Genomic DNA, 43685 nt, shown 5'->3' with positions numbered 1-43685 from the left:
CGGGCGGCGCCGTGGGGCCCTTGGGCGGCGTGCTCGGCGCCTTGCCGGCGGGCGCGGTGTCCTTGCCGGCGGGCGCGGTGTCCTTGCCGGCGGGCGCGGTGTCCTTGCCGGCGGGCGCGGTGTCCTTGCCGGCGGGCGCAGTGTCCTTGCCGGCGGGCGCAGTGTCCTCGGCGGCGCCGTTCCCGGTGCCCGCCGCCGCATCCGCAGGAGCGGGCACCGCCGTCACGGGCGCCGTCGCCTTCTTGGCAGCGGCGGTCTTCCCGGGCGTCGTCCTGGCCGGCGTGGCCTTCGCAGCCGCTGCCTTGGTGGCCGCGGCCTTGGCCGGGCTCCCGGACACCTCCGCCGGGTCGTCCGTGCCGGCGACCTTGTCGGTGGTGGCCGCCGCCGCCTTCTTCGTCGCGGCCGCAGCCTTCTTGACCGCCTTGCCCGCCCCGCTGTCACCGGCCGCCTGCTCCGCGGACGCGGCGATCTCCTCCACCGCGCCGCTCGCCGTCGCGACCGCCTTGACCGCCGGCGTCTCGGCCGCCGTGCCCGCCCGTGCGCTCGCCCGCTCGGCGTCGCCCTGCGCGTCGCCCTCGCCCAGCTGGGCGGCGAGCTTGTCGGCGAACTGGCCGAGCAGCTTGTTGCCGACGTCGGTCATCACCCCGCGGCCGAACTGCGCGGGCCGGCCGGTGATGTTCAGGTCGGTGAGGACGTCGACCTGCGTCACCGAGCCCTCCGCCCGGAGCACCGCCGTCACGGTCGCCGCGGCCGTGCCGTTGCCCCGCTGGTCCTTGCCCCGCGCGTCGATGACCGCCCGGTGCGCGGCCTCGTCCTTCTCGATGAACGACGCCTTGCCCTGGTAGGTCAGGTTGATCGGCCCGAGCTTGACCTTCACGCGCCCGGTGAAGTCGTCGCCGTCGACGGAGTCCAGCGCCGCGCCGGGCATGCAGGGGGCGATCCGCTCGATGTCGAGCAGCACCCGCCACGCCTCGTCTACGGGCACCGGGACGGTGAACGAGTTCTCCAGCTGCACGACAGACCTCCTGGTGACGGACTGGAACGGCCTCCGTGCAGGGACCCGGCACGAGCCTGCGAGTGCTGGGGGGCACGGGGGTCCTTCAAGCTACAGCCCAGCGGCGGCCGTCACCGCCCGGCGCGTCAGCACGGTCGCCAGGTGCTGCCGGTAGTCGGCCTGCGCGTTCAGGTCGCTGCTCGGTTCGGTGCCCTCGGCCGCCCGCTGCGCGGCCGCCGCGACCGCCTCGGGCGTGGCCTCGGCGCCGGCCAGCGCCTCCTCCACCTGCCGCGCCCGCAGCGGTGTCGGCCCCATGTTGGTGAGCCCGACCCGCGCCTCGGCGATCCGGCCGTTCTCCCGCCTGACCACGGCGGCCACCGCCACGATCGACCAGGCCTGCGCCACGCGGTTGAACTTCTCGTACCGCATGCCCCAGGAGCCGGTGAGCTTCGGCACCCGCACCTCCACCAGCAGCTCGCCCTCCTCCACCGCCGTCGTCAGGTAGTCGACGAAGAACTCGGCGGCCGGCACCGTCCGCCGGCCCGACTGGCCGGCGATCACGAACTCGGCGTCCAGCGCCAGGGCGACGGCGGGCAGGTCGCCGGCCGGGTCCGCGTGCACCAGCGCCCCGCCGAACGTGCCGCGGTGGCGCACCTGCCGGTCGGCCACCGTGGCGGTGGCCTCGGCGACGAGCGGGGCGTGCTCGGCGATCAGCGGGTCGGAGAGGACGTCGGAGTGCGTCGTCATCGCCCCGATGACGATCGCGTCGCCGTCGTCCCGGACGCCGCGCAGCCCGGCCACCCGGCCGAGGTCGACGACGGTCTCCGGCGCGGCCAGCCGCAGCCGCATGACCGGGATGAGCGACTGCCCGCCGGCGAGGACCTTCACGTCCTCACCGCCGTCGGCGATGGCCTGCAGCGCCTCCTCCACCGTGGTGGGACGCACGTACTGGAACGGCGCGGGGATCACAGGGCACCTCCGGAGGTGGACGGGGCGTCGGTGGAGTCGACGGCCTGGGCGTTGGTCCGTGCGGTCGCCCGCTCGCCGCCGTCCCCGCCGTCGTGGAGGGCCCGCCAGACGCGTTCGGGTGTCAACGGCATGCGGATGTCGGTGACGCCCAGGTGCCGGACGGCGTCCAGCGCGGCGTTCACCACCGCCGGCGTGGAGGCGATGCAGCCCGCCTCGCCCACGCCCTTGGCGCCGATCGGGTTGCCCGGTGCGGCGTGCACCGTGTTGCCGGTGTCGAAGTGCGGCAGGTCGGAGGCCGCCGGCACCAGGTAGTCGACGAAGGTGCCGGTGGTGAGGTTGCCGTCGTCGTCGTACACGGCCTCCTCGTACAGCGCCTGCGCGATGCCTTGGGCCAGGCCGCCGTGCACCTGCCCCTCCACGATCAGCGGGTTCACGATCGTGCCGACGTCGTCGACGCAGGCGTACTTGCGGATCTTGACGAACCCGGTCTCGGTGTCGACCTCCATCGCGCACAGGTGCGTGCCGTGCGGGAAGGAGAAGTTCTCCGGGTCGAAGGTCGCCTCGGCGTCGATCGAGGGCTCGATGCCCTCCGGGTAGTCGTGCGCCGCGAAGATGGCCAGCGCGATCTCCTGGATGCCCAGGCCCGTGCCCGGCGTGCCGCGCACGGAGAACTTCCCGCCCGCGAACTCCAGGTCGTCCTCGCTGGCCTCGAGCAGGTGGGCGGCGATCTTCCGCGCCTTGGCGATCACCTTGTCCGCCGCCTTGACCACCGCCGAGCCGCCGACCACCAGGGACCGGGAGCCGTAGGTGTCCAGACCGCGGGAGGAGATGGCGGTGTCGCCGTGCAGCACCTCGACGTCCTCGAACGGGACGCCGAGGGAGTCGGCGACCAGCTGGCTCCACGCCGTCTCGTGGCCCTGGCCGTGCGGCGTCGAACCGGTGACCACCTCGACCTTGCCGGTGGGCAGCATGCGGATGGCCGCGTGCTCCCAGCCGCCGGCGCCGAAGGACAGCGAGCCGAGCACCCGGGAGGGGGCCAGGCCGCACATCTCGGTGAAGGTGGAGAAGCCGATGCCCAGCTGCACCGGGTCCCCGGACTCCCGCCGCCGCTGCTGCTCGGCGCGCAGCTCGTCGTAGCCGAGCAGCTGCAGCGCCTCCTGCGTCGCTGTCTCGTAGTCGCCGCTGTCGTAGGCGAGCCCCGCCACGGTGGTGAAGGGGAACTCCTCGGCGTTGATCCAGTTCTTGCGCCGCAGCTCCAGGGGGTCCATGCCGAGCTCGACGGCGAGCTCGTCCATGATCCGCTCGACGGCGAAGGTCGCTTCGGGCCGGCCCGCACCCCGGTAGGCGTCGGTGGGCACCTTGTTGGTGAACACGCCGTCGCACTCGAAGCGGTAGGCCGGGAACTTGTAGATGCCCGGGTACATGAAGGCGCCGAGGGCCGGGACGCCGGGCGTGATCAGCCGCAGGTAGGCGCCCATGTCGGCGAGCAGCCGGACGCGCAGGCCCTTGACGTTGCCCTCCCGGTCGGCTGCGACGTCCACGTACTGGATCTGGTCGCGGCCGTGGTGGGCGGTCATCAGCGACTCGCTGCGGGTCTCGGTCCACTTGACCGGCTTGCCGAGCCGCCGCGCGATCAGGAGGCAGAGGATCTCCTCCGGGTTGACCTGCAGCTTCCCGCCGAAGCCGCCGCCGACGTCGGGGGCGACCACGCGCAGCTTGTGCTCCGGGATGCCGGTGACCATCGCCGCCATCACGCGGAGGATGTGCGGGATCTGGGTCGCCGACCACATCGTGTAGTTGTCGCCCTGGGGCTGGACCACGACCGAGCGCGGCTCCATGAACGCCGGGATGAGCCGCTGCTGCACGAACCGGCGGCTGACCACGACGTCGGCGTCGGCGAACGCCTGGTCGGTGTCGGACCCGGTGCCCATCTCGCCGGCGTCGAAGACGAAGTGGTAGCTGGTGTTGGACTCCAGGTGGTCGTGGACGAGGTCGGCGCCGTCCTGGACGGCCTCCTCCATGTCCAGGACCACCGGCAGCGGCTCGTAGTCGATGTCGGCGAGCTCGACGGCGTCCTGGGCGGCGGCCTTGCTGCGCGCCACGATCACCGCCACGGCCTCGCCCACGTGGTTCACCTGGTCGACGGCGATCGACGGGTGGCCGGGGTTGACCATGTCGGGGGTGACCGGCCAGGCGCAGGGCAGCGAGCCCTGCTCCTCGGCGAGGTCCTGGCCGGTGTAGACGGCGATGACCCCGGGGGCCTCCCGCACGGCGCTGACGTCGACGTTCGTGATCCGCGCGTGGGCCACGGGCGAGCGGACGACGGCCAGGTGCAGCATCCCGGGCAGGACCATGTTGTCGGTCCACGTGGTCATCCCGGTGATCAGCCGCGCGTCCTCCTTGCGCCGCCGCGCCCTGCCGATCTCCGGCGCCGCGGCGTCGTCGGACGGGACGCCGGGGCGGTCCTCGACGGCGGTCATGCCTGCACCGCCACGTGCGGGGCGGCGGCGGTGTCGACGACGGCCGGGGAGACGTGCCCGTTCCGGGACCCACCGCCTCCGCCGCGCATCTCGGCGGCCGCGTGCCGGACGGCGCGGACGATGTTCTGGTAGCCGGTGCAGCGGCAGAGGTTGCCCTCGATGCCCTCGCGCACCTCGTCGTCGCTGGGGTCGGGGTTGTCCTCCAGCAGGTCGATCGAGGCCATGATCATGCCGGGCGTGCAGAAGCCGCACTGCAGCCCGTGCATCTCGTGGAACGCCTTCTGGACCGGGTGGAGCCCGTCCTGGCCCACGCCCTCGATGGTGGTGACCTCGCAGCCGTCGGCCTGGACGGCCAGCACGGTGCAGCTCTTCACCGCTTCGCCGTCCAGGTGCACGGTGCAGGCGCCGCAGTTGCTGGTGTCGCACCCGACGACGGTCCCGACCTTGCCGACCTGCTCGCGCAGGTAGTGCACCAGCAGGGTCCGCGGTTCGACGTCGTCGGTGTATGCAGCGCCGTCCACGCGCACGGTGATCGGGGTCATCTGTCCTCCGCCAGGCTTGCAGGGCTCGATGGCGCCCACGGTGAACCGTGGGTCCGATCCGGAGTCTGCACCCAGAGGAGTGACTCAGGCCACTCCCGTCCGCGCGGAAGTGCTCAGCGCCCGGCCGCGACCTGCACCGGAGCGGCCGCCGCCGCGGGGCGGGCGTCGGCGAGCGCCCGCAGCTCCCGCCGGCGCAGCACCGCCGAGGCGGTCAGGGCGAGCAGTCCGAGGACCGCCAGCCCCGCCCCCACGGGGCCGGGCGCGGTGTAGCCGTAGCCGGCGGCGATGACCACGCCGCCGATCCAGGCGCCGAGGGCGTTGGCGGCGTTGAGCGCGGAGTGGTTGAGCGCCGCACCGAGCATCTGCGCCTCCCCCGCCACCTCCATGAGCCGCATCTGCAGGCACACCACCAGGGCCGAGGCGCTCACCGCGAAGGCGAAGATGACCGCGAACACCGAGACCGGCGTGCGGGCGGCCAGCGGCACCAGGGCGAGCAGGACGCCGGTGACGACGTTGGCGCCCACCAGCGACCGGAACAGCGCGGCGTCGGCGAGCTTGCCGCCCAGCGCCGTCCCCACCACGCCACCGGCGCCGAACGCGAACAGCACCCAGGGGATCAGGCCGCGGGACAGCCCGGTCACCTCGGTGACCAGCGGGGCGATGTAGCTGTAGACGGCGAACATCCCGCCGAAGCCGACGACGCCGACCAGCAGCGTCAGCAGCACCTGCGGACGGCGGAGCGCGCCGAGCTCCGAGCGGACGGTGGCCGCGCGGTTGCCGGGCGCCCCCGGGACGACGGCGGTGACCGCGGCGACGGTGAGCGCGGCGATGACCACGACCGCCCAGTAGGCGCTGCGCCAGCCGTACTGCTGGCCCAGCCACGTCGCCGCCGGGACGCCCGCGACGTTGGCCAGCGCCAGCCCCAGCATCACCGAGCTGACCGCGCGCCCGCGCAGGTGGGGGGCGACCAGCGAGGCGGCGACGAGGGAGGCCACCCCGAAGTAGGCGCCGTGCGGCACCCCGGCGAGGAAGCGGGCCACCAGCAGCGACCCGTAGCCGGGCGCGACGGCGGTCAGCGCGTTGCCGACGAGGAAGGCGGCCATCAGACCGAGGAGCAGGCCGCGCCGGGGCAGCCGGGTGCCCAGCGCCGCGATCACCGGGGCGCCGACGACGACCCCCAGCGCGTACAGCGAGATGACGTGCCCGGCGGTGGGGATGTCGACGCCGATGCCCTCGGCGATGTCGGGCAGCAGGCCCATGGTGACGAACTCGGTGGTGCCGATGGCGAACCCGCCGAGGCCGAGCGCCACGACCGCGGCCACCAGCCGTCCCGCGCTCAGCGGCGGACGCTCGGCGAGCGGCAGGGCACGCACACCGCCGGAGCGGTCCTGGTCCGGCCCGGCCACGTCCGACCGCAGGGCGTCAGTGCCCGGCAACCGGCACCTCCTCGACGACCGGGAGCTGCCACGGCTTGACGACGGTGACCAGCACGACGATGGCCAGCACCAGCGCGGTCACCACCACCAGGCCGATCGCGACCGCGTCGTTGCCCAGCACCCCGACGACCGGCGAGACGACCGCCCCGACGCCGAACTGGATGGCGCCCAGCAGGGCCGCGGCGCTGCCGGCGGTCTCCCCGTGACGGGACAGGGCGAGGGCCGGCGCGTTGGGCAGCGCGAGCCCGCAGGCGAACAGGACCACCCACAGCGACCCGGTGACGGCGACCAGGCCACCGGTCCCCGTGCCCGCCAGGACGACGAGCGCCGCACCGGCCAGCGCACCGAGCACCGTGCCGGCCACCAGCAGCTGCTGGGGCGACCAGCGCCGCAGCAGCAGCGGGTTGAGCTGGGTGGCGGCGATGAGCCAGAAGGCGCCGGCGCCGAAGAGCAGCCCGAACTGCTGCTCGTCCAGGCCGAACTGGTCCTGGTAGACGAAGGAGGAGCCGGACACGTAGCTGAACAGCCCGGCCATGGTCAGGCCCGCGACGAGGACCAGCCCGACGTACGTGCGGTCGCGCAGCAGCCCCCGGTAGGTGCGCAGCGTGCCGCGGACGCCGCTGCTGCTGCGCCGCTCCGGCGGCAGGGTCTCGTGCAGCGTCGCCCAGCCGACGGCGAGCATGAGCAACCCGTAGGCGGCGAGCACCAGGAACACGCCCCGCCAGTCGGTGAAGCGGAGGAGCTCGCCGCCGATCGTGGGGGCGAGCACGGGTGCGGCACCGAGGACGAGGAACAGCCGGGAGAGCATCGTGGCCGCCGCCCGCCCGACGTACAGGTCGCGCACCACCGCCAGCGCGATCACCGCGCCGGCGGCCGCACCGACGCCCTGCAGCAGGCGCAGACCGCCGAGGACGGCGATGTTCGGGGCCACCAGGATCAGCAGCGAGGCCAGCACGTGCAGCGCGGTGCCGGCCAGCAGCGGGCCGCGGCGCCCGTAGGCGTCCGACAGCGGGCCGAGGACCAGCTGACCCAGGGCCAGGCCGATCAGGGTGCCGGTCAGCGTGAGCTGCACCGTGGCCGAGGTGGTGAGCAGGTCCTCGGTGATCGCGGGCAGCGCCGGCAGGTACATGTCGATGGTGAGCGGCCCGATGGCGACGAAGGCGCCGAGCGTGAGGGCGGTCCGGGCGGCCCCCGGGCGCTGGGCAGCGGCAGGGGCGGCCGGCGCGGCGGCGACCGGGCGGTCCTGGGTGGTGGTCACGGTCTTCCCGTCGATCGAGATGGAGCGGGACCCACGCTGGTCGAACCGCAGTACGAAGGGCGACAAGGCGCCGCCCGGCCCGTGCATTCCCGTTGGTTGCGGAGATCAAGCACCGTTCATCGACGCGGTCGACCGCTCAGCGGGGTGGCCGCACCGGGAGCAGTGCGCGCGCGTCGCGGGCGCGCAGCGCACCGCGCCAGAGCCCGACGCCGTACGCGAGGTCGTCCAGCCGCCGCGCCAGCACGGAACGGACCGGTCCCACCCTTCTCCGGAACGGCCACCAGGCGAGCACGCCGTCGGCCAGCGCGACGGCCAGCAGCCCGCGGCGCGCGCGGCGGGAGGCCAGCGCGGCCGCCAGCGCCAGGGGCCAGTGGTGCCGGGTGGCGGAACGGGCCAGGGACTGACCGGAGGCGGCCAGCCCGCGGACGGCGAGCAGGGCGGCCAGGCCCGCCGGCGTGCGCTCCCCGGGACGGCGCAGCCGCTGCGCGAGCCGGACCGCCGTCCCGCCGAGCAGCCCGAGGGCGACTCCCCGGCCCGCGCGTCCGCCGGCGAGCAGCAACCCCCAGGTGAGACCGGCCCCTGGCGCGACGACCAGCGGGGAGACCTTCGCCCCGTGCCGCCGGGCCAGGAGGGCGGCGCCGGTGCCGTAGAACGCGCGCCGGCGCAGCCACTCCCCCAGGACGGCGGGGTGCTCGTGTGCCACCTCCGCCGCGGGCTCGTAGCGGACCCGCCAGCCGGCGCCGACCAGCCGCCACACCAGGTCGACGTCCTCGGCCACCCGCAGGCCGGCGTCGAAGCCGCCGCCGAGCGCGGCCCGGCGCGCCAGCAGGGCCGCGCTGGGGACGTAGGACACCGCCGAGAGCGGGCGCACCGCCGCCGGGTGCGGCCCCATGTCCAGCGCCGAGGCGACGTCCTCGTACGGGCTCACCCAGCCCCGTGCCGCCCCGGGCAGCGGCACGATCCGCGGCGCGACGGCGGCCAGCGACGGATCGGCCAGGTGCGGCAGCAGCGCGGCCAGCCAGCCCGCGCGGGGGACGCAGTCGGAGTCGAGGAAGGCGACGAACGCCGTCGTCGCCGCGGCCAGACCGCTGTTGCGGGCCGCGGCCGGACCGCGGGCGGTGGGATGGCGCACGACCCGCACGCCGCCGGTCGCGGCCACCGGGTCCGCCGAGCCGTCGTCCACCACGACGACCGGCAGCTCCGCGGTCGCCCGGTCCGCGGCCAGGGCGGCGAGCAGCCGGGCCAGCGCGGCGGGGCGGTCGCGGACCGGCACGACGACGGTGACGTCGGGCTCCGGGAGCGGCCCGGGTTCCGGGTGGGCCAGCCCGGCGTCCAGGAGCCGGCCGGCCAGCTCCGCCGATCCAGCGTCGCGCACCAGGAGCCGGTCCACGGCCAGCAGCGCCCGGGCGCGCGGCGCGAGCCGGAGCAGCCGCAGCGGGGAGCCCCCGAGCAGGGTGGCGCCGCCGTCCCGCCGGCGGGTGCGCGGGTCGAGCCGGACGGCGAACCCGTCGGGCAGCCGCACCCCGGCCGGCGCCGACACCGGGCCCGTCACGCGCCGGCCAGGACCTCGGCGGTGGTCGCGAAGGACACCAGCGGCGCGTAGCCACGCATGACCTGCAGCGCGCGCTCGTGGTCCTCGTCGCTCGCGCCGGCGCAGGCGTCGGGAACCACCCGGACCCCCACGCCGGCGTCCGCGGCGGGCAGCACGGTGGACAGCACGCAGCACTCGGTGGCCACGCCGACGACGGTCAGCGGCCCCTGCCCGACGACCGCCGCGAGATCCGGGCCCCACTTGCCGAAGGAGGTCGCGTCGACCACCGGGTGCGCGCCGGGGTCCTCCACGAGCCGGTACAGGTCGGCGTCCGGGGGCTGCAGCGCGAAGTCGTACTGCTCGTAGTACTCCTTCCACGCCCCGACCGGCGCGGCGGGCGCCACGAACCGGGTCCAGACGACGCGGTCGCCGAACGCCCCGACCAGCTGCCGGATCTGCGGACGGATCTCGTCGAACCGCGGGGCGGTCCAGGGCGAGTCCTCGTCGCGGAACACGTTCTGCAGGTCGACGACGACCAGCCAGCCCTCCTGCGGTGCGGACCCGCCGCTCATCGATGCCACTCCTCGTTCCCGTCGCAGCCCACGGCGACACGCTGCCCGCACCCTAGCGACGGCTCCGGCCGCCCCGCCGACGGGAGCACGGGCGAGGCATGCTTAGGTCAGCCTTACCTGTGTTCGACCGAGGAGCAGTCATGACCGTCCGTCCCACCTTCCGCGCCGCCGCCGCACTCGCGGCCGCCGCCCTCGTCGCCGCCGGTTGCGGCTCGAGCGACGACGGCGGCTCGAGCACCGGGAACGCCGAGGGGGGCGCCGCCGGCGGCTTCCCGGTCACCGTGAGCACCGCCTTCGGCGACGTGACCGTCGACGAGGAGCCCGAGCGGGTGGTGGCACTGGGGTGGTCCGACGCCGAGACCGCGCTCGCCCTCGGGGTGCAGCCGGTGGGGGCCAGCGACTGGCTGGGCTTCGGCGGCGAGGGCGTGGGCCCCTGGGCCGAGGGCCGTTACGACGAGGCGCCGGAGATCATCGAGACGCTGGAGCCGAGCCTCGAGGCGATCGCGGCGCTGCAGCCCGACCTCATCCTGGACACCCGCTCCGCGGGTACGCAGGAGCGGCACGAGGCGCTGACGAAGATCGCCCCGACCATCAGCCAGCCCGAGGGCGTGGGGCCGTACCAGACCACGTGGCAGCAGCAGCTCGAGCTCGTCGGCCAGGCCCTGGGCCGCACCGACGAGGCCACCGAGCTGGCGGCCCAGGTGGAGCAGGACTTCGCCGACGCGGCGGCCGAGCACCCGGAGTTCGACGGCACCGAGGTCGCCGTCGCCGCCTTCACCTCCGCCGGCTACGGCGCCTACGTGCGCGGCGACTCCCGGGTGGAGTTCATGGAGCAGCTGGGTTTCGAGAACAAGCCCGCCATCCAGGAGCTGGCGACGGAGAACTTCTTCGTGCCGCTCAGCGAGGAGCAGGTGCCCCTGCTCGACGCCGAGCTGACCGTCGCCTTCCCGATCTTCGTGCAGGCGTCGGAGTTCACCGGCGGGCCGCTGTGGCAGACGCTGGACTCCGTGCAGTCCGGCCGCGCCGTCGTCCTGGAGGACGCCACCCTGGTCAGCGCCTTCTCCAGCGGCTCGCCGCTGGGCATCCGGTACGCGATCGAGAACGCCGTACCGCTGTTCGCCGACGCGCTCTGAGGCTCAGCCGCACAGGCGGCCGGTGGGGTCCACCCGCCAGGCCGCCTGCGCGGCGACCAGCCGGCCCACCAGGTCGGCCAGCAGCCGCTCCCCCGCCTCCGCGGTGGCCCCCGCCGGGTCCCCGAGGACACCGTTGGGGCTGACCGACCGCACGCCCCCCGCCCGCAGCCGCGGCAGCAGGTCGCCGATCGGGGCGGTCGCGCCGGCCACCGCCCGGTCCCCGCGCACCCCGTCCGGTTCCACGTGCAACATCAGCGACGTCTCGGTGCGGCCGGCGTGCGCGTCGCCGTCCGGGAAGCCGCAGGGGAACCAGGCGACCTCCCGCCCCTCCGCGCGCACCAGCGGGACCGCCGCCCGCAGCGCGTCGAGGTTGCCGCCGTGGCCGTTCACGATCAGCACGCGGCCGGCCCAGCGGCACGCCGAGCGCCCGTACTCGACGAGCAGCCCGGTCAGCGCCTCGGTGCCCAGCGAGATCGTGCCGGGGAAGCCCTCGTGCTCGCCGCTGGCTCCGTAGGCGAGCGCGGGGGCGAGCAGCGCGCCGTCCAGCTGCGCCACCGCGGCCTCGGCGACGGCGGTGGCGACGACGGTGTCCGTGGCCAGCGGCAGGTGCGGGCCGTGCTGCTCGACCGCGCCCAGGGGGACGACGAGCAACGACCCCGGAGGCAGGTCGGGGAAGGTCGCGGCGGCCAGGGAGGTCACCGCCGCACCCTAGGCGCGCCCGCAGGCAGACTCGGTCCGTGCCCCCACGTCGCTGCCCCTGCGGAACCGGACTGCCCTACGACGACTGCTGCGGTCCCCGCCACGACGGAGCGGCGGCGGCGACCGCCGAGCAGCTCATGCGCGCCCGGTACAGCGCCTTCGCCGTCGGCGACCCTGCCTATCTGCTGGCCACCTGGCACTCCACGACCCGGCCGGCGTCCCTGGAGCTCGACCCGGCGGTGCGCTGGACGGGCCTCGACGTGCTGCGCACGGCCGGGGGCGGGCTGCTCGAGCGCGAGGGCACGGTGGAGTTCCGGGCGCACTGGCGGACCAGCGAGGGGACGGGCGACCAGCACGAGGTGAGCCGGTTCGTGCGCGAGGACGGCGCCTGGCGGTACCTCGGCGCGCGGTGAGGCGTGTCGGTGGCGGCCGGGATGGGCACCGGGACGGGCATGAGCGCAGAGGACACCCGCAAGGTCGCCGAGCTGATCAAGGGGGAGCGCTTCGGCTTCCTCACCACCATCGCGCCCGGCGGCAAGCTGACCAGCCGGCCCATGACGCTGCAGGAGGTGGAGTTCGACGGTGACCTGTGGTTCTTCGCCGAGCGCGGCTCGCACCCGGTGGCGCACATCGCCGCCCAGCCGCAGGTCAACGTCGGCGTCGGATCGGGGGGCACCTGGGTGTCGCTCACCGGGCACGCCGTGGTGGTCGACGACCTCGCGAAGAAGAAGGAGCTGTGGAACAGCGGCGTCGAGGCGTGGTTCCCGAACGGCCCGGAGGACCCCGCCGTCGTGCTGATCAAGGTCGACGGCGACTCGGCGGAGTACTGGGACAGCCCCGGGGGCCGGCTCGCCACGGCCTTCAGCTTCGTGAAGGCCAAGGCGACCGGGGAGCGCATCGACGCCGGCGAGAACGAGAAGGTCGAGTTCTAGCCCGACGTCAGCCGACCGGCGTCGTCCCCGCCGCCAGACCGAGCCGGGCGCCCGCGCGCCCGGCCGGCTCCGGCCGGGAGAAGAAGTAGCCCTGGGCCGAGCCGCACTCCATCGCCCGGAGCACCTCGCGCTGCTCGTCGGTCTCGACGCCCTCGGCGACGACGTCGAGGCCGAGCGTGCGGGCCAGCTCGACGATCGAGGCGATGAGGGTCGCCGCCGACCGGCCGGCGGGCAGGTCGCTGATGAAGCTCCGGTCGATCTTGATGATGTCGGCGGGCAGCCGACGCAGGTAGGACAGCCCCGAGAAGCCGGTCCCGAAGTCGTCGATCGCCACCCGGACGCCGAAGGAGCGCAGCTCCTCGAGCTGCTCGACCACCCGGTCCACGTCGCGGACCAGGACGCCCTCGGTCACCTCGAGGGTGAGCTGCTCGGCCGGGAAGCCGCTGGCCTCCAGCGCGGCACGGACCTCGGCGGTCACGTCGGTGTCGGCCATCTGGCGCGGCGAGAGGTTGACGGCCATGCGCAGCGGCTCACCGGTCTCCCGCGACCACGCGGCCCCCTGGGCGACCGCCTCGTGGAGCACCCAGCGCCCGATGGCGGTGATCGCGCCGGACTCCTCGGCCAGCGGGATGAACTCGGCCGGCGAGACCAGGCCGTGCAGCGGGTGGTGCCAGCGCACCAGCGCCTCGAAACCGGTGGTGCGACCGTCGGAGAGCCGCACGGTGGGCTGGTAGTGGACCGCCAGCTGCTCGCCCTCCACGGCGACCTGGAGGTCCTGCTGGAGCTCCGCGCGGCGGCGGGCGGTCGCGGCCATGCCGTCGGCGTAGACCACGAGCCGGTTCTTGCCCTGGGCCTTGGCCAGGTGCATCGCCAGGTCGGCGTTGCGCAGCAGCGCACCCGCCGTGCGCTCGTCGTCCGGGCCGGCGACGCCGATGCTGCCGTGCACGGTGACCGGGCCGCCGTCCAGGGACACGGGGAGCGACAGGGAGCGGAGGATCCGCTCGCCGACGGCGCGGGCGGACTGGACGTCACCGGTGACGACGACGGCGAACTCGTCGCCGGCGGTGCGGGCCACGACGTCGCCGGGGCGCACGCAGCCGCGCAGCCGCTCGGCGAAGGCGAGCAGCAACTCGTCACCGGCCGCGTGGCCGCGGGTGTCGTTGACGTCCTTGAAGTCGTCGAGGTCGAGCAGCAGGAGGCTCACGGGCTCGTCGCCGTGCAGGGAGCGCTCGAGCACCTCGTCCAGCAGGGTGCGGTTGGCCAACCCGGTCAGCCGGTCGCTGACCACCTGGTCCTCGTTGAGCCGCCAGGCCGAGAGGTGCGCCAGGCTGGCCGCGAGGACGAACCCGGCGTGGATGGCCGCCCACAGCCAGGGGTCGTGCTCACCGGAGTGGCCGAACACCTCGTGCGGGAAGAGCGTGCCGACGACGCCGTGGTGCAGCGCAACCACCACGACGGCGATGCCGAAGGGCACCCAGTCCTGGTAGAGCGAGACGACGCCGATCATCACGAAGAACGCGAAGTGGGCCTCGGTGACCCCGCCCCAGAGGTGGACCAGCGCCGCCGAGCCGGCCATGAGGCTGACGGTGGTGGCGGCGGCCCGGCCGGCCCGCGGCACGCGCGCCGGGACGGCGAACGCGAGTGGTGCCGCGACGAGGAGGAACACGCCGGCGGCCACGGGCTGCCCGAACCCCCACACCCACGCCAGCAGCACGAGGGCCACGGCGGTGGTGAGGGCGAGCCGGACGATGGCGGAGTGACGCCGCTCCCAGACCTCGTCGGGCAGCCGCCGGCCTTCGGGGAGCAGCCGCACCAGCCGGTTCCGGAGTTCGAGGATCACGCGAGGGGCATCGGCGCCTCGCGGCGGCCTCCCCAGCCCGCGCACGCGGCACCCACCCCGAACGGGTGGGGAACGGGCGGTCAGACCCCCGGGAACCCCGCCAGCGGCGACTCGTCGCAGATCCTGGCGGGGATCGACGGGACGCCCAGCAGCGTCGGCTGCCCCCGCACCGGCCCGGTGTGCGAGTGGTCGACGGAGCTGCGCGGGGGGAGCAGCTCGAGGTCGCGGGCGGCCAGGGCCGTCTCGCCGTAGCCCTGCACGCACTCGGGGTCGGGACCGTCGAGCGGGAGGCCGGTGAAGAACTTGGCCGCCATGCAGCCGCCGCGGCAGGCGTCGAAGTGGGCGCACTTCGTGCAGGCGCCGCCGGTCTGCGGGCTGCGCAGGTCGGCGAACAGCGCGGAGGACTGCCACACCCGCTGGAACCCGCCCTCGTCCCGGACGTTGCCGGCGAGGAAGTTCTCGTGGATGGCGAACGGGCAGGCGTAGACGTCGCCGACCGGGTCGATCAGGCAGACCACGCGCCCGGCGCCGCACAGGTTGAGCCCCGGCAGGGCCTCCCCGAACGCCGACAGGTGGAAGAACGAGTCGCCGGTGAGCACGTTCTCGCCGTTGGCGAGCAGCCACTCGTAGAGGTCCCGCTGCTGGGCCTGCGTCGGGTGCAGCTGGTCCCAGACGTCGGCCCCCCGGCCCGACGGCCGCAGCCGGGTGATCCGCAGCTGGGCGCCGAAGGAGTCGGTGAGCGCCTTGAACGCGTCGAGCTGGCCGGCGTTCTCCCGGGTGACGACGACCGAGACCTTGAAGTCCTTCATCCCGGCCTCGGCCAGGTTCTCCAGCGCGCGGATCGCGGTGGCGTAGGAGCCGGTGCCGCGGACGCGGTCGTTGACCTCGGCGGTCGCGCCGTCCAGGGAGATCTGCACGTCGACGTAGTCGGTGGCCGCCAGCTGCGTGGCGCGGGTCCTGTCCAGCTTGACGCCGTTGGTGGAGAACTTGACGCCGACGTCGTGGCCGATGGCGTAGTCGAGCAGGTGCCAGAAGTCCGGCCGCACCGTCGGTTCGCCGCCCCCGACGTTGACGTAGAAGACCTGCATCCGCTGCAGCTCGTCGATGACCGCCTCGGCCTCGGCGGTGGACAGCTCGCGCGGGTCGCGCCGTCCGGACGAGGACAGGCAGTGGGCGCACGCCAGGTTGCAGGCGTAGGTGAGCTCCCACGTCAGGCAGATGGGGGCATCGAGGCCGTACTCGAACTGGTCGATCAGGCGGCCGCCGACGGGGCGCTCGGGTGCGGGCGGGCGGGGCGGCAGGACGGCGGTCATGTGCGCACCTCGATCATCTGGGAGCGGGCGAGGTCGGCCAGGGCCTTCACGTAGGCGCCGCGCCGGGCCTCGGGCACGCCGCAGGCGACCAGCGTCGCCTCGGCGCTGGGGTGGTCGGCCAGCGACTCGACGACGCTGACCAGCGTCTTCGACTTCAGGAACGACAGCTTCCGGTTGGCGAAGGAGTAGACCAGCGCGCCGAAGGGCTCGGGGCGCAGGGCCACCGACCGGGATCGCCGCCAGGGCAGGGCCGGGTCGAACGCCGTCGCGGGCGCGGTCACGGGAGCGGAGGCGCTCAGTAGACGCCGCACATGCCGTCGATCGAGACCTCCTCGACCAGCGACTCCTCGACCAGGGCCTCCTCGGCGGGGGTGCCCTCGACGGCGGCGGTGTCCACGGCGGCGGTCTGCTCGGGCATCTGCACTCCTGGGTGAGCGAGGTCACTGGCGGGTCGGGCCGAGGCTAGTGGCACCCAGTGCCAGGAGCAAGGCCGCCCGGTCGGATGCGGAAAGCATCGCGCACCCGCCGTCGCCCGGCAGGATGGGCGCATGACGCAGACCGCGACGGGGGAGGACGCGCGGTCCCGCGTGGAGCGCGCGGCGCTGGAGCTGTTCACCTCGCGGGGCTTCGACGCGGTCACCGCCGACGAGGTGGCCGAGACCGCCGGCATCAGCCGCCGGACGTTCTTCCGCTACTACCCGACGAAGGCCGACGCCGTCTGGGGGGACTTCGCCGCGCACGTCGGCCGCCTCGAACGGCTGCTGCGCGCGGCCGACGGCGCCCGGCCGGTGCTGGCCACGATCTGCGCGGCCTACGCCGAGGTCAACGGCTACGGCGACGCCGACCTGCCGGTGCTCCGCCAGCGGATGCGGCTGATCCTCACCGAGCCGGCGCTGCAGGCACACTCGCAGCTGCGGTACGCCGAGATCGACCGCGTCGTGGCCGAGCACGTCGCGCGCTGCACCGCCGAGGACCCGGCCGCCCTCCTGCCCCGGCTGGTGGCCGCCAGCACGCGGGCCGCGGCCACCTCCGCCTTCGCCGCCTGGCTGGCCGACGAGCGCACCGACCTCGGCGACCAGCTGCGCCGGGCGTTCGACGAACTGGCCGGCGGGTTCCCCAGCCTGCCAGGCTGAGACGTCCGGCTGTGGCGTGCGGCTCGCCGGACCGGCTACGGTGGCACTGAGTGCCACCGCTGCCCCCAGCGGGGCGGACGACGGGAGACCGGCATGGCGAACGCGTGGTTCGAGACGGTGGCCGAGGCGCAGCGCCGCGCGAAGCGGCGGCTGCCCAAGGGGGTCTACGGCGCGCTGGTCGCCGGCTCCGAGCGCGGCCTGACCGTCGAGGACAACACCGCCGCCTTCGGTGAGCTCGGCTTCGCGCCGCACACGGCGGGGCTGGCCAACGAGCGCCACACGGGCGTGACGGTCATGGGCCGGCCGATGTCGATGCCGGTGATGATCAGCCCGACCGGCGTCCAGGCCGTGCACCCCGACGGCGAGGTCGCCGTCGCCCGCGCCGCCGCGGCCCGGGGCGTGTCGATGGGCCTGTCCTCCTTCGCGAGCAAGTCGATCGAGGAGGTCGTCGCGGCCAACCCGCAGACGTTCTTCCAGGTCTACTGGGTGGGCACCCGCGAGGAGATGCTGGCCCGCATGGAGCGGGCCCGGCGGGCCGGCGCCGTCGGCATCATCGCCACGCTGGACTGGTCGTTCGCCTACGGCCGCGACTGGGGCAGCCCGTTCATCCCGGAGAGGATCGACCTCGAGGCGGTGCGCCGCTACGCCCCGCAGGTGGCGCTGCGGCCGCGCTGGCTCTGGGACTTCGCGAAGACCCGGCAGCTGCCCGACCTCACCGTCCCCAACATGGTGGCCACGCCGGGGGAGCCGGCGCCCACGTTCTTCGGCGCCTACGGCATGTGGATGAACTCGCCCATGCCCACGTGGGAGGACGTCGCCTGGCTGCGCGCGCAGTGGGACGGCCCGTTCATGCTCAAGGGCGTCATGCGGGTCGACGACGCCAGGCGCGCCGTCGATGCGGGCGTCACCGCCATCTCGGTCTCCAACCACGGCGGCAACAACCTCGACGGCACGCCGGCCTCGATCCGGGCGCTGCCCGCGGTCGCCGAGGCGGTCGGGGACCAGATCGAGGTGCTGCTCGACGGCGGCATCCGCCGCGGCAGCGACGTCGCCAAGGCACTGGCCCTGGGCGCCAAGGCCGTGATGATCGGCCGCGCCTACCTGTGGGGGCTGGCGGCCAACGGGCAGGCCGGCGTGGAGAACGTGCTCGACCTGCTGCGCGACGGGCTGGGCTCGGCGATGGTCGGCCTCGGCCGGCCCTCGGTGGGCGAGCTGTCCCGGGACGACCTCGTAGTGCCGCCGGGCTTCGAGCAGCGCCTGGGCGGCACCACGGTCGCGCGCGCGAGCGAGGAGTCCTAGCTCGTTCCGGATGGCAGGATCGCCGGCGTGAGCGAGCCGGTGCGGCAGCAGGACCTCCGGGTCTCCGACGCCGAGCGCTCCGCCGTCGCCTCCGGGCTGCAGCGGGCGCACGACGCCGGGCAGCTGGACCTGGACGAGTTCGACCAACGGGTGCGCGAGGTGTGGGCCGCGCGCACCCGCGGTGAGCTCGAGCGGGTCACCGCCGACCTGCCGGCGCTCCTTCCGCCGCCTGGTCCGCGGCGGGCATTCACCGACGACGCCCCTGGGCTGGCGATGAAGGTCCTGACCATCAACTGGGTCTGCGTCAGCCTGGTGAACCTGGTCGTCTGGGGCATCCTCGAGCTCACCGTGGGCGGGGTCCACCCGTGGTGGCTGTACGTTGCGGCCCCGCCGGGCGCCGTCCTGGGCACGCTCTCCGCGATCGGCATCGGCCGCCCCAGGGACTAGAACGGGCCTCCGGCGTCTCAGCCCTTGCCGAGCAGGCCACCGAGCGCGCCTCCGAGGCCACCTCCACCGCCGAGCTTCTTCACCAGGTCCATCGGGTCGATGCCGAGCGTGGACAGCAGTCCGGCGTCGCGCTCGGTGTCCACCTGGCCGGGCAGCTCCTGGTCGGCCTGCTGGGCCTTGGCGTCGTCGCCCTGGGAACGGAGCAGCTGCAGGATCTGGTCCTTGTCGATGTTCATGGCCGGTCGGTACCCCGGGCGGAGCCGACGATGCGGTCCCGGCGGATTCGCACCGTGGCGCCGCGCAGCCAGGCGGTCAGCGTCCCGCTCGGGTCCTCGACCTGCACCCTCGTCCCGTCCGCCCGGCGGACGAGCAGCCCGGCCGTCAGCTCCGCATCGCCGTCGCCGAGGACGTCGTCCAGCCGGCACGGCAGGCCCTCGACCAGCACCTCGGGCTGCGGCACCAGCGTGCCGGCCAGCCGGCGGCCGGCCCGGCCGCGCCGCTCGACCAAAAGCCCGCGGCGCAGCGGCGGCGTGCGGCTGTCGGTGGCGAGCCGGGCCACCGCCGGGATCCGCCGGACGGCGGCGAGCACGGCACGGCGGACGACGGCACCGCCCCGCCCTCCCCCGGTCATCAGCGCGCCCAGCAGCAGCGCCACCCGGATCAGCGCGCGGGCGTGCGGCTCCCGCTCGGCCTGGTACGTGTCCAGCAGGTCGTCGCCGGCCTCCCCGGCGAGGACCGCGGCCAGCTTCCAGGCCAGCTGGTGCGCGTCCCGCAGGCCCAGGCCCAGCCCCTGACCGACGAACGGCGGGCTGAGGTGGGCGGCGTCCCCGGCCAGCAGCACCCGCCCGTCGCGCCACCGGTCGGCGACCTGCGCCCGGTAGGTGTACTCGACCGCCCGCAGCACCTCCACCCCCTCGACCGGGACCACCGGCGCCAGCAGCTCCCCCAGCCGCGCGCGCCCGGCGAGGTCGGCCGCGGTCTCCCCCGGCAGCAGCCGGAACTCCCAGCGGTACCGGTCGCCGGTCACCGGCATGCAGGTCGAGGCCCGGCGCGGGTCGCACACCTGGTGCACGCCCGGCCACAGCCCCAGCGGCCGGTCGGAGCGCACGTCGAGCACCAGCCAGCGGTCGGCCCGGCCCAGGTCGCGCATCCGGGCCCCGATGAGCCCCCGGACCGTGCTGCCGGCGCCGTCGCAGCCGACCACCGCCGCGGCGTGGACGGACCGGTCCTCCCCCGTCGTCCGGTCGCGGGTGATGACGGCGACCCCGCCGTCGTCCTGCCGAAGGCCGGTGACCTCGACGCCGCGGCGCAGCTCGATCCCCGGTTCCGCCGCGACGGCAGCGGCGAGCACCGACTCGAGGTCGGGCTGGTGCACGAACGATCCCTGCGGCCAGCCGTTCGCCCCCGCGGCCGGGTCGCGCCGGAACTCCGCCAGCACCCGGTGCGTCCCGTCGAGCAGCCGCAGGCCGGCCATCGGGCGGGTGTGCGCAACCAGCACGTCGGCCACCCCGGCGTCCTGCAGCACCCGGAACACCTCGTCGTCCAGGTGCACCGCGCGGGGCAGCACGTACGGCTCGGCGTAACGCTCCAGCACGAGGACGCCGACCCCCCGGCGCGCGAGCAGCAGCGCCGCGGTCAGCCCGACCGGCCCGGCGCCGACCACGACCACCGGGACGCCGGACACGGGCCCAGTGTGCGGCACCCGGGCGGCGGCCTCCCCGGCCGGCCAGCTGTTGACGGGCACACCCGCGCTCAGCAGTCTGTGAGCCAGAGCACACGGGTGTGGCCGAACCCGCGACGGTGCGGGGCTGATGGAGAGGAGCTCGGTTGAAGACCAAGGGTGCGATCCTGTGGGGCGTGGGCGAGGAATGGTCGATCGAGGAGATCGAGATCGACGACCCCAAGGAGGGTGAGGTCCAGGTCCAGCTCGCTGCGTCCGGCCTCTGCCACTCCGACGAGCACCTCGTCACCGGCGGCACGCCCGTCGAGTCCTACCCGGTGATCGGCGGGCACGAGGGCTCGGGAGTCGTGACCAAGGTGGGCCCGGGCGTGACCGGCCTCGAGGAGGGCGACCACGTCGTCACCGCCTTCATCCCCGCCTGCGGCGTCTGCCCGCCGTGCAGCCGCGGGATGCAGAACCTGTGCGACCTCGGCGCCAACCTGCTGGCCGGCACCGCGATCTCCGACGGCGGGTTCCGGGTGCACGCCAACGGGCAGAAGGTCATCCCCATGTGCCTGCTGGGCACGTTCTCGCCGTACATGACCGTGCACCAGGCGTCCGTGGTGAAGATCGAGCCGGACATCCCGCTCGAGGTGGCCGCGCTGGTCGGCTGCGGCGTCACCACCGGCTGGGGCTCGGCGACCAAGGTGGCCGACGTGCGCCCCGGCGAGAACGTCGTCGTCATGGGCGTCGGCGGGGTGGGCATGAACGCCGTCCAGGGAGCGGCGGCGGCCGGCGCGAAGCGGGTCATCGTCATCGAGCCGGTGGCGCAGAAGCGGGAGTGGGCCATGGACATGGGCGCCACGCACACCTTCGCCACCATCGAGGAGGCGACCCCCGCGATCAACGAGCTCACCTGGGGCCGGATGGCGGAGAAGACGATCATCACCGTCGGCGACATCCAGGGCGAGGACGTCGCCGCGGCGCTGAGCGTGACCGGCAAGGGTGGCCGCGCGGTCGTCACCGGCATGGGCAACGCGATGAACATCGACGTCAAGCTCAGCCTCTTCGAGCTCACCCTGCTGCAGAAGGACCTGCAGGGTGCGATCTTCGGCGGGCTGTCGCCGCGCAACGCCATCCCGGAGCTGCTCTCGCTCTACCAGGAGGGCCAGCTCAAGCTCGACGAGCTCGTGACCACCCGGTACTCCCTGGAGGACATCAACCAGGGCTACCAGGACATGCGCGACGGCAAGAACGTCCGCGGGATGATCGTCTACACCGACGCCGACCGTTAACCGGGCCTCGCTGCCCCGTCCTTCCTGACGCAGTACCGCTCCGCCCACCCCCGTGGGCAGAGCGGTACTGCGGCGGGACCACCCCTCAGTGCAGCAGCCGGGTCAGCGCCGGCCCGAGGTCGGTCAGCGAGCGCACGGGGGCCAGCGACCCGCCGCCGCGCGCAGCCAGTGCGCGGGACGCCGTCAGCGCCTCGGTCTCCGCGCTGCCGGCGGGCAGCGGGCAGAGCACGTCCAGCCGGTCGATGCCGGCCAGCGCCGACCCGGCCGGGTCCCCGGCCGTGGACAGGCAGTCCGACAGCAGCACCACGATCCGCTCGTCCGCGTGCGCCGCCGACCGCAGCTGGGCCGACGCCGCCCGGAGCGCGGCGGCGACGTCCGTCCGGCCGTGGCCGCGCAGCCCCACCAGGGCGAGCACCAGGTCCTCCGGCGCGCGGTGCCGGCCGTGCTGCTGGAGCACCTCCACCCGGTCGGCGAACGCGAGCACGCTGGTCTCCAGCCGCTCGCCGGCCGTCAGCACCACGCCGGCCGCGGCCACCGCGGCGATCGCCACGCCCAGCCCGTTCATGGAGCCGGAGCGGTCGACCACCAGGCAGACCGCCCGCCGGGACCCGACCCACCGCCGGGCCACCGTGTCCTCGGGCGCGGGCGGCCACGGACCGCTCCACCGGTCCAGGGTGCGCTCCAGGTCGAGGTCGCCGTCCCCACCACGGGCCGGCGCCAACCGCCGCGTGCCGCGGGCCCGGGCCGCGCCCACCCGGCCGACCTGGACGAACACCCGCGCGGCCAGCCGGCGCGCGGCCGAGCGCAGCTCCCGGTCGGTGGCGAGGGCCAGGTCGGCGAGCAGCGCGGTCGCGGCGTCCGGATCCGCGCCCATCAGCGCGGCGAACGCCTCCTCGTCGAGCTCCCCCACCTCCGGGCTGACCTCGTCGAACGACGCGTGCCGCAGCTGCAGCTCGCGCCGGGCGGTCTGCCGGGGACCGCGGCGGCCCGGCCGTTCCCGCCGGGCCGCCGCGGGATCCGGGGTGCCGGCGTCAGGGCCTGCCGCCTCGGGCGGCAGGCCTCCCGCTTTTCCCGGGCCGTCCCCGGATGGGTCAGGAGCCGTGGCGGAGGCGTCGTCGGCCGGAGGATCCGCGTCGGCGGGGCAGATGCCGTCGAGGATCTCGTCGAGGACGCTCTCGGGGGTCCGCTCCACGCCCTCGGTCACCCGCACCCGGCCGGACAGGGCGGCGTGCAGCGCGTCCCGGGTCGCCTGCCGTGCCCCCGGGTCTTCCAGATGCTCCAGCCCCCGCAGCTGAAGGAGCCCGTCGAGCAGCAGGACCAGGTCGATGGCGCCCCGCACCGACGAGCCGGTGCGCAGGTCGCGGTGCTCGCGGGTCGCGCGCACGAGGGCGACGGCCAGCTCGACCGGCCGCGCACGGCCGCCGGTGACCGCGGCGACGATCGCCCGCTCGCCCGCCTCGTCCTGGTAGCCGAGCACCACCCGGCACATCCGGTCGGCGATCGCCTGCCCCACCCGGGCGGTCCCGATCGCGTCGAACGGGTTCATCGCGGCGATCAGCCGGAACCCGGCCGTCGCCCGGACGGTGCCCAGCCGGGGGACGGCGATCTCGCCCTCGGTCAGCACGGTGATGAGGACGTTGAGCGTCTCCTCGGGGATGCGGTTGAGCTCCTCGAGGTACAGCAGACCCGAGCCGCGCATCGCGGTGAGCAGCGGGCCGTCGACGAAGCTGCCGGGCACGTACCCCTCGGCCATCACCGCGGCCGGGTCGTAGGAGCCGACCAGCCGTGCGGGGGTCAGCTCGGCGTTGCCCTCCACGAAGACGACGTCGTGCCCCGTGTCGCCGGCGACGGCGCGCAGCAGGGTGGACTTCCCCGTGCCGGGCGGCCCCTCGAGGACGACGTGCCGGTTGGTCCGCAGCGCGACGGTGAGCACCTCGCGCTCCCGCTGCAGGCCCACGACGGGGTCGGACGGCACGAGACCGTTGCTCACCGGGCTCCTCCCCTGCGGTCGACGGCGCCCAGTGTGCCCGGCGGGGGGCGGTCCGCCCAGCGGGCCGTCCGGCCAGGACGCGCTGGTCCCGGCCGGACGGTCGACGCCGAGGGTCAGGCCCCCATCATCTCGTCGAGGTCGAGGGCGTCCTCGGGCGCGGAGATGTCCTCCTCCTCGCCGTAGCCGCTGAAGGTCACGGTGCCCTCGGAGCCCTCCTCGCCGGTCAGCTCCAGCGGGTATGCCGGGTCGTCGTCGGCGACGGTGAGAGTGCTGCCGTCCTCCTGCTCGACGACGCGCACGGGCTCGCCGTCCAGCTCCTCGGAGCGGGTCTCCTCCTCGATCTCGCCGTCGGGGTCGCGCAGCTCGTCGGCGAAGCCGGCCAGCGAGAAGGTGTCGAACTCGGCGGCCGCCTCGGCGGGCATGAGCACCCAGGTGCCGTCGAACATGCCGAGGGCCTCCTCGGGCATGCCGAAGCCGGCCCAGAACTCGACCGGTGCGCGCAGGAACTGCTCCCCGCCGACGCTGATGATCTCGACCTCGGTGCCGCCGAAGGTGAGCGTGCCGGCGGCGTCGTCGCCCTGCAGCTGGAGGTCGATCTCCATCTCCTCGCCGTCCTGCGTCATGGTGCCCGCGATGTGCACCGCGCCGGCCTCCTCGAGGGCGTCCGCGGCGGCGGCGGCGACCTCCTCGCCGGTCTTGCCCTCGAGCGGGCTGTCACTGCCACAGGCGGTGAGCAGCAGGGCGGCGACAGCCAGCCCGGCCGTGGCCGTGATCGAGCGGATGCGCATGTCTCTCCTTCGAAAGCGGAACCCGGAAGTGCCGGGCGGGCACATCCTGCGGCTCAGCGCGGCCGGTCGGGGGCGATCCTGTCGCGGCGTGTCGGTGGACGAGCGGCGCCTGAGCGGCCTGGGTCCAGTGGGACGGCGCTGCGGAGGACGGCGGGCCCGAGCCGGAGCACCCCGTCGGTGAGGGCCGCGCAGCGCACGCCGCCGCGGCCGCGCAGCCCGCGGTGGGCGCCGGGCGCCAGGACGACGTCCATCCAGGCGCAGGGGTTCGCCGGCCGGCCGCCGCGCAGCCGCACCTCCCCCGCGCCGCAGTCCAGCGTGAACTCCTGCCCGCGCAGCGCCTCAACCTCCGCGCCGCGCAGCACCACGTTGCGCCGGGCCAGCAGCGGGTCCACGGGCGCGACCCCCAGCTCGGCGGCCAGCGCCTCCAGCGCCTCCGCCGCGAGCACGGTCACCTGCGCGTCCCGGTGCGCCGGCCGCCCGGCGTAGCGGTCACCCACGATGCCGGTCCCGCCCCGGATCTCCAGCCGGTCCCGGTGGTCGGCCGCCTGCTCCGGCGTCGCCGTCCCGGGTCGCCCGTCGTAGCGGTGCACCGGCGAGGCCAGCAGCCCGGCGACCTCCACGTCGTACCGGTGGAGGAGATCAGTGCTCAGCGGTCTTCCGGCCCCTCGGCAGGGTCCCGCCGCGAGCGTGCGAGGGGTGGGGGGCCGAGGGGTCCTTTATGGATCGGGCCCTCGACGGCGGCCAGCCGCTCCCCCGTGCCGCCCCAGCGGCCGGCGATGATCTCCGCGGCGATCGAGACCGCCGTCTCCTCGGGCGTGCGGGCGCCGAGGTCCAGGCCGATCGGCGAGGACAGCCGGCCGATCTCCCCGGCGGTGAGCCCGGCCTCCCGCAACCGCTCCAGCCGTTCGTCGTGGGTGCGCCGCGAGCCCATCGCCCCGACGTAGGCCACCGGGGCGCGCAGGGCCACCTCCAGCAGCGGCACGTCGAACTTCGGGTCGTGGGTGAGCACGCACAGCACCGTGCGCTCGTCGATCCGCCCGGCGTCGAGCTCGGCCCGCAGGTAGCGGTGCGGCCACTCCACCACGACCTCGTGCGCCTCGGGGAAGCGCTTCGGCGTCGCGAACACCGGCCGGGCGTCGCACACGGTCACCCGGTAGCCGAGGAAGGCGCCCACCCGCGCGACGGCGGCGGCGAAGTCGATCGCGCCGAAGACCACCATGCGGGCCGGCGGGGCGAACGAGTTGACGAACAGGGTGAGGTCGTCGCCCCGCCGCTCGCCGTCATGACCCACGTGCAGCAGCGCCGTCCGGCCCGCGGCGAGCATGCCCCGGGCGTCGTCGGCCACTGCGTCGTCCAGCCGCTGGGAGCCCAGCGTCCCGGACGTGCGGTCCGGCCAGAGCACCAGCCGCCGGCCGAGGCGCTCGTCGGGCCCGGCCACCACGGTGACCACGGCGACCGGCTCGTGCCGCCCGACCGACTCGGCGATCTCGCCCAGTTCCGGGAACGACTCCCGCGAGATCGGCTCCACGAACACGTCGAGGATCCCCCCGCAGGTGAGCCCGACGGCGAAGGCGTCGTCGTCGCTGACCCCGTAGCGGCGCAGCGTGGGCTCACCGGTCTCGACGGCGTCCTTGGCCTCCTCGTAGACCGCGCCCTCGACGCAGCCGCCGGAGACGCTGCCGACCGCCGTGCCGTCGGGCCCGACCAGCATCGAGGCCCCGGCCGGTCGTGGTGCCGACCGCCAGGTGCCGACCACGGTGCCCACGCCGACGGTCTCCCCCGCCTGCCACCAGCCCACCAGCTCGTCAAGAACATCGCGCATTCGATCGCTCCTCTCCGGCCCCGTCCCGAGGCTCGTCCCGAGCTTGCGAGGGATGAGGAGGACGGGGTCCTTTCTCACGCACCGGAGATCACTCCCGTCAGCCTTTCGAACGCGGCCATGCTGTGCCCGGCGACGAAGTGGTCCACCGACGGCAGGGCCGCCTGCATGCCGCCGGTCAACGGCTCGTAGCCGTCCCGCCCCTTGTGCGGGTTCACCCAGACGACGGCGTGCGCCAGCCGCCGCAGCCGGGCCATCTGCTCGCCGAGCAGCTCGGTGCCGCCCCGCTCCCAGCCGTCGCTGCACACCACGACCACCGCGCCGCGCGCCGTGCCGCGCTGGCCCCAGCGGTCGAGGAAGGCCTTGAGCACCTCGCCCAGCCGGGTGCCGCCCGACCAGTCGGGGATCGCCCGGCCGCTCGCCGCCAGCGCGCGGTCGGGATCGCGCTGCCGCAGCTCGCGCGTCAGCCGGGTGAGCCGGGTGCCGATCGTGAACACCTCGGTCGACGCCGGGCGGGCACGGACCGCGGCGTGCGCGAAGCGCAGCAGGGCGTCGGCGTAGGGGGTCATGGAGCCGGAGACGTCGACCAGGAGCACCACCCGGCGCGGCCGGGGCCGGGCCCGCCGGTGCAGCAGGCGGCTCACCTCGCCGCCGTCGCGCAGCGCCTGGCGCACCGTCCGGCTGGGGTGGACGGCGCCGTGCGGGGCCGGCCGGCGGCGCCGGGCCGGGCGCATCGGCGAGGCCGGCGCCAGCAGCGCGAACAGCCGGCGCAGGTGCTCCCGCTCCGCGGCGGACATCCCGGCGACGTCGCGGTGCCGCAGCACTTCCTCGGCACTGGCGCGCGCGGCGAGGTCCGGGGCGTCGACGTCCTCCTCGCCGTCGCCGGTGCCGGCGTCCAGCGGTGCGTAGGCGGCCAGGCGGGGCAGCGGGACCGCCGGAGCACGCGCGGCCCGCGGCCGGGTGCCGGTGAAGTAGGCCGCGAAGACGGTGTCGTAGCGGTCCAGGTCGTCGGGGCCGGAGCAGAGGGTGAGCCGGCCGGCCCAGTAGACGTCGGCGGGCTCGAGCACGCGCAGGTGGGCGAGTGCGGCGAGCATGGCCTCGACCCGGTCCGGCGAGGCCGGCACCCCGGCGTGCCGCAGCGTCCGGGCGAGCCCGACGACCGTGTCGACGACGTCGCGCCCCCCCGAGGCATGGGAAGCGAAACATGCGTCCTGAGCGGCGCGATGGGGGGTGACGCTTCCCATGCCTGGGGGGTCAGCCACTGAACGCCGCCGCGCCGAGGGCCTGCACCCGCTCGGTGTCCTCCCGGTACTTCAGCACCGCGCCCAGGGTGCGGGCGGCCAGGTCGGGGTCGAGCTCGCGGGCGCCCAGGGTGTGCAGCGCGGTCGCCCAGTCCATGGCCTCGGCGACGCCGGGCGGCTTGAGCAGGTCGAGGGTGCGCAGGGTCGCCGTCGCCCGGGCCACCTGGCGGGCCAGCTGCTCGGTGACCTCCGGCAGCCGGCGGCGGAGGATCGCCACCTCCCGGTCGAAGTCGGGGTGCTGCAGCCAGTGGTAGAGGCAGCGCCGCTTCAGCGCGTCGTGCACCTCGCGGGTGCGGTTGGACGTGAGCACGACCAGCGGCGGGATCTGCGCGCGGATCGTGCCGAGCTCGGGGATCGAGATGGTGAAGTCCGACAGCAGCTCGAGCAGGAATGCCTCGAACTCGTCGTCGGCGCGGTCCACCTCGTCGACGAGCAGCACGCTCGGGGAGTCCTCCAGCGCGCGCAGCAGCGGCCGGGCCAGCAGGAACCGCCGGTCGTAGAGGCCGGCCTCCAGCTCGGCGGTGTCCTCGGTCTCGTGCGTGACCTCCGCGGCGCGCAGGTGCAGCAGCTGGCGGCCGAAGTCCCAGTCGTAGAGCGCCTGGCTGGCCTCCAGGCCCTCGTAGCACTGCAGCCGGTGGATCGGCCGGCCGGTGACCTCGGCCAGGGCGTGCGCGAGCGCGGTCTTCCCGACGCCGGCCTCGCCCTCCAGGAAGAGCGGCCGGCGCATGACCAGCGCCAGGTAGGCGGCCGTGGCCAGCCCCGCGTCGGGCAGGTAGCCGGTGGCCTCCAGCGCCGCCGCCAGCGCGTCGGGACTGCCCGGGTCGGCACCAGTGCGCTCGCTCACATCCCGCAGCATCCCACCCGCTCCGCCGTCGCGGCGTCCGTCCGTCCCCCCGGGCGGGCAGGCGGACGGCGGCAGGGGACGATGCCCCCATGCCGACCGCCGCCACCGACGCCCTCGCCCTCGGCGACGACCTCCGCGCCTTCGTCGACGCCTCCCCGTCCCCGTCGCACGCCGTGGCCGAGCTGGCCCGGCGGCTGACGGCCACCGGGTTCACCGAGCTGGCCGAGACCGACTCGTGGTCCCCGGCGCCGGGAGCCGGGCACTTCGTCGTGCGGCAGGGCAGCATCGTCGCCTTCCGGCTGGGCAGCGGGACGCCGGCCGAGACCGGGCTGCGCCTGGTCGGCGCGCACACCGACTCCCCCACCTTCAAGGTCCGCCCGCGGTCCGAGGTCCGGCAGTCCGGCTACCGGCTGGTCGGCGTGGAGCCCTACGGCGGCGGGCTGTGGCACACCTGGCTGGACCGTGAGCTGACCGTCGCCGGCCGGGTGGTCGTCCGCGGTGGCCGGACGGCGCTGGTGCGGCTGCCCGGGGCGCCGCTGCGGCTGCCGTCGCTGGCGATCCACCTCGACCGCGCCGTCCGCGAGGGGCTCACGCTGGACCCGCAGCGGCACCTGGTGCCGGTCTGGTCGCAGGACCTGGACGAGGAGCCGGGTCTCCTGGCGGCGCTGGCCGACGCCGCGGGGGTGGCGCCGGGTGACGTGGTCGGGCACGACCTCGTGCTGGCCGACACCCAGCCGAGCGCCCGCGCCGGTGCCGACGGGACCTGGGTGGCCGCGCCGCGGCTGGACAACCTGGCCTCCTGCCACGCCGGGCTGCTCGCGCTGCTGGCCGCGCCGGCCGGCGAGCGCACCCAGGTGCTGGTCTGCAACGACCACGAGGAGGTGGGCAGCGGCTCGATGTCGGGGGCGCGCGGCAGCTTCCTGGAGGACGTCGTCACCCGGCTGGCCGCCGCGGCCGACCCCGGCGACCCGCAGGCCGCGCAGCGCGCGATCGCCCGCTCGGTGCTGGTCTCCTCGGACATGGCGCACGCGGTGCACCCGACGCGGTTCGACCGGCACGAGCCGGCGCACCAGCCGCGGCTGGGCGGCGGCCCGGTCCTCAAGCTCAACGCCAACCAGGCCTACGCCACCGACGCCACGACCGGCGGCTGGTTCACCGAGCGCTGCGAGGAGGCCGGGGTCCCGGTCCAGGCCTTCGTCACCCGGGCGGACCTTCCGTGCGGCAGCACCATCGGCCCGCTGACGGCGACGCGGCTGGGCATCGCCACGGTGGACGTCGGCGCCCCGATGCTGGCGATGCACTCCTGCCGGGAGCTGACGTCGGCGCTCGACGTCCCGCACATGGTGGGTGCGCTCACCGCCTGCTTCGCCGACTGAGCGCTGCGGCCGCAGAGGGCGGCGGACGGCCGAGTGGTCGCTCGGCCGTCCGCCGCCCGTCATGGGTTCCCGGCGTCAGCGCCGGGGGCGATCACATGCGACGGGTGTCGTCGCCGCCTTCCATCTCGACCTGCTCCTTGCGGACGGTCTCGTTCACCTGCGCCTCGTCGGTGACGGTCGTCTTGTCCAGACGGATCCGCTCGACCGGCACGGCCTCCTTCTCCGCGACGGGGCGCTCGGCGTGCAGCGTGACCTCGTGCTCCTCCTCGGAGATGGCCGGGCCGTCCATCGCGTTGCCCACGTTGGCGTCGGTGATCGGCTCGCGCTCGAGCCGGACCTCTTCGCGGGACACGGGGACCGTCTCGGTCACGTTCTCGCTGACGACGTACTTGCGCAGCCGGGCGCGGCCGACCTCTTCGGAGCGGGTGCCCACGTTGAGGCGCTCCTCGGAGCGCGTCATCGCGTTGTCCGTGGTGGGGCCGGACGTGTCGTGGCCGACGGTGCCCCGGTCGTCGAAACCGGTGGTCTCGGTCATGCCCGCGGTCCCGGCCATGCCGGTCGTCTCGGTCCTGCCGGTCGTCTCGGTCATCCCGGCCGTCTCGGTGCGGGTGGTCTGCCCGCCGAGGCCGTAGTAGCGGTAGAGCTCCTGCTCCTCCTGCGGGGAGAGGTGCCCGTCGGTGTCGATCTTCGGGGCGTCCTTCACGCGGGCCTTGCTGACCGCTACGCGAACGCCGTCGTTGGTGAGGTCGGCGTCGCGGATGGGGACGAAGGACTCCTTCGTGCCGAACAGCCCGGTGCGGACCGTGACCCACTCGGGCTGGCCGGTCTCGTCGTCCAGGTAGACCTCGGAGGCCGAGCCGATCTTCTCGCCGGCCTCGTCGTACACGTCCTGGCCGATCACGCGGCTGATGGTGTCGGTGCCGATCATGCGGTATCGCTCCTGTCTGAGCTCGGGGTCGGTGCGTCCTCCGGATGGGTGACCTGGATCAAGGGCGTGAAACGGAACGGGCGGGATCGGCGACTGCGCCGCCCGGCCCTCCCGTGCCGCCGCGGAGCTGATCCCGGACCCGGGCCGGTGCCGCCGTCCGGCGTCTGCGCAGGTCACGGACCAGCAGATGGCGCACGATCGACCTGACGGTTGGCCAGCTCAACGGATCAACATGTCGTGACTCTGCGTCCTCGGCCGCGTTGCGGGCGTGTCGGCAGGGATCGGTCCCGTCCGCCGGTCGGCGCGTCTCCACGGCGGCGGCCCCGAGCGCGCTCAGCATGGTCGGGTGCCTCCCCGTTCGCCGTACGACGACCTCGTCCACCCCCGCACCCAGAAGAAGCCGCCACCTCAGGTCGAAGCCGAGAAGCACCTCGTCGTCGAGGACCCGAGCTCGGGCTTCGTGGGTGCCGTCGTGCGGTGCGAGAAGGACGTCGTCCACCTCGAGGACCGCCACGGGCGCGTGCGCGGCTACCCGCTCGGCCCCGGGTTCTGGGTCGACGGCCGGCCGGTCGTGCTCGTGCGGCCGAAGGCGGCCGCGCCGTCGGTGCCCACGCGCAGCGCGTCGGGCTCGACCTACGTCGCCGGCGCCCGGGCCCGTGTCGCGCGAGAGGGCCGCATCTACGTCGAGGGCAAGCACGACGCGGAGCTGGTGGAGAAGGTGTGGGGCCACGATCTGCGGATCGAGGGCGTGGTGGTCGAGCCGCTGCACGGCGTCGACGACCTGCCCGGCATCGTGCGGGAGTTCCGGCCCGCCTCCGGACGGCGGCTCGGCGTGCTCGTCGACCACCTGGTGACCGGCTCCAAGGAGTCGCGGATCGCCGCGCAGATCACCGGTGACCACGCGCTGGTCGTCGGGCACCCCTTCATCGACATCTGGCAGGCGGTCAAGCCCTCCGTCGTCGGCATCAAGGCGTGGCCGACGGTGCCGAAGGGCGAGGACTGGAAGACCGGCGTGTGCAAGCGGCTGGGCTGGGAGGACGACACCGGCTACGTGTGGGCGCAGCGCATCCTGGCCCGCGTCAAGGTCTGGACCGACCTGGAGCCCACCCTGATCGGCCGGGTCGAGGAGCTCATCGACTTCGTCACGACCGACTGACCTGCCCCTGATGATCAGGTTTCCTGATCATCAAGGGTCCTCCCTCGCGGTCGACGGTGAGTGAGGACCCCGAACGGTGAGGGAGGACGTGGGTCAGGCGTCGACGCGGCGGACCATGGGCAGCCGGGAGCGGACGACCAGCCCGGTGACGGCGACGGCGAGCAGCGGCACCGCCACGGCCACTCCGCCGAGCAGCAGCCAGGGGACGTCGATCACCGCCCTCGCGCCCGCCCCGTAGTCGTTGCTGGTCAACGGATGGGCCACCGCGATCCCCGGCCCGGCGCCCACCAGCAGGCCGAGCAGCGCCCCGCCGACGCCGATGACCGCCGCCGAACCCATCGCGATGAACCGTCGGGTCCGCGGCGCGGCCCCGATCGCGGCGAGTGTCGCGAGATCGGGTCGGGAGTCTGCCAGCGCGAGCCCCGTGGCGGTCAGCGTGGCCACCAGCACCAACACCCCGCCGACGACGAAGAGCAGCAGCCGCGCGACGGCCAGCCCGTCGGTCCAGCCCCGCTCCACGTACACGGACGCCTGGGCCGACACCGCGCGCACCGCCTCGGCCAGCCGTTCCTCCGCGGCCGGGCCGACCGGGGCGTCCGGGCCGCCGATCACCAGCGCGGTGGTCGTCACCGGGACCGGCAGCCGGTCGGCCAGCGCAGGGGGGACCACCACGAGCGACGGCACCTGGAGCTCGGCACCCGAGGAGATCGAGATCTCGGTGGCGGGCAGCGCCGCACGCCCGAGGACCTCGTCCGAGCTGCCGTTCCACGTGGAACCCAGCAGCGTGACCTCGCCCGCCGCGTCCACCGCGCCGCTGCCGAACACCACCGCCCGCTCCGCCCGGAGAGCCGCGGCCACCTCCTCGCGCCACGGGGCGGGCACCGCCGCGGCGACCGTCCCGGCGTCGGCCACCACGACCTCGCCCCCGAAGGTGGGCCGCAGCCACGCCACGTCCTCGGGGAACCAGTGGCACTCCCCCGGCCCGCCGGTGCAGCCGGCCCGGACCGGCGACAGCGAGCGGGGCTCGGCCTCCAGGTAGGCGACGCTCCAGATGCGGCCGATCGGATGACCGGGCAGCTGCTCGGCCACGATCCCCTCGACGGCGGTCCAGGCTTCCTCGCCGGCCTGGAAGACGGTCACCACGGCCGCGCCCATCGGCGCCTGGGGGACGTAGTCGCGGCGGGCCTGGGTGCTGTCGCTCTGGCTGCCGATGGCCATCGTCGTCACCGCGGCGACGGTGGCCAGGACGGCGGCGACGGCGGAGGCGGTGCGGGTCCGGTTGCGGGTCGCGTCGCGGACGGCGATGAGCCCCGCGGCCGGCAGCCACCGGGCCAGCGGGGCGAGCAGCCCGACCAGCCACGGCGTCGCCACGACGGTGCCGGCGACGAGCAGCACCGCGCCGGCGGCCACGCCGAACTCGCCGCCCTGCGCGCCGAGGACGGTGAGCACCGCGCCCGCCGCGATGCCGACCAGGCCGACGACCGGCAGCCGCCAGGAGGTCCGGACCTGCCCCCGGCGTCCGGCGAGCGCCGGCACGACGTCGGTCCGGGCGGCCTGCGTCGCCGGGACGGCGGAGGCGGCGAGCCCGGCGAGCAGGCCGGTGGCGACGACGGCGAGGACGTCGAGCGGCGCGACGTCGAACGGGCCGAAGCGCACGTCGGCCCGCTCGGCGACCAGCGGGAGAGCGAGCCACGCCAGGCCGATGCCCAGCAGCGCGCCGCCGACTGCCGCTCCGCCCCCGAGCACCACGCCGGAGGCGAGCACGGTCCGCTGCAGGTCCGCGGGGCTCCCGCCGACCGCGGCCAGCAGGGCCAGGTCGCGTCGCTGCCGCCGGAGACCCACCGCGAACGCCGGCCCGGCGAGCAGCACCACCTCGAGCAGGATGCCGGCCACGATCAGCGCGAGCACCGCCACCTCTGCGGTGTTCGGGCCACTCGTCCCGCCGTCCGACCGGTACTCCGGCTCCGCGGGCGGATCGGCCACCACGGCGCGGGAGACGACGGCCAGCCCCGCGGCGTTGAGCTCCCGCACGGCCGGCCAGTCCAGCCCACCGGGCACCGACGCGTAGAACTCGGTGCTGCGCGAGCGCAGCAGGTCCGCCGACCCCGGTGCCACCACGACGAAGTCGTCCCGCGCACCGGCGCCTGGCGCGACGATCCCGACGACGGTCAGGGGGACGTCCTCGGGCGTCACCCGGAGGGGCTGCCCGACCGCGACGCCGGCACGCTCGGCCACCGCCCCGCTCACGGCGACCTCGTCGGTCGTCGACGGGACGCGCCCCTCGACCACCTCGACCGCGCCGTCCCTGATCGGCCGGTCGAGGTCGTCGGCGTAGGCGGGCACGTCGGCGTAGCCGGCTCCGGCCCGGTAGGCGACCCGGCCCACGGTGCGCTCGACGACCTCCGCCCCGTCCGGCAGCAGGCCGCGCACCTCGGCTGCGGACCACGGCGCCGCCTCCTCGTCCGGCTCGAACACCAGCGGCTCACCGGTGAGCGGATCGGCCTCGATCGGGCTCCGGGCGACCCCCTCGATGCGCGCGTCGGCCGCGCCCAGCGTCGCCGGCAGCGCCTCCGCCGGGCTGATCTGCCAGGTGCGCAGCAGGGTGTCGGCGCCGACGACGGCGAGGACGGGCAGCCCCACCATCAGCAGCACCAGCGCGGTGCGGCCCCGGTGCCGTCGTGCGTCGCGGCGGGCCATGCGCAGCGCCAGCCGCCAGCGCGTCAGCCAGCCGCTCACCCGACGCCGCCGGCGGGCAGCAGCGACTCCGCCGCCGCGGCCGGACCGCTCTGGTCGACGACGACGCCGTCGCGCAGGAAGACGACCCGGTCGGCCCAGGCGGCGTGCCGGGCCTCGTGGGTGACCAGGACCCCGGCGGCCCCGGCCTCGCAGCGGGCGCGCAGCACCCGCAGCACCTCCTCGCCGGTGGTCGAGTCCAGGGCACCGGTGGGCTCGTCGGCGAGCAGCAGCCGGCGCGGGCCGACCAGCGCGCGGGCGATGGCCACCCGCTGCTGCTGCCCGCCCGACATCTCGTCGGGGAAGCGCCCGGCCAGTGCGCCCACCCCCACCTCGTCCAGCGCCTCGCGCGCCGCGCGCCGGGCCATCCCGCCGCGGACGCCGTCCAGCTCCAGCGGCAGCGCCACGTTCTCCACGGCGGTCAGCGACGGGAGCAGGTTGAGGTCCTGGAAGACGTAGCCGACGCTGCGGCGGCGGACGGCCGCGACCTGGGCCGCCGTGAGCGTGGCGAGGTCGCGGCCCTCGACGACGACGGACCCCGACGTCGGGCGGTCCAGGCCACCGGCCAGGTGCAGCAGGGTCGACTTCCCCGAACCCGACGGCCCCATGACGGCGACCAGCTCGCCGGGGAGGACGGCCAGGTCGACACCGCGCAGGGCCTGGACGACGACGTCGCCCTGCCCGTGCTCCCGGGTCACCCCGGACAGCCGCAGCACCGCCGCGCTCATCGCCGTCCCCACTTCCCGCTCGGCAGGGGCGCGGTCGCCGGTGCCGGCTGCTCGGGAGCGGCGCTGCGTCGCTCGGCCGCCGCCCGGGCGACGCGGGCCTCGCAGTGGTCCAGCCAGCGGATCTCGGCCTCCGCCCGGAAGACGAGCGAGTCCAGGACCAGGGACCACGCCAGCTCCCCGTCGTCGGGGACCCGCGTCTTGAGCCGGGTGAGCTCCTGGAGCCCGGCCATGGTGGCGGTGCGCTGGGTCTGCACCACGCGTAGCACGTCGACGCCCGGCGTCGTGACCGCCAGCGCGAGCTTGATCGCCAGCTCGTCCCGCGGCGCGCTCTTCGCGCTCACGGGGGAGGCGAACCAGCCGCGCAGCTCGGCCTGCCCGACGTCGGTGATCCGGTAGGCGATCCGGCCGTCGCTGTCGGGCTCGCCGTCCTGGACGACGAGACCGTCCCGCTCGAGCCGGTCCAGCGTCGAGTAGACCTGCCCGACGTTCAGGGGCCAGGTGGCGCCGGTGGCCGCGTCGAACTCGGCGCGGAGATGGTAGCCATGGCTGGGACCGCGCTGCAGGAGCGCGAGCAGACCGTGTCGGATGGACATGGATACGAAGTATGCATACGCGGTATCCATCTGCCAAGGATTCAAGCCACGGCGCGCCCGTCCACTCCGCGTTGGCCACGGGCGCTGACCGCGGGAACGGCAGCGGCCGCCGTCCCACGGGGAACGACGGCCGCCGACGTCGTGCGATCAGCCCGGGATGTAGTTGAACGTGTCCGGGTCGGGACCGGTGCGCTCGCCCCGGTCCAGGCCGGTCAGCGTGGCCAGGTCGCCGGTATCCAGCTCGAAGTCGAACAGCGCGAAGTTCTCCGCCATCCGCTCGCGCGAGGAGGACTTGGGGAAGACGACGTCGCCCCGCTCGATGTGCCAGCGGAGCACGACCTGCGCGGGCGTCCGGCCGAGTCGCTCGGCGATCGCCACGATCGCCGGGTCGTCGAGCACCTTGCCCTGGGCGATGGGCGACCACGCCTCGGTGACGATCTCGTGCTCGGCGTTGAAGGCGCGGAGGGCCTCCTGGGCGAGGAAGGGGTGCACCTCGATCTGGTTCACCGCGGGCCTGGTCCTGGTCTCCTGGATCAGCCGCCGCAGGTGGTGTTCCTGGAAGTTGGAGACGCCGATGGCCCGGCAGCGGCCGCTGGCGTAGATCTCCTCCATGGCCTTCCAGGTCTCGACGAAGTCGACGTCGATGCCCGGCAGCGGCCAGTGGATGAGGAACAGGTCGAGCTGGTCGAACCCGAGTTCGGCCAGGGTCTGGTCGAAGGCGCGCAGGGCGTCGTCGCGACGGTGGAAGCCGTTGTTCAGCTTGCTGGTCACGAAGATCTCACCGCGGTCGACGCCGGAGCGCGCGACGGCCTCGCCGACGCCCTTCTCGTTGCCGTACATCTCCGCGGTGTCGATGTGCCGGTAGCCGACCTCGAGGGCGGTGGAGACGGCGTCCGCGGTCTCCTCCGGCGGGACCTGGTAGGTCCCGAAGCCGAGCTGCGGGATCTGCACGCCGTTGTTCAGGTCGAGGGTGGGTACTGCCGAAGCCACAGGCTGGTCCTTCCGGTTCGGGGGGGGGTGGGGCCGCGGACCGCACGATCGGTCGTGCACGATCGACCCGGGCTCCGCCTACCCGGTGCTGCGGTCCTCAACCAATTCCGCGGGCGCCCGGCGCTCGGCGATCAGCGCCGTGCCGCCCAGCGCCAGCACTCCCGCGAGGGCGGCGGCCCCGGCCGGGACGGCGAACGCCGCCTCGGCGCCCCAGGCATCCACGGCCGCCCCCGCGAGCGCCGAGCCCGCGGTGACTCCTAGGGTGAGGCCGGTGATCGTCCAGGCCAGCGACTCGGTGAGCACGCCCTGGGCGACGCGGGACTCGACCAGCGACGTCCCCGACACCAGCACCGGCGCGATGGTGAGCCCGGCGAGGAAGCCGCAGCCGACCAGGACCGCCAGCGAGCCGACGCCCCACAGCAGCTGCGCGGCCAGGCCGAAGGCGACCGCCGTGGCCACGAAGCGGGACACCAGCGTCCCGGGCAGCCTCGCCAGGCCGTAGACCAGCCCGGCGAACAGGCTGCCGAGGGCGAAGACCGCCAGCACCAGGCCGGAGAACGCCTGTGCCCCCTCCTCCTCGGCGAACCCGACGACGACGACGTCGATCGCGCCGAACACGGTGCCGACCGCCATGTAGGTGACGACGACGACCAGCAGCGTGGGGGTGAGCACCGACCTTCGCCGCTTGGGCGCGCCGGGGTCGACGGGGTGCAGCGGCGGCTCGGTGGCACGCTGGGCCGCCAGCCACCACCCGCCCACCACACCGAGGACGATCCCGGTCATGAACCCGACCGGCGGCGCGATCAGGGTCGCCAGCAGCGTCACGAGCGGCGGGCCGAGCACGAAGACCACCTCGTCGACCACCGCCTCGAAGGCGTAAGCGGTCTGCCGGCCGGCCGGGTCGAGCACGGCCGACCAGCGCGCCCGCACCAGCGAGCCGATGTTGGGGCTGCTGAGGCCGGTGGCCGCGGCGAGCAGGAACCAGCTCCAGCGCGGCGCCCCGCCCACGACGGCGGCGACGAACGCGGTGCCCGTGAGCAGCGTGGCGGTCAGGGCCACGCGCAGCACGACGCCCTGCCCGCGCAGGTCCATCACCCGGGCCCACTGCGGACCGGCCACGGCGAAGGCCAGGGCCAGGGTGCCCGACACCGCGCCGGCCAGGCCGTAGCTGCCGGACTCGCCCTCCACGAGGAGGACCGCGCCGAGGCCGAGCATCGGCGCCGGGAAGCGGCCCAGCCAGGCCGCGAGGGAGAAGGACGAGGCGCCGGGGACGGCGAACAGCCTGCGGTACGGGCCCAAGAGGGTGCGGGGTGACACGGTTCTTCTCGCGCTTCCTGACCACGGGCGAGTGCGGGCTCGTTGCTCCGCCGGGCTCTCGAGGTGGCGACCGCGACGGTAGCAACGGACCAGTCCGCGCCGGCTGCACGCCACCGGCGCGGCCGGGCGGTGGGCGACCGCCCAGCGCAGCAGCCGGCTCGGCCGCCTCCTCGCCCGCCGGTCAGGGCGGATGCCGTCCCTGCCGTTCCCCCTGGACGGCTGGACGGCCAGGCGCGAGCTGCCCGTGCCGCCCTCCGAGACCTTCCGCGAGTGGTGGGCCCGGGAGCGGTCGTGAGCCGCCGGGAGGAGGTCACGGCGTTGGGTCAGGCGGGGGTGGTCGTCACCGGATGCGCCGTCGCGATCGCCGGGACGGGCACGCTCGTCCTCGACGCGTCAGCCGACCAGGGCCGCCGAGCCCTCATCCTCGTGCCCGATCTGCACGTCTGCGTGGTCCGCACCGAGCAGGTGGTGGGAAGCGTCCCGCAGGGGCTGGCCCGGCTGGTCCCCCTGCGACCGCTGACGTTCATCAGCGGCCCGCCCGCCACCAGCGACATCGAGTTGTCGCGGGTCGAGGGCGTGCACACGGCCCTCCTCGGCTGGAGCTCGTGCTCGTCGAGCTGTGACCGAAGGGCCGGCTGCGCAGCGGGCGTCGCCGCGCAGCCGGCCGTCGAGCCGCTCAGCGACCGCCGGGCTTGGCGGTCGGGTCCGGACCCAGGTCCGTGCCCTGCGCGCTCGGGTCCCCCTGGGTGCCGCTGCCGTCGCCGTGTCCGGCGGGGACCAGTTCGGGGTTGGGCTTCCCCGGTGAGCGGCGCATGGCCAGGACCAGTCCGACCAGGGCGCCCAGCAGCAGCGCCAGCCACAGGGTGCTCACGTTCGCGCCCAAGCCGTAGATCGCCACCAGCGACAGGCCACCGGCCATGAGGCAGTAGTAGATCGTCGGCAGGATCGTCTTCCGGATCAGGTCGCCCTCCCGGCCCACCAGGCCGACCGTGGCGGACGCGGCGACGATGTTGTGCACGGTGATCATGTTGCCCGCCGCGCCGCCGACCGCCTGGGTCGCGACGACGGTCTCCGGAGCCACGCCGATCTGCTCGGCGGTGGAGAACTGGAACAGCGAGAACATCAGGTTGCTGACCGTGTTGCTGCCGGCCACGAAGGCGCCGAGGGCCCCGATCCACGGGGCGAAGGCCGGCCAGGCGTCACCGGCGAGCGCCGCGGCCCCCTCGGCCAGGACCAGCGGCATCGACGCCAGCCCGGAGTCGTTGTAGGTGTCACCGGAGTTGATGAACACCCGCACCAGCGGCAGGGCGAACAGGAGAGCGACCGCCGCGCCCGCGAGCTGGCTGCCCGCCACCTTCCACGATGCCGCGATCTGCCGCCCGTTCATCCGGTGCAGACCGTAGGTGATCAGGCACGTCAGGATGAACACGAAACCCGGCAGGTACAGGTACTCCAGCGCCTGCGAGATGCCCTGCACGCCGAAGATGTTCTCCACGCTGAGGACCCGCCAGCCATCCCGCAGGAACGTGGTCAGCGGGTCGACCGTGCGGGTCAGCACCAGCAGGGCGGCGACGACGACGTACGGCGTCCACGCGAGCCAGATGTTCATCCGGCGCTCGGCGACGTCCTTCTCGTCCTCGGGGTGCAGGCTGCCCATCCAGTTGCTCGCCCAGCGGTGGCGGGGCGGGAAATCCCAGATCTGCTTGGGCATCAGGAAGCCCCGGCTCGACGCGAACATCACGATGATCAGACCGGTCAGGCCGCCCAGCAGCGAGGGGAACTCCGGCCCGAGGAGCCAGGCCACCAGCACGTAGGGCACGGTCATGGCGAAGGCGGCGAACAGGGCGAACGGGGCGATGGCCAGCCCGTCGGCGAACCGCCTACGCTCGCCGAAGAAGCCCGTGAGCATGCAGGCGAGGATCAGCGGCATGAGCGTGCCGATGGTGGCGTGCAGGAGCGAGACCCGCAGGCCGATGACCTCCAGGTACGCGGGCAGGTCGAGGCCCAGCACGGAGAGCCGCTCGTCGACCGGCGCGGCCCCGCCCAGCCCACCGCTGACGCCCACCAGGATCGGCGTCCCGACCGCGCCGAAGCTCACCGGGGTGCTCTGGATGATCAGCCCGACCATGACCGCCGCCATCGCCGGGAAGCCCAGGGCCAGCATCAGCGGCGCCACCACGGCGGCCGGTGTACCGAACCCGGAGGCACCTTCGATGAAGCTGCCGAACAGCCAACCGACGATGATGGCCTGCACCCGGCGGTCCGGGCTGATGCTGGTGAACCCGGCGCGGATGGTGGCCATCGCCCCGCTCTTGGTCAGCGTCTCGAGCAGCAGCAGGGCGCCGAAGACGATGTAGAGCAGCGTCACGGCCACCAGGAGGCCCTGCACGGCGGAGGCGGCGATCGCGGTCGGCGACATGCCCCACACCAGTAGGGCCACCAGGACCACGACGACGAATCCGACCGGCATCGCCCACTTCGCCGGCCACCGGAGCCCGGCCAGGAGGATCCCGACCACCGCGATCGGTGCCAGGGCCAGCAAGCTGAGCACAGCGAGGTTGTCCACGGTGACGCCTCTCGATCGGGTTCCGTCTGGTCAGCGGGCGGGTGCGGCCGGTCGGGCCAGGGCGGTGCCCGGCCCGGAGAGTGCATGTTCGAGCACGTCCTCGACGGGGACGCCGCGGATCGAGGCGTCCAGCACCTGGACGGTGTGGGCGACCGGCATCCGCTTCCCCATCCGGGCCAGCGTCGTGGCCACCTGCATCCAGCAGCCGGGGTTCGCCGTCACCATGAGGTCCGCCCCGGTGGCGAGCACGGCCGCCGCCTTGCGCTCGCCCAGCTCCCGCGCCGGTTCTGGCTGCAGCATGTTGTAGGTGCCGGCGCTGCCGCAGCACAGCTCGGCCTCGGTGAGCGCCTTGAGCTCCACGCCGGGGATGCCGCGCAGCAGCCGGCGCGGCTCCTCACGGATGCCCTGCGCGTGGGCGAGGTGGCAGGCGTCCTGGTAGGCCACGGTCATGGGCAGCGGGTGCCGTTCGGCGACCGGCCCCATCTCGACGACGAACTCGCTGATGTCCCGTGACTTCCGGGCCAGCGTCTCGGCGCGCTCGGCCCACTCCGGCTCGTCGCGCAGCTGGTGCCCGTACTCCTTGATGTTCGAGCCGCAGCCGGCCGCGTTCACGACGACGTAGTCGACCCCGGCCTGTTCGAAGGTCTCGATCGTCCGCTTGGCGAAGTCCAGCGCCTGCTGCTCGCGCCCGCCGTGCCCGGGCAGCGCGCCGCAGCAGCCCTGGCGCCTGGGCGCGATGACGTCGCAACCCTCGGCCGCCAGCACCCGCACGGTCGCCGCGTTCACGTCCGGGAAGAACGTGCCCTGCACGCAGCCGGCCAGCAGCCCGACGACCGCCCGCCGCTCGCCCACGGCCGGCGTCCGCTCGGGAATGCGCTCCACCGGGCCCAGCTTGGGTGCGAGCGACTCCATGGCCTGCAGGGGTGCCGGGAGCTTGCGCATCAGTCCTGCGCGGGTGAGCAGGCTGCCGAGCCGGCTGGCCTGGTAGGCGCGCAACGGCCCGCGCAGTGCGCGCAGCCGCTTCGGATAGGGGAACAGGTTGTAGATCAGGTCGCGGTAGAGCTTCTCCGACCGCGACCGCTCGTACCGTCGCTCGATCTGCGGGCGGGTGGCCTCGATGAGCTTGTCGTACTGGACGCCGGACGGGCAGGCCGTCACGCAGGCCATGCAGCCCAGGCACTGGTCGAAGTGGCGGACCATCGAGTCGTCGAGCGGCTCACCCTCCAGCGCCTCCTTCATGAGGTAGATGCGCCCGCGGGGGCTGTCCATCTCCTCACCCCAGAGCACGTACGTGGGGCAGGTGGGCAGGCAGAACCCGCAGTGCACGCAGTCACCGATGAGCGCGGGGTCCGGCGGGTGGTGCTCGTCGAAGGCCGGCTGCACCGCCTGCCGCGTCATGGGCAGGCCGAGCAGGGTCGGGGTGCCCACGGTGGCGGCCCCGGTACCGGCGGGCAGGTCGATGTCCTGGCCGATGTCCAGCGGACGGCGCGCCCCGACGACCTCGGCCGGCGCCTGGTCGGCGGCGCGCTGGGCCCCGGTGACAGCACCGTCGGGCAGGTCGCGCTGCCCGTCGCGCACCGGGTTGACGTTCGCCGAGGCGCCGGGGGAACCGGGCGGCGGCGAGTCACCGTGGCCGGTGCTGCCCGGGGTGATCTCGGTCATCTACAGCCCTCCGACGAACCGGCCCGGCGACATCTGCCGCTCGGGGTCGAACCTCTCCTTGACCCGCCGCATGAGGTCCAGCGAGTCGCCGGCCGGGCCCCAGTGGTCCAGCCGGTCCCGGACGTCGTCCGGCGCGCGGAGCAGCACCGCCGTCCCGTCGTGCGGCGCCAGGGCGGCACGCAGCCGGGGCAGCGCCTCGACCGCCGCGTCGGCCGGGAGCGCCGCGTAGGACACCCCGGTGGCGGCGTGCGCGGCCAGCGCCGTACCGGCCGGGAGCGCCCCGACCACCGACGCGAGGGCCGCCGGCGCGTAGGCCAGCCGCAGCAGCACGTCGTCGACACCGCCGGGCCGCCGGCCGAAGCCCTCCGGCACGTCGTCGGACTCCTCCCCACCGCCGAGCAGCGCGACGGCGGCGCCGGCCTGGGCATCGACGGACTCGGCGATCGACTCGAACAGCACGACCAGCCGGGCGGCGCCGTCGGCGCGCCCGATCAGCTCCACGGCCGACGGGGTCAGCGTCGAGCGGGCCAGCGCGATCGACAGCGGCCCGGCAGCCGCGACGTCAGGCAGCTCCAGGGTGACCACCCGGCGCGCGGGCGGCACCGGGTGCAACCGCCAGGTGGTGGAGGCGACGGCGCCGAGCGTCCCGTGGGCCCCGGTGAACACCTTGCCGAGGTCATACCCGGCGACGTTCTTGACCACCTTGCCGCCGGCGTGCGCCACGGTGCCGTCGGCCAGGACGACGGTGATGCCGATGAGCAGGTCCCGGGTGGTGCCGTACCGCAGCCGGCGCGGCCCCGACGCGTTGGCGCTGACCACCCCGCCCAGCGTGGCGCCGTCCTCGGGCGGGTCGAGGCCGAGGAGCTGGCCGGCCTCGCCCAGCCGCGCCTGCAGGTCGGGAAGGCGGACCCCGGCCTCGGCCACGACGGTGAGGTCTCCGGCCACGTGCTCGACGATCCGGTCCAGACCCGTCAGGTCCAGGAGCAGGTCGGCGGAGTCCGGCGGCGCGGCCCACGTCAGCTTGCTGCGTCCCCCGACCGGCACGACCGTGCGCCCGTCGGCCGCCGCGGCCCGCAGGACCTCGGAGACCTGATCGACCGTCGCCGGCCGGACCACCTCCTGCGGGACGACGCCACCGACGGCGTCGTCGGCACCGCCGGCCCGGCGGATCTCGGTGGCAGCGGTCACGAGTCCTCCTCGCTGGCGCTCGTCGGCCGCGTGCCCGACGGTGCTCCACCCATTGGTGAGCTCGCACGCCCGCTCATCAGAAGACCTCGCCGAGCCCGGCCGCCTGCACCGGGTGCTCGCCCTTCCGGACGCCGGGCCGCTCGCCGCACAACCGCGGGGTCGGGAAGACCTTG

The 43685-nt window shown here is 74.8% G+C and carries 40 protein-coding genes and 1 pseudogene (1 of these 41 only partly in view); 10 read left to right on the top strand and 31 right to left on the bottom strand.

What is annotated here, in order from left to right; all coding sequences use genetic code 11:
* The 8 genes from C5507_RS10825 to C5507_RS10790 form a co-directional block, all read right to left on the bottom strand.
* On the bottom strand, window positions 1-1015 hold a 1015-nt coding region (locus tag C5507_RS10825), incomplete at its 3' end, for an SRPBCC family protein (protein WP_211295513.1).
* Window positions 1016-1105: 90 nt separating this feature from the next.
* Complete coding sequence (locus tag C5507_RS10820; RefSeq protein ID WP_104528525.1) at window positions 1106-1963, bottom strand: FAD binding domain-containing protein; 858 nt, start codon at window positions 1961-1963, stop codon at window positions 1106-1108.
* Window positions 1960-4443: a xanthine dehydrogenase family protein molybdopterin-binding subunit gene (locus C5507_RS10815; protein ID WP_104528524.1), complete on the bottom strand. Its 2484-nt coding sequence runs from the start codon at window positions 4441-4443 to the stop codon at window positions 1960-1962. The genes C5507_RS10820 and C5507_RS10815 overlap by 4 nt, the downstream gene beginning before the upstream one ends.
* On the bottom strand, window positions 4440-4985 hold the full coding sequence (locus tag C5507_RS10810; protein ID WP_104528523.1) for a (2Fe-2S)-binding protein: 546 nt from the start codon (window positions 4983-4985) through the stop codon (window positions 4440-4442). The genes C5507_RS10815 and C5507_RS10810 overlap by 4 nt, the downstream gene beginning before the upstream one ends.
* A 113-nt stretch (window positions 4986-5098) precedes the next feature.
* Window positions 5099-6421 carry an MFS transporter gene (locus C5507_RS10805; RefSeq protein ID WP_242611224.1) on the bottom strand — a complete coding sequence of 441 codons (1323 nt, stop codon included), beginning with the start codon at window positions 6419-6421 and terminating at the stop codon, window positions 5099-5101.
* Window positions 6408-7679 carry a multidrug effflux MFS transporter gene (locus C5507_RS10800; RefSeq protein WP_104528539.1) on the bottom strand — a complete coding sequence of 424 codons (1272 nt, stop codon included), beginning with the start codon at window positions 7677-7679 and terminating at the stop codon, window positions 6408-6410. Before C5507_RS10800 ends, C5507_RS10805 begins: the two co-directional genes overlap by 14 nt.
* Before the next feature lie 136 nt (window positions 7680-7815).
* Window positions 7816-9231: a mycofactocin biosynthesis glycosyltransferase MftF gene (gene mftF, locus C5507_RS10795; RefSeq protein ID WP_207225869.1), complete on the bottom strand. Its 1416-nt coding sequence runs from the start codon at window positions 9229-9231 to the stop codon at window positions 7816-7818.
* A complete protein-coding gene (locus C5507_RS10790; RefSeq protein ID WP_104528522.1) occupies window positions 9228-9782 on the bottom strand; it encodes a cysteine hydrolase family protein in 555 nt (184 codons plus the stop codon). The genes mftF and C5507_RS10790 overlap by 4 nt, the downstream gene beginning before the upstream one ends.
* 140 nt (window positions 9783-9922) lie before the next feature.
* On the opposite strand from C5507_RS10790, the gene C5507_RS10785 reads away from it, so the two are divergent.
* Window positions 9923-10915: an iron-siderophore ABC transporter substrate-binding protein gene (locus C5507_RS10785; protein ID WP_104528521.1), complete on the top strand. Its 993-nt coding sequence runs from the start codon at window positions 9923-9925 to the stop codon at window positions 10913-10915.
* Window positions 10916-10918: 3 nt separating this feature from the next.
* On the opposite strand, the gene mftE is transcribed toward C5507_RS10785, so the two are convergent.
* Entirely contained in the window at window positions 10919-11614 is a 696-nt protein-coding gene (gene mftE / locus C5507_RS10780; protein ID WP_104528520.1) for a mycofactocin biosynthesis peptidyl-dipeptidase MftE, read from the bottom strand.
* A 38-nt stretch (window positions 11615-11652) separates the two neighbouring features.
* Here mftE and C5507_RS10775 point away from each other — a divergent pair, with 38 nt between their 5' ends.
* Entirely contained in the window at window positions 11653-12027 is a 375-nt protein-coding gene (locus tag C5507_RS10775; RefSeq protein WP_104528519.1) for a YchJ family protein, read from the top strand.
* Between the two features lie 39 nt (window positions 12028-12066).
* Window positions 12067-12546, top strand: a complete 480-nt coding sequence (locus C5507_RS10770; RefSeq protein ID WP_104528537.1) for a pyridoxamine 5'-phosphate oxidase family protein — start codon at window positions 12067-12069, stop codon at window positions 12544-12546.
* Between the two features lie 7 nt (window positions 12547-12553).
* Here C5507_RS10770 and C5507_RS10765 read toward each other — a convergent pair whose 3' ends face one another.
* The 4 genes from C5507_RS10765 to mftA all read right to left on the bottom strand — a co-directional run bounded on the left by C5507_RS10765 (window position 12554) and on the right by mftA (window position 16117).
* Window positions 12554-14386, bottom strand: a complete 1833-nt coding sequence (locus C5507_RS10765; protein WP_104528518.1) for a putative bifunctional diguanylate cyclase/phosphodiesterase — start codon at window positions 14384-14386, stop codon at window positions 12554-12556.
* Between the two features lie 80 nt (window positions 14387-14466).
* Entirely contained in the window at window positions 14467-15699 is a 1233-nt protein-coding gene (gene mftC / locus C5507_RS10760; RefSeq protein ID WP_104528517.1) for a mycofactocin radical SAM maturase, read from the bottom strand.
* Window positions 15696-15980, bottom strand: coding sequence for a mycofactocin biosynthesis chaperone MftB (gene mftB, locus C5507_RS10755; RefSeq protein WP_207225870.1), 285 nt, complete (start codon window positions 15978-15980; stop codon window positions 15696-15698). The genes mftC and mftB overlap by 4 nt, the downstream gene beginning before the upstream one ends.
* A 14-nt stretch (window positions 15981-15994) precedes the next feature.
* The gene (gene mftA / locus C5507_RS10750; RefSeq protein ID WP_207225871.1) at window positions 15995-16117 is read right to left on the bottom strand and encodes a mycofactocin precursor MftA; all 123 of its coding nucleotides are present in this window, start codon (window positions 16115-16117) and stop codon (window positions 15995-15997) included.
* Window positions 16118-16247: 130 nt separating this feature from the next.
* Here mftA and C5507_RS10745 point away from each other — a divergent pair, with 130 nt between their 5' ends.
* The 3 genes from C5507_RS10745 to C5507_RS10735 all read left to right on the top strand — a co-directional run bounded on the left by C5507_RS10745 (window position 16248) and on the right by C5507_RS10735 (window position 18578).
* Window positions 16248-16832, top strand: a complete 585-nt coding sequence (locus tag C5507_RS10745) for an acyl-CoA-like ligand-binding transcription factor (protein WP_104528515.1) — start codon at window positions 16248-16250, stop codon at window positions 16830-16832.
* 93 nt (window positions 16833-16925) lie between these two features.
* The gene (gene mftD, locus C5507_RS10740; protein ID WP_104528514.1) at window positions 16926-18131 is read left to right on the top strand and encodes a pre-mycofactocin synthase MftD; all 1206 of its coding nucleotides are present in this window, start codon (window positions 16926-16928) and stop codon (window positions 18129-18131) included.
* A 27-nt stretch (window positions 18132-18158) separates the two neighbouring features.
* Window positions 18159-18578, top strand: coding sequence for a DUF1707 SHOCT-like domain-containing protein (locus C5507_RS10735; RefSeq protein WP_158657566.1), 420 nt, complete (start codon window positions 18159-18161; stop codon window positions 18576-18578).
* Window positions 18579-18595: 17 nt separating this feature from the next.
* On the opposite strand, the gene C5507_RS10730 is transcribed toward C5507_RS10735, so the two are convergent.
* Together C5507_RS10730 and C5507_RS10725 are read right to left on the bottom strand one after the other, a co-directional pair.
* A complete protein-coding gene (locus C5507_RS10730; RefSeq protein WP_104528512.1) occupies window positions 18596-18814 on the bottom strand; it encodes a hypothetical protein in 219 nt (72 codons plus the stop codon).
* The gene (locus tag C5507_RS10725; RefSeq protein ID WP_104528535.1) at window positions 18811-20262 is read right to left on the bottom strand and encodes a bifunctional 3-(3-hydroxy-phenyl)propionate/3-hydroxycinnamic acid hydroxylase; all 1452 of its coding nucleotides are present in this window, start codon (window positions 20260-20262) and stop codon (window positions 18811-18813) included. The genes C5507_RS10730 and C5507_RS10725 overlap by 4 nt, the downstream gene beginning before the upstream one ends.
* A gap of 143 nt (window positions 20263-20405) precedes the next feature.
* Here C5507_RS10725 and C5507_RS10720 point away from each other — a divergent pair, with 143 nt between their 5' ends.
* Window positions 20406-21533 (top strand): NDMA-dependent alcohol dehydrogenase, encoded by a 1128-nt coding sequence (locus tag C5507_RS10720; RefSeq protein ID WP_104528511.1) that lies wholly within the window; start codon window positions 20406-20408, stop codon window positions 21531-21533.
* An 85-nt stretch (window positions 21534-21618) separates the two neighbouring features.
* Here the strand turns inward: C5507_RS10720 and C5507_RS10715 are convergent, their stop codons facing one another.
* The 6 genes from C5507_RS10715 to C5507_RS10690 form a co-directional block, all read right to left on the bottom strand.
* Window positions 21619-23523, bottom strand: coding sequence for an AAA family ATPase (locus C5507_RS10715; RefSeq protein ID WP_104528510.1), 1905 nt, complete (start codon window positions 23521-23523; stop codon window positions 21619-21621).
* Between the two features lie 113 nt (window positions 23524-23636).
* Complete coding sequence (locus C5507_RS10710) at window positions 23637-24311, bottom strand: hypothetical protein (protein ID WP_104528509.1); 675 nt, start codon at window positions 24309-24311, stop codon at window positions 23637-23639.
* 53 nt (window positions 24312-24364) lie between these two features.
* Window positions 24365-24931, bottom strand: coding sequence for an MOSC domain-containing protein (locus C5507_RS10705; RefSeq protein WP_242611225.1), 567 nt, complete (start codon window positions 24929-24931; stop codon window positions 24365-24367).
* Window positions 24932-24957: 26 nt separating this feature from the next.
* A complete protein-coding gene (locus C5507_RS10700) occupies window positions 24958-26133 on the bottom strand; it encodes an XdhC family protein (RefSeq protein WP_104528507.1) in 1176 nt (391 codons plus the stop codon).
* A gap of 74 nt (window positions 26134-26207) precedes the next feature.
* On the bottom strand, window positions 26208-27374 hold the full coding sequence (locus tag C5507_RS10695) for a vWA domain-containing protein (protein ID WP_104528506.1): 1167 nt from the start codon (window positions 27372-27374) through the stop codon (window positions 26208-26210).
* A gap of 10 nt (window positions 27375-27384) precedes the next feature.
* Window positions 27385-28275: an AAA family ATPase gene (locus C5507_RS10690; RefSeq protein ID WP_242611226.1), complete on the bottom strand. Its 891-nt coding sequence runs from the start codon at window positions 28273-28275 to the stop codon at window positions 27385-27387.
* 89 nt (window positions 28276-28364) lie between these two features.
* Between C5507_RS10690 and C5507_RS10685 the strand changes: the two genes are divergently transcribed.
* Complete coding sequence (locus tag C5507_RS10685; protein WP_104528504.1) at window positions 28365-29651, top strand: M18 family aminopeptidase; 1287 nt, start codon at window positions 28365-28367, stop codon at window positions 29649-29651.
* A gap of 91 nt (window positions 29652-29742) precedes the next feature.
* On the opposite strand, the gene C5507_RS10680 is transcribed toward C5507_RS10685, so the two are convergent.
* Window positions 29743-30579, bottom strand: coding sequence for a DUF2382 domain-containing protein (locus tag C5507_RS10680; protein WP_104528503.1), 837 nt, complete (start codon window positions 30577-30579; stop codon window positions 29743-29745).
* Window positions 30580-30925: 346 nt separating this feature from the next.
* On the opposite strand from C5507_RS10680, the gene C5507_RS10675 reads away from it, so the two are divergent.
* Window positions 30926-31735: a DUF3097 domain-containing protein gene (locus C5507_RS10675; protein ID WP_104528502.1), complete on the top strand. Its 810-nt coding sequence runs from the start codon at window positions 30926-30928 to the stop codon at window positions 31733-31735.
* A 93-nt stretch (window positions 31736-31828) separates the two neighbouring features.
* Here the strand turns inward: C5507_RS10675 and C5507_RS10670 are convergent, their stop codons facing one another.
* From C5507_RS10670 to C5507_RS10650, 5 genes are all read right to left on the bottom strand, one after another.
* Window positions 31829-34471, bottom strand: a complete 2643-nt coding sequence (locus C5507_RS10670) for an ABC transporter permease (RefSeq protein ID WP_104528501.1) — start codon at window positions 34469-34471, stop codon at window positions 31829-31831.
* Complete coding sequence (locus C5507_RS10665) at window positions 34468-35196, bottom strand: ABC transporter ATP-binding protein (protein ID WP_104528534.1); 729 nt, start codon at window positions 35194-35196, stop codon at window positions 34468-34470. The genes C5507_RS10670 and C5507_RS10665 overlap by 4 nt, the downstream gene beginning before the upstream one ends.
* On the bottom strand, window positions 35193-35789 hold the full coding sequence (locus C5507_RS10660) for a PadR family transcriptional regulator (RefSeq protein WP_104528500.1): 597 nt from the start codon (window positions 35787-35789) through the stop codon (window positions 35193-35195). Before C5507_RS10660 ends, C5507_RS10665 begins: the two co-directional genes overlap by 4 nt.
* A 147-nt stretch (window positions 35790-35936) precedes the next feature.
* Entirely contained in the window at window positions 35937-36779 is an 843-nt protein-coding gene (locus C5507_RS10655) for an aldo/keto reductase (protein ID WP_104528499.1), read from the bottom strand.
* Window positions 36780-36857: 78 nt separating this feature from the next.
* On the bottom strand, window positions 36858-38096 hold the full coding sequence (locus C5507_RS10650; RefSeq protein ID WP_104528498.1) for an MFS transporter: 1239 nt from the start codon (window positions 38094-38096) through the stop codon (window positions 36858-36860).
* Window positions 38097-38159: 63 nt separating this feature from the next.
* Here C5507_RS10650 and C5507_RS23405 point away from each other — a divergent pair.
* Window positions 38160-38621: pseudogene (locus C5507_RS23405) on the top strand (LUD domain-containing protein); the annotation flags it as partial.
* Window positions 38622-38772: 151 nt separating this feature from the next.
* On the opposite strand, the gene C5507_RS10640 reads toward C5507_RS23405, so the two are convergent.
* The 4 genes from C5507_RS10640 to C5507_RS10625 form a co-directional block, all read right to left on the bottom strand.
* Complete coding sequence (locus tag C5507_RS10640) at window positions 38773-40662, bottom strand: L-lactate permease (RefSeq protein ID WP_104528497.1); 1890 nt, start codon at window positions 40660-40662, stop codon at window positions 38773-38775.
* 30 nt (window positions 40663-40692) lie between these two features.
* Window positions 40693-42324, bottom strand: a complete 1632-nt coding sequence (glcF, locus tag C5507_RS10635; protein ID WP_207225872.1) for a glycolate oxidase subunit GlcF — start codon at window positions 42322-42324, stop codon at window positions 40693-40695.
* A complete protein-coding gene (locus C5507_RS10630; RefSeq protein WP_207225873.1) occupies window positions 42325-43512 on the bottom strand; it encodes an FAD-binding oxidoreductase in 1188 nt (395 codons plus the stop codon).
* A gap of 76 nt (window positions 43513-43588) precedes the next feature.
* A protein-coding gene (locus C5507_RS10625) for an FAD-linked oxidase C-terminal domain-containing protein (RefSeq protein ID WP_104528496.1) crosses the window boundary here: on the bottom strand, window positions 43589-43685 show its 3' end. The gene runs 1391 nt beyond the window's last position; the window shows 97 of its 1488 coding nt (coding positions 1392-1488); its start codon lies beyond the right edge, outside the window; the stop codon is at window positions 43589-43591.

It is taken from the genome of Blastococcus saxobsidens (assembly GCF_002938435.1).
Taxonomy (GTDB): domain Bacteria; phylum Actinomycetota; class Actinomycetes; order Mycobacteriales; family Geodermatophilaceae; genus Blastococcus; species Blastococcus saxobsidens.
Note: the sequence above shows the minus strand (reverse complement) of the source record. Positions and strands in the feature narration are given on the sequence as shown.

Coding starts and splice junctions, on each gene's coding strand:
- C5507_RS10815 (WP_104528524.1), bottom strand. CDS start 4,443: ATGACCGCCGTCGAGGACCGCCCCGGCGTCCCGTCCGACGACGCCGCG.
- C5507_RS10810 (WP_104528523.1), bottom strand. CDS start 4,985: ATGACCCCGATCACCGTGCGCGTGGACGGCGCTGCATACACCGACGAC.
- C5507_RS10790 (WP_104528522.1), bottom strand. CDS start 9,782: ATGAGCGGCGGGTCCGCACCGCAGGAGGGCTGGCTGGTCGTCGTCGAC.
- C5507_RS10785 (WP_104528521.1), top strand. CDS start 9,923: ATGACCGTCCGTCCCACCTTCCGCGCCGCCGCCGCACTCGCGGCCGCC.
- C5507_RS10770 (WP_104528537.1), top strand. CDS start 12,067: ATGAGCGCAGAGGACACCCGCAAGGTCGCCGAGCTGATCAAGGGGGAG.
- mftC (WP_104528517.1), bottom strand. CDS start 15,699: ATGACCGCCGTCCTGCCGCCCCGCCCGCCCGCACCCGAGCGCCCCGTC.
- mftA (WP_207225871.1), bottom strand. CDS start 16,117: ATGCCCGAGCAGACCGCCGCCGTGGACACCGCCGCCGTCGAGGGCACC.
- C5507_RS10745 (WP_104528515.1), top strand. CDS start 16,248: ATGACGCAGACCGCGACGGGGGAGGACGCGCGGTCCCGCGTGGAGCGC.
- mftD (WP_104528514.1), top strand. CDS start 16,926: ATGGCGAACGCGTGGTTCGAGACGGTGGCCGAGGCGCAGCGCCGCGCG.
- C5507_RS10730 (WP_104528512.1), bottom strand. CDS start 18,814: ATGAACATCGACAAGGACCAGATCCTGCAGCTGCTCCGTTCCCAGGGC.
- C5507_RS10710 (WP_104528509.1), bottom strand. CDS start 24,311: ATGCGCATCCGCTCGATCACGGCCACGGCCGGGCTGGCTGTCGCCGCC.
- C5507_RS10700 (WP_104528507.1), bottom strand. CDS start 26,133: ATGCGCGATGTTCTTGACGAGCTGGTGGGCTGGTGGCAGGCGGGGGAG.
- C5507_RS10695 (WP_104528506.1), bottom strand. CDS start 27,374: ATGGGAAGCGTCACCCCCCATCGCGCCGCTCAGGACGCATGTTTCGCT.
- C5507_RS10685 (WP_104528504.1), top strand. CDS start 28,365: ATGCCGACCGCCGCCACCGACGCCCTCGCCCTCGGCGACGACCTCCGC.
- C5507_RS10680 (WP_104528503.1), bottom strand. CDS start 30,579: ATGATCGGCACCGACACCATCAGCCGCGTGATCGGCCAGGACGTGTAC.
- C5507_RS10665 (WP_104528534.1), bottom strand. CDS start 35,196: ATGAGCGCGGCGGTGCTGCGGCTGTCCGGGGTGACCCGGGAGCACGGG.
- C5507_RS10660 (WP_104528500.1), bottom strand. CDS start 35,789: ATGTCCATCCGACACGGTCTGCTCGCGCTCCTGCAGCGCGGTCCCAGC.
- glcF (WP_207225872.1), bottom strand. CDS start 42,324: ATGACCGAGATCACCCCGGGCAGCACCGGCCACGGTGACTCGCCGCCG.